At 61.0% G+C, this 56,601-nt stretch carries 52 protein-coding genes (2 of these 52 only partly in view); 26 read left to right on the forward strand and 26 right to left on the reverse strand.

Annotation, left to right across the window (positions count from 1 at the left end; translation table 11 throughout):
• On the forward strand, positions 1-711 hold the 3' portion of the coding sequence (locus ABAC402_RS23215; protein WP_023448042.1) for a cysteine synthase A. 294 nt of this gene lie to the left of the window's left edge; the window shows 711 of its 1,005 coding nt (coding positions 295-1,005); the start codon falls outside the window, past its left edge; its stop codon occupies positions 709-711.
• Between the two features lie 3 nt (positions 712-714).
• Here the strand turns inward: ABAC402_RS23215 and gcvA are convergent, their stop codons facing one another.
• Positions 715-1,680 (reverse strand): transcriptional regulator GcvA, encoded by a 966-nt coding sequence (gcvA, locus tag ABAC402_RS23220; protein WP_031235102.1) that lies wholly within the window; start codon positions 1,678-1,680, stop codon positions 715-717.
• Between the two features lie 518 nt (positions 1,681-2,198).
• On the opposite strand from gcvA, the gene cysG reads away from it, so the two are divergent.
• Genes cysG through ABAC402_RS23245 form a run of 5 tightly spaced genes read left to right on the forward strand, consistent with a single transcriptional unit; the run spans position 2,199 to position 6,876 of the window.
• Positions 2,199-3,581: a siroheme synthase CysG gene (gene cysG, locus ABAC402_RS23225; protein ID WP_023448044.1), complete on the forward strand. Its 1,383-nt coding sequence runs from the start codon at positions 2,199-2,201 to the stop codon at positions 3,579-3,581.
• Entirely contained in the window at positions 3,578-3,940 is a 363-nt protein-coding gene (locus ABAC402_RS23230) for a DUF2849 domain-containing protein (RefSeq protein ID WP_023448045.1), read from the forward strand. The genes cysG and ABAC402_RS23230 overlap by 4 nt, the downstream gene beginning before the upstream one ends.
• A gap of 31 nt (positions 3,941-3,971) precedes the next feature.
• Positions 3,972-5,615 carry a nitrite/sulfite reductase gene (locus ABAC402_RS23235; RefSeq protein ID WP_023448046.1) on the forward strand — a complete coding sequence of 548 codons (1,644 nt, stop codon included), beginning with the start codon at positions 3,972-3,974 and terminating at the stop codon, positions 5,613-5,615.
• Complete coding sequence (locus ABAC402_RS23240) at positions 5,602-6,117, forward strand: DUF934 domain-containing protein (protein WP_023448047.1); 516 nt, start codon at positions 5,602-5,604, stop codon at positions 6,115-6,117. The genes ABAC402_RS23235 and ABAC402_RS23240 overlap by 14 nt, the downstream gene beginning before the upstream one ends.
• Before the next feature lie 15 nt (positions 6,118-6,132).
• On the forward strand, positions 6,133-6,876 hold the full coding sequence (locus tag ABAC402_RS23245) for a phosphoadenylyl-sulfate reductase (protein ID WP_023448048.1): 744 nt from the start codon (positions 6,133-6,135) through the stop codon (positions 6,874-6,876).
• On the opposite strand, the gene ABAC402_RS39090 is transcribed toward ABAC402_RS23245, so the two are convergent.
• The 3 genes from ABAC402_RS39090 to ABAC402_RS40615 all read right to left on the reverse strand — a co-directional run bounded on the left by ABAC402_RS39090 (position 6,873) and on the right by ABAC402_RS40615 (position 9,318).
• Complete coding sequence (locus ABAC402_RS39090; protein ID WP_023448049.1) at positions 6,873-8,804, reverse strand: caspase family protein; 1,932 nt, start codon at positions 8,802-8,804, stop codon at positions 6,873-6,875. The two genes, ABAC402_RS23245 and ABAC402_RS39090, sit on opposite strands and share 4 nt — an antisense overlap.
• A gap of 141 nt (positions 8,805-8,945) precedes the next feature.
• Positions 8,946-9,242, reverse strand: coding sequence for an NADAR family protein (locus ABAC402_RS23250; protein ID WP_235079899.1), 297 nt, complete (start codon positions 9,240-9,242; stop codon positions 8,946-8,948).
• Positions 9,181-9,318 carry an NADAR family protein gene (locus tag ABAC402_RS40615; protein WP_023448051.1) on the reverse strand — a complete coding sequence of 46 codons (138 nt, stop codon included), beginning with the start codon at positions 9,316-9,318 and terminating at the stop codon, positions 9,181-9,183. Before ABAC402_RS40615 ends, ABAC402_RS23250 begins: the two co-directional genes overlap by 62 nt.
• A gap of 37 nt (positions 9,319-9,355) precedes the next feature.
• Between ABAC402_RS40615 and ABAC402_RS23255 the strand changes: the two genes are divergently transcribed.
• Together ABAC402_RS23255 and ABAC402_RS40415 are read left to right on the forward strand one after the other, a co-directional pair.
• Positions 9,356-10,771 (forward strand): DUF6880 family protein, encoded by a 1,416-nt coding sequence (locus tag ABAC402_RS23255; RefSeq protein ID WP_023448052.1) that lies wholly within the window; start codon positions 9,356-9,358, stop codon positions 10,769-10,771.
• A 98-nt stretch (positions 10,772-10,869) separates the two neighbouring features.
• Entirely contained in the window at positions 10,870-11,349 is a 480-nt protein-coding gene (locus ABAC402_RS40415) for a hypothetical protein (protein ID WP_023448053.1), read from the forward strand.
• 15 nt (positions 11,350-11,364) lie between these two features.
• Here the strand turns inward: ABAC402_RS40415 and ABAC402_RS23265 are convergent, their stop codons facing one another.
• From ABAC402_RS23265 to ABAC402_RS23290, 6 genes are all read right to left on the reverse strand, one after another.
• Positions 11,365-11,583 (reverse strand): hypothetical protein, encoded by a 219-nt coding sequence (locus ABAC402_RS23265; RefSeq protein WP_023448054.1) that lies wholly within the window; start codon positions 11,581-11,583, stop codon positions 11,365-11,367.
• A 139-nt stretch (positions 11,584-11,722) separates the two neighbouring features.
• Entirely contained in the window at positions 11,723-11,869 is a 147-nt protein-coding gene (locus tag ABAC402_RS23270) for a hypothetical protein (protein ID WP_155847282.1), read from the reverse strand.
• A gap of 230 nt (positions 11,870-12,099) precedes the next feature.
• The gene (gltB, locus tag ABAC402_RS23275; protein WP_023448056.1) at positions 12,100-16,626 is read right to left on the reverse strand and encodes a glutamate synthase large subunit; all 4,527 of its coding nucleotides are present in this window, start codon (positions 16,624-16,626) and stop codon (positions 12,100-12,102) included.
• A gap of 2 nt (positions 16,627-16,628) precedes the next feature.
• On the reverse strand, positions 16,629-18,101 hold the full coding sequence (locus tag ABAC402_RS23280) for an NAD(P)-dependent oxidoreductase (protein WP_023448057.1): 1,473 nt from the start codon (positions 18,099-18,101) through the stop codon (positions 16,629-16,631).
• A gap of 536 nt (positions 18,102-18,637) precedes the next feature.
• On the reverse strand, positions 18,638-19,972 hold the full coding sequence (locus ABAC402_RS23285; protein ID WP_023448058.1) for an ammonium transporter: 1,335 nt from the start codon (positions 19,970-19,972) through the stop codon (positions 18,638-18,640).
• Between the two features lie 351 nt (positions 19,973-20,323).
• Complete coding sequence (locus ABAC402_RS23290) at positions 20,324-21,484, reverse strand: DegT/DnrJ/EryC1/StrS aminotransferase family protein (RefSeq protein WP_023448059.1); 1,161 nt, start codon at positions 21,482-21,484, stop codon at positions 20,324-20,326.
• A 246-nt stretch (positions 21,485-21,730) separates the two neighbouring features.
• Between ABAC402_RS23290 and ABAC402_RS23295 the strand changes: the two genes are divergently transcribed.
• The gene (locus ABAC402_RS23295; RefSeq protein WP_023448060.1) at positions 21,731-23,164 is read left to right on the forward strand and encodes an aldehyde dehydrogenase family protein; all 1,434 of its coding nucleotides are present in this window, start codon (positions 21,731-21,733) and stop codon (positions 23,162-23,164) included.
• A 235-nt stretch (positions 23,165-23,399) separates the two neighbouring features.
• Here ABAC402_RS23295 and ABAC402_RS23300 read toward each other — a convergent pair whose 3' ends face one another.
• Positions 23,400-23,747 carry a hypothetical protein gene (locus ABAC402_RS23300; protein WP_023448061.1) on the reverse strand — a complete coding sequence of 116 codons (348 nt, stop codon included), beginning with the start codon at positions 23,745-23,747 and terminating at the stop codon, positions 23,400-23,402.
• A gap of 382 nt (positions 23,748-24,129) precedes the next feature.
• On the opposite strand from ABAC402_RS23300, the gene ABAC402_RS23305 reads away from it, so the two are divergent.
• Entirely contained in the window at positions 24,130-24,531 is a 402-nt protein-coding gene (locus ABAC402_RS23305) for a hypothetical protein (RefSeq protein WP_023448062.1), read from the forward strand.
• Here the strand turns inward: ABAC402_RS23305 and msrB are convergent.
• Positions 24,518-25,003 carry a peptide-methionine (R)-S-oxide reductase MsrB gene (gene msrB, locus ABAC402_RS23310; RefSeq protein WP_023448063.1) on the reverse strand — a complete coding sequence of 162 codons (486 nt, stop codon included), beginning with the start codon at positions 25,001-25,003 and terminating at the stop codon, positions 24,518-24,520. The two genes, ABAC402_RS23305 and msrB, sit on opposite strands and share 14 nt — an antisense overlap.
• 52 nt (positions 25,004-25,055) lie before the next feature.
• Entirely contained in the window at positions 25,056-26,009 is a 954-nt protein-coding gene (locus tag ABAC402_RS23315) for a PseG/SpsG family protein (RefSeq protein ID WP_155847283.1), read from the reverse strand.
• Between the two features lie 117 nt (positions 26,010-26,126).
• Here ABAC402_RS23315 and ABAC402_RS23320 point away from each other — a divergent pair, with 117 nt between their 5' ends.
• From ABAC402_RS23320 to pseF, 4 genes are read left to right on the forward strand one after another with little or no spacing between them, the layout of a single operon-like run.
• Positions 26,127-26,777, forward strand: coding sequence for a bifunctional 2-polyprenyl-6-hydroxyphenol methylase/3-demethylubiquinol 3-O-methyltransferase UbiG (locus tag ABAC402_RS23320; RefSeq protein WP_023448065.1), 651 nt, complete (start codon positions 26,127-26,129; stop codon positions 26,775-26,777).
• A complete protein-coding gene (locus tag ABAC402_RS23325) occupies positions 26,774-28,003 on the forward strand; it encodes an FAD/NAD(P)-binding protein (RefSeq protein ID WP_023448066.1) in 1,230 nt (409 codons plus the stop codon). The genes ABAC402_RS23320 and ABAC402_RS23325 overlap by 4 nt, the downstream gene beginning before the upstream one ends.
• Positions 28,003-28,689: a WbqC family protein gene (locus tag ABAC402_RS23330; RefSeq protein ID WP_023448067.1), complete on the forward strand. Its 687-nt coding sequence runs from the start codon at positions 28,003-28,005 to the stop codon at positions 28,687-28,689. Before ABAC402_RS23325 ends, ABAC402_RS23330 begins: the two co-directional genes overlap by 1 nt.
• A complete protein-coding gene (gene pseF, locus ABAC402_RS23335; protein WP_023448068.1) occupies positions 28,682-29,374 on the forward strand; it encodes a pseudaminic acid cytidylyltransferase in 693 nt (230 codons plus the stop codon). Before ABAC402_RS23330 ends, pseF begins: the two co-directional genes overlap by 8 nt.
• Positions 29,375-29,424: 50 nt before the next feature.
• Here the strand turns inward: pseF and ABAC402_RS23340 are convergent, their stop codons facing one another.
• Both ABAC402_RS23340 and ABAC402_RS23345 read right to left on the reverse strand, forming a co-directional pair.
• Positions 29,425-31,239 carry a family 43 glycosylhydrolase gene (locus tag ABAC402_RS23340; protein WP_031235107.1) on the reverse strand — a complete coding sequence of 605 codons (1,815 nt, stop codon included), beginning with the start codon at positions 31,237-31,239 and terminating at the stop codon, positions 29,425-29,427.
• 64 nt (positions 31,240-31,303) lie between these two features.
• A complete protein-coding gene (locus tag ABAC402_RS23345) occupies positions 31,304-31,936 on the reverse strand; it encodes a trimeric intracellular cation channel family protein (RefSeq protein WP_023448070.1) in 633 nt (210 codons plus the stop codon).
• A gap of 94 nt (positions 31,937-32,030) precedes the next feature.
• Here ABAC402_RS23345 and ABAC402_RS23350 point away from each other — a divergent pair, with 94 nt between their 5' ends.
• A complete protein-coding gene (locus ABAC402_RS23350; RefSeq protein WP_023448071.1) occupies positions 32,031-32,873 on the forward strand; it encodes a pirin family protein in 843 nt (280 codons plus the stop codon).
• A gap of 114 nt (positions 32,874-32,987) precedes the next feature.
• Here ABAC402_RS23350 and pseI read toward each other — a convergent pair whose 3' ends face one another.
• From pseI to ABAC402_RS41175, 6 genes are all read right to left on the reverse strand, one after another.
• Positions 32,988-34,040 (reverse strand): pseudaminic acid synthase, encoded by a 1,053-nt coding sequence (gene pseI / locus ABAC402_RS23355; RefSeq protein ID WP_023448072.1) that lies wholly within the window; start codon positions 34,038-34,040, stop codon positions 32,988-32,990.
• A complete protein-coding gene (gene pseC / locus ABAC402_RS23360; RefSeq protein WP_023448073.1) occupies positions 34,037-35,236 on the reverse strand; it encodes a UDP-4-amino-4,6-dideoxy-N-acetyl-beta-L-altrosamine transaminase in 1,200 nt (399 codons plus the stop codon). The genes pseI and pseC overlap by 4 nt, the downstream gene beginning before the upstream one ends.
• Positions 35,237-35,471: 235 nt before the next feature.
• Positions 35,472-36,524: a UDP-N-acetylglucosamine 4,6-dehydratase (inverting) gene (gene pseB, locus ABAC402_RS23370; RefSeq protein WP_031235108.1), complete on the reverse strand. Its 1,053-nt coding sequence runs from the start codon at positions 36,522-36,524 to the stop codon at positions 35,472-35,474.
• Between the two features lie 82 nt (positions 36,525-36,606).
• Positions 36,607-37,371, reverse strand: a complete 765-nt coding sequence (locus tag ABAC402_RS23375; protein WP_023448076.1) for a WecB/TagA/CpsF family glycosyltransferase — start codon at positions 37,369-37,371, stop codon at positions 36,607-36,609.
• Positions 37,372-37,552: 181 nt separating this feature from the next.
• A complete protein-coding gene (locus ABAC402_RS23380) occupies positions 37,553-38,215 on the reverse strand; it encodes an OmpA family protein (protein ID WP_031235109.1) in 663 nt (220 codons plus the stop codon).
• Positions 38,216-38,559: 344 nt separating this feature from the next.
• Complete coding sequence (locus tag ABAC402_RS41175) at positions 38,560-40,356, reverse strand: S1C family serine protease (protein WP_304412587.1); 1,797 nt, start codon at positions 40,354-40,356, stop codon at positions 38,560-38,562.
• A gap of 270 nt (positions 40,357-40,626) precedes the next feature.
• Here ABAC402_RS41175 and ABAC402_RS23390 point away from each other — a divergent pair, with 270 nt between their 5' ends.
• Positions 40,627-41,574, forward strand: coding sequence for an isopenicillin N synthase family oxygenase (locus tag ABAC402_RS23390; RefSeq protein ID WP_023448079.1), 948 nt, complete (start codon positions 40,627-40,629; stop codon positions 41,572-41,574).
• Here ABAC402_RS23390 and ABAC402_RS40085 read toward each other — a convergent pair.
• From ABAC402_RS40085 to ABAC402_RS23415, 5 genes are all read right to left on the reverse strand, one after another.
• Positions 41,571-42,212: a hypothetical protein gene (locus tag ABAC402_RS40085; protein ID WP_155847284.1), complete on the reverse strand. Its 642-nt coding sequence runs from the start codon at positions 42,210-42,212 to the stop codon at positions 41,571-41,573. The two genes, ABAC402_RS23390 and ABAC402_RS40085, sit on opposite strands and share 4 nt — an antisense overlap.
• 319 nt (positions 42,213-42,531) lie before the next feature.
• The gene (locus ABAC402_RS23400; protein WP_023448081.1) at positions 42,532-44,403 is read right to left on the reverse strand and encodes a M2 family metallopeptidase; all 1,872 of its coding nucleotides are present in this window, start codon (positions 44,401-44,403) and stop codon (positions 42,532-42,534) included.
• A 62-nt stretch (positions 44,404-44,465) separates the two neighbouring features.
• Positions 44,466-45,347 (reverse strand): monofunctional biosynthetic peptidoglycan transglycosylase, encoded by an 882-nt coding sequence (gene mtgA / locus ABAC402_RS23405; RefSeq protein WP_023448082.1) that lies wholly within the window; start codon positions 45,345-45,347, stop codon positions 44,466-44,468.
• A 24-nt stretch (positions 45,348-45,371) separates the two neighbouring features.
• Positions 45,372-46,361: a WD40 repeat domain-containing protein gene (locus ABAC402_RS23410; protein ID WP_023448083.1), complete on the reverse strand. Its 990-nt coding sequence runs from the start codon at positions 46,359-46,361 to the stop codon at positions 45,372-45,374.
• A 198-nt stretch (positions 46,362-46,559) separates the two neighbouring features.
• Positions 46,560-47,741, reverse strand: a complete 1,182-nt coding sequence (locus ABAC402_RS23415; protein WP_023448084.1) for a GTP-binding protein — start codon at positions 47,739-47,741, stop codon at positions 46,560-46,562.
• 247 nt (positions 47,742-47,988) lie between these two features.
• On the opposite strand from ABAC402_RS23415, the gene rplU reads away from it, so the two are divergent.
• From rplU to ABAC402_RS23460, 10 genes are all read left to right on the forward strand, one after another.
• Positions 47,989-48,543 (forward strand): 50S ribosomal protein L21, encoded by a 555-nt coding sequence (rplU, locus tag ABAC402_RS23420; RefSeq protein ID WP_023448085.1) that lies wholly within the window; start codon positions 47,989-47,991, stop codon positions 48,541-48,543.
• A gap of 25 nt (positions 48,544-48,568) precedes the next feature.
• Positions 48,569-48,841 carry a 50S ribosomal protein L27 gene (gene rpmA / locus ABAC402_RS23425; RefSeq protein ID WP_023448086.1) on the forward strand — a complete coding sequence of 91 codons (273 nt, stop codon included), beginning with the start codon at positions 48,569-48,571 and terminating at the stop codon, positions 48,839-48,841.
• A 229-nt stretch (positions 48,842-49,070) separates the two neighbouring features.
• The gene (locus tag ABAC402_RS23430) at positions 49,071-49,667 is read left to right on the forward strand and encodes a GNAT family N-acetyltransferase (protein WP_023448087.1); all 597 of its coding nucleotides are present in this window, start codon (positions 49,071-49,073) and stop codon (positions 49,665-49,667) included.
• 174 nt (positions 49,668-49,841) lie between these two features.
• Entirely contained in the window at positions 49,842-50,906 is a 1,065-nt protein-coding gene (obgE, locus tag ABAC402_RS23435; RefSeq protein WP_023448088.1) for a GTPase ObgE, read from the forward strand.
• A gap of 29 nt (positions 50,907-50,935) precedes the next feature.
• Positions 50,936-51,589 (forward strand): nicotinate-nucleotide adenylyltransferase, encoded by a 654-nt coding sequence (locus ABAC402_RS23440; protein ID WP_369751334.1) that lies wholly within the window; start codon positions 50,936-50,938, stop codon positions 51,587-51,589.
• 61 nt (positions 51,590-51,650) lie between these two features.
• Complete coding sequence (gene rsfS, locus ABAC402_RS0119690; protein WP_023448090.1) at positions 51,651-52,100, forward strand: ribosome silencing factor; 450 nt, start codon at positions 51,651-51,653, stop codon at positions 52,098-52,100.
• Positions 52,101-52,116: 16 nt separating this feature from the next.
• Positions 52,117-52,602 (forward strand): 23S rRNA (pseudouridine(1915)-N(3))-methyltransferase RlmH, encoded by a 486-nt coding sequence (rlmH, locus tag ABAC402_RS23445; RefSeq protein ID WP_023448091.1) that lies wholly within the window; start codon positions 52,117-52,119, stop codon positions 52,600-52,602.
• A gap of 55 nt (positions 52,603-52,657) precedes the next feature.
• A complete protein-coding gene (locus ABAC402_RS23450) occupies positions 52,658-53,833 on the forward strand; it encodes a murein hydrolase activator EnvC (RefSeq protein ID WP_023448092.1) in 1,176 nt (391 codons plus the stop codon).
• A gap of 209 nt (positions 53,834-54,042) precedes the next feature.
• Positions 54,043-55,503 carry a S41 family peptidase gene (locus ABAC402_RS23455; protein ID WP_023448093.1) on the forward strand — a complete coding sequence of 487 codons (1,461 nt, stop codon included), beginning with the start codon at positions 54,043-54,045 and terminating at the stop codon, positions 55,501-55,503.
• Between the two features lie 303 nt (positions 55,504-55,806).
• A protein-coding gene (locus ABAC402_RS23460; protein WP_023448094.1) for a divergent polysaccharide deacetylase family protein crosses the window boundary here: on the forward strand, positions 55,807-56,601 show its 5' portion. It continues 429 nt past the right edge of the window; 795 of the gene's 1,224 nt are visible here — the first part of the coding sequence; it begins with the start codon at positions 55,807-55,809; its stop codon lies off the right edge, out of view.

Here is a 56,601-nt window from a genome sequence, read left to right on the forward strand (position 1 = left end):
CAGGCGCAGGAAAAAAAGGACGCCATCCGGCAACTGGGCGCGCAGCTGATCGAAGTCGACGCGGTGCCTTACGCCAATCCGAACAACTATGTCCGCTATTCGGGCACCCTGGCCGAGGAACTGGGCGCAGTGTGGGCGAACCAGTTCGACAATGCCGCCAACCGCCAGGCCCATATCGACAGCACCGGGCCGGAAATCCTGGCCCAAATCCTGGACACGCCCGGTGGCAAACTCGACGCCTTTATTTGCGCCGTCGGTTCGGGCGGAACCCTTGGCGGCCTCAGTCTTTATTTCAAGTCGCAGAACCCGGACATCCAGATCGGCCTGGCCGATCCATATGGCGCGGCGCTCTACAGCTACTACACCACCGGCGAGTTGAAGTCGGAGGGGTCTTCGATCACCGAAGGCATCGGCCAGGGCCGCATTACCGGCAACCTTGACGGTATCACTATCGACCGTTCGTATCAGGTGGCCGATGAAGAATGGTTGCCGGTGCTTTACGACATGATCCAGACGGAAGGCCTGTGTATGGGAACATCGGCGGCGCTAAACGTGGTCGGCGCCATGAAGATGGCAAAGGACCTGGGCCCGGGCAAGACGATCGTCACCGTGCTGTGCGACTACGGCAACCGCTATGCGTCGAAGATCTTCAACCCGGCTTTCCTCAAGGAAAAGGGTCTGCCGACCCCGCCATGGTACGACGTGGCGTAAGTCTCAAATATCCTGGGCGGCGAACACCGGCCGTTCGTCGGCACGCTTGGGCGCCGCATCGCTGCTGGCCTTTGCCTGGCTACGCAGCCAGTCCATAAAGCGCACCTGGGCCGCGCTGGGTTCGCGCGTCTGCGGCCACACCAGCCAATAGCCATAGTCCAGAGGCTTGTCCTTTTCATCGAACAACACCTTCAGCCGGCCCGCGTGCAGATCGGCCTCAGCAATCGTTCGCTTGGCCAGGGCAACACCACGGCCCGAGACCGCGGCCTCGATGACCATGGAGCTTTGATTGAAACGCGGACCGCGGCTGGCATCGACGCCGTCGACGCCATGGGCCTTCAGCCACATCGCCCAGTCGGGACAGGACGGATCGGTCTCGGCGCCGAGATCGTGCAGCAGGACGTGATGCGCGAGGTCCTCGGGCTTGCGGATCGGCGCGGCCTCGAACAGCAGCGGCGAGCACACCGGCACCACCGCCTCGGGCAAGAGATGCTCGACATGCAGCCCATTATAGTGGCCGTTGCCGTAACGCACAGCCAGGTCGATATCGCTGACGGCGAAGTCTACCGGCGCCATATCGGCGCTGACCCAAACATCGATATCTTCGTTAGCGGCGCTAAACTCATAAAGACGTGGCATCAACCACTTGGCGGCAAAGCTGGGCGCGGCCGAAACGGTGACGCGGCCCTTCTGCGTGCCGGACTTCATCAGCCGCGTCGCCTCGAACATCTTCTCGAAGGCTTCTTTCAGAATCTGGGCCGAGGCCTTGCCGGCATCGGACAAAACCACGCGGCGGCCATCGCGCACGAACAGCTCGACACCGACATGGTCTTCCAGCAGACGGATCTGCTGCGACACGGCGCCTGGCGTAACGAACAGCTCTTCGGCTGCCTGTTTGAAGCTTTCGTGCCGCGCCGCCGCTTCGAAAACCCGAAGCGCCGACAGCGGCGGCAAACGATCGCGCGACATAACCTTATCCCAACTGAAGCGGGCGCCGTCATAACGCGTTTCGCAGTTTAATAAAACTATCTGGACATTAATTTGATGAAAGACGTCATTCCGCACCATGTCGAGGCGGAGCGAAGCAGGGTTGTCACCTCTTCCTTCGCGTCTTCGTGTAAAAACGCCGCTGCTCTGTCAAACCGGCCTGGAACACCCAAGCCAGAAAATTTCACGCGAAGTCGCGAAGACGCGAAGAAGAGTTGGGAGCTTTTCGATATGGCTGTGCGATTTGCTGGACCTGATGCCGCGCCATGCGCGTCAGTTGCGAGGATCCAGGACAGGGGTAAGGTGCGCCCATCTGGCTTGTCTGACTTATCTGTGGATACCCTTTTTATCGAGATTTCCAAAGCCATAGGCGTGTCAGAACCACCACCAGCGAGAAGGTTAGTCGCCCTTAACTCAGGCGTCACAAACCATCGCTTTATTTCAGGGGGCAGAAACCCTACATAAGTTTCGGATACGAGACCGTCCTGAGTATAGATCCCATGTTAGCCCTGCCCCTGTCCTGGCCGTTGAAAGACCGCCGCGTCGTGCTGATCGGCGCCGGCGAATGGCTGGTGCGCAAGGTCAACCTGCTGCGCCGGACGCCCGCGCAACTCACTATCTTCACTCCCACCGACCCCACCCATATCGAAGCTGAAGCCACGCTCCACGTCCGCTGGCCGCAGACGTCGGAACTCGACGGCGCCGCCCTGATCGTGGTTGCCTTCGAAGACCGGGGCCTGGCTGAAAAGGGCGCCGAACTGGCCCGCAGCGCGCGTGCGCCGCTCAATGTCGTCGACTTTCCCGATCTGTCGGACTTCCACTTTCCCGCCATCGTCGATCGCGGCCCGTTGAGCATCGGTATCGCCACTGGCGGTGTCGCCCCCGTCCTGGCGCGCGAAACCCGCACCAGGATCGAAGCCGCCATCCCGCCATCGGAAGCCCATCTCGCCGAATTTGCCTTGCGCCTTAGCCCGAAATTGCGTGAAGCCATCCCTAATGTCGATGAGCGCCGACGGGTATGGGAAGATGTCCTGAAATCGCCGGCTGCCGACCTGGCCCGCACTGGTCGGGTGGAAGAGGCCGTCGAACAGGCGTTGGTGACGCGTGGCGAGCGCACGGGCGTCGTTCACCTGGTCGGTGCCGGTCCGGGCGATCCCGAACTGCTGACCCTGAAGGCCCTGCGCCTGCTGGGGGAAGCCGACGTCATCGTTTTTGACCGCCTGGTTGGTGATGCCGTCATGGACCTGGCCCGGCGCGATGCCGAACGCTTCTACGTTGGCAAGCAGCGCTCCAACCACTCTGTGCCGCAGGACCAGATCCACGATCTGCTGGTCGGACAGGCCCGCCTGGGCAAGCGCGTTGTCCGCCTCAAGGGCGGCGACCCCTTCGTCTTTGGCCGTGGTGGCGAAGAGGTCCAGGCCCTGCGCGAGGCCGGCGTCGAGGTCCATGTCACACCGGGCATCACCGCGGCACTCGGTTGTGCTGCTTCGACGGGTGTGCCGCTGACCCATCGCGACCACGCTCAAAGCGTGACCTTCATCACCGGCCACAGCAAGGACGGCGATCACAACAACCCGCTGATGCTGGACTGGTCAGCCCTGTCGGCGCCGCACCACACCCTGGTCGTCTATATGGGTGTGGCCACCGCGCGCGAACTCTCCGGCAAGCTCATGCACCATGGCCGCCTGCCCGATACGCCGGTGCTGATCATCGAAAACGGCACGCGTCGCGAAGAACGCCGCACCCTGACCTCCCTGGGCGAGCTGGAGACGGCTATCGCCGCCGCCGCGCCGCGCGGTCCCGCCCTGTTGATCATCGGCGAAGTCGCGAGCCTCTATGGCAGCGCCGCCGTCACCGAAATCGTCGAGAAAGCCCGCGCATGAAACTGCTCACCGCCAACCGTCTGACCGACGGTCTGACCCTGTGGTACGCTGGTACGCCAGAGTCTGGAACGCAAGAGTCTGGTAAGCCAGAGTCTGGCACGCTGGAATCCGGCGGCTGGGTTGAGGACGCTGCCCTGGCCTCACGCTTGTCGGATGACGACGCCGAAGCCCTGCTGATTGCCTGGAAGCTGCGCGAGACGGACGTTGTGGCACCGTATCTGATCCCGCTCACAGACACGGGCACGCCGGTCCAGCGCGAGCAGGTCCGTGAGTTCGTCCGGGCCAACGGCCCCACTATTGGTCAAACGGCTGACGCGATTGCGTCCGCTCATAATCGTGCCGATATCTTCGAGAACTGATCCAATGTCCGCAACCCAATCCTCGGCAAAAATGTACAAATATGATGACTTCGATCACGCCTTCGTCCGTGATCGGAATATCGAATTCGCCGACCAGGTCGCCCGGCGCCTGTCCGGTGAAATCACCGAGGACCAGTTCAAGCCGCTGCGCCTGATGAACGGCCTGTATCTGCAACTGCATGCCTACATGCTGCGCATCGCCGTGCCCTATGGCGTGCTGTCGTCGAAGCAGATGCGCAAGTTCGCCCATATTGCCCGCACCTATGACCGCGATTTCGGTCACTTCACCACGCGCCAGAACCTGCAGTTCAACTGGGTCAAGCTGGCCGAGACGCCGAAAATCCTGGAAGAGCTGGCGCAGGTCGAAATGCATGCCCTGCAGACCTCGGGTAACTGCATTCGCAACACCACGACCGACCAGTTCGCCGGCGCCGCCCGCGACGAACATAGCGATCCACGCCCGTGGGCCGAGCTTATCCGCCAGTGGTCGTCCAACCACCCGGAATTCACCTTCCTGCCGCGCAAGTTCAAGATCGCCATCACCGGAGCCCGGAAAGACCGTGCCGCCATCCGCGTCCACGACATCGGCCTGCACGCCAAGCCGGAAGGTTTCGATGTCTATGTCGGTGGCGGCATGGGCCGCACACCGTCTTTGGGTCACTGCATCCGCACCGGCTTAGCCGGCGAGCAGCTGCTGAGCTATCTCGAAGCCTGCCTGCGCGTCTATAACCGTTATGGCCGTCGCGACAACATCTACAAGGCGCGGATCAAGATCCTTGTCGCTGCCCTGGGGCCCGACGAATACAAGCGCCAGGTCGAGGACGAATGGGCACGCATGGACCGCGCCAAGGTCGATGCCCCGGTCGCCGAGATCGAGCGCCTGAAGAGCTACTTCCCGGACCCGGACTTCAAGGTCGCGTCCTTCGACCGTGTGGCCTTTGAGCGCGCTCAGACCGCCGACGCGGCTTTCGCCCGCTGGATCAAGAACAACACCAACCCGCACAAGCGCGACGACCACGTCTCGGTGACCATTTCGCTGAAGCCGGTCGGCCTGCCGCCGGGTGACGCCTCCTCGGCCCAGATGGATGTGATGGCCGATGTCGCCGATGCTTTTGGCTACAGCGAACTGCGCGTGTCGCATGAGCAGAACATCATCCTGCCGCACGTTCACAAGGGCGATCTGTACGCGCTGTACACGCAGCTCGACACGGTCAACCTGTCGACCGCCAATGTCGGCAAGATCACGGACATGATTGTCTGCCCGGGCCTCGACTACTGCTCGCTAGCCAATGCGCGTTCGATCCCGCTGGCCCAGGACATTTCGCAGCGCTTCGAAGACGCCAAGCTCAGCGACAAGATCGGCGATCTGCAGATCAAGATTTCGGGCTGCATCAATGCCTGCGGCCACCACCACGTCGGCCATATCGGCATTCTGGGCGTGGACAAGCAGGGCATCGAATTCTACCAGATCCTGCTGGGCGGCCGCGCTGACGAAAAAGCGGCGCTGGGCGTTATCACCGGCAAGGGTTTGCCGGCCGAGGCTGTGCCCGCCGCCATCGAGCGTGTCGTGCGGCTTTATCTGGAACTGCGCACGTCCGACGACGAACGCTTTATCGACACCCTGGAGCGCGTCGGTCGCGAAACCTTCGCCGGAGCCCTGCATGAGCCAGCCTAATTCTGCCCATACGCCTCAGTTGGTCACCCGCGATGGCGATATCATTCCCGACGGCTGGACGCTTTTGGCCGACGACGACACTACCGGCGCCGACGGTCCCTTTATCCTCGGCTTCGAGCGTGCGCTGCGCGAGCTCGACAGCCGTAACGGTCACTATGGGGTGCGGGTGCTGCCGGCCGACGACATCCGCCTGCTGGAGCCTTTCCTCGAAAAGATCACGCTGATCGAGGTCGCCTTCCCGGGCTACCGCGACGGCCGCGGCTATTCGACGGCCCGTATCCTGCGGGAAGACCTGGGCTTTACCGGCATTGTCCGCGCCGTCGGCGACGTCCTGCGTGATCAGCTTTTCTACATGCTGCGCTGTGGTTTCGATGAGTTCCTGGTCAAGGACAAGGACCCGTCCCAGGCCATCACCTCGGCGGCAAAGCGTTTCCAAACTGTCTACCAAGGGGCGGCCGATACCAACCGTCCCGCATGGGCTTTGCGACACACGCAGGCTTAAGAAAGTATCACGGCCATGACCGTCCTGATCGATACGCTGAAACAGGCACCCAGCGATGGCGCCCAACGCTCACGCGACCTGAGCGAACGCTATGAGGGCATGACGGCGCAGGACATCCTGCGCGATGCCATCCGCAACGAGTTCTTTGGCGACATCACCCTGTCGTCCAGCTTCGGCGCCGATTCGGCGGTGCTGTTACATATGATTTCGGAGATCGATCCGGCCCTGCCGGTCCTGTTCCTCGACACCGACCGTCACTTTTTCCAGACGCTGCAGTACCGTGATGAGCTGGCCAGGCGTTTGGGCCTGACCAACCTGGTTAACCTTAAGGCCGACATCGACGAAGCGGCGGTGGAAGACGGCAAGAATACCCTGTGGCGGACCCATCCGGACCAATGCTGTGACCTGCGCAAGGTGCGACCGCTGAACCGTGAGATGGAAAAATGGGGCGCGTGGATATCGGGCCGCAAGCGTCACCAGAGCGCCAGCAGGGCCGGATTGCCGATCGTCGAGTTCGACGGCCAGCATTTCAAGGTCAACCCGCTGGCCAACTGGAATTCGGACGACATCGCGGCGTACTTTGTTGCGCACGACTTGCCGCCGCATCCTTTGGTCGAGCAGGGCTTTCCGTCGATTGGCTGTTTCACCTGCACCAAGCCGGTGGAACAGGGCGCCGATGCCCGTTCGGGCCGCTGGGCCGGCACCGAAAAGGTCGAGTGCGGCATCCATAATCCGATCTACGGCGGCGACGGGATTTAACTTCCTTTATCCTCCACCGCTTTGCCTGCCGGCATGGCTTTTAGCTGCTGTGCGGCCCAGGCATGGCCGCCCTTGCCGGCCAGGTCATACCAGTACCGTGCCGATTTCAGATCCACCGGACCGCCAAGCCCATTCTGCTGCATCATGCCCAGATTGGCCATGCCATTGACGTCGCCACGGCGCGCCGCCGCGTCGAACCACTGACGCGCCTTGGCCAGGTCCTTGGCCACGCCGGTGCCGTTGTAATAGAGGGTCCCCAGCGACGTCATGCCGCCGGCGTCACCCACAGCAGCCGCCTTTTCGTACCATTCGCGGGCCAGGTTGGCGTCCTTGGGCTGCAGCAGGCCCTGTTCGGCCATCAGGCCCAGGCTGTTCATGGCCGGACCATAGCCCATATCGGCGGCGCGCTTGAACCAGCCACGCGCCAGAATATAGTCTTGGTCTCCGGCCTGACCGTAAAAGGCCATGCCTCCGAGCGCTGCCGTCGCGTACGGTGAGCTCTTGGCCGCGGCCTTTTCGTACCAGGCCTTGGCCAGGGCGATATCCTGAGGATGTCCGCCGCGACCATAGGCGTAGAAGATACCGACATACTCCATGGCCTCGGCATTGCCCAAGGCCGCCGCGCTCAGCAGCCATGGCCGCGCCGCGACGTCGCCCGCCGGATCCTGGCCGCCCTTGTTGGCGATCATCGCCATTTGGAACATGCCCTGTGCGCTGCCGGCGTCAGCGGCCTTTTTGAACCACTGCTCGGCCAGGTCGAAACTGGATCCGGCCAGGTAGGCGCGGCCCAGATTGACCATCATCCGACGGTTTTTGGGGTTGGAGTCGACCGCCTGCTGGCACACCGATACGGCGTCGGCCGAAACGATGCTGGCGAAGGCCATATAGCCGTTCGCGGCCGGCCGGTCGTCGTCGAACTGCCCGGCAGCCTTGGCGTCGCAAAGGGTTTCCGAAACCGAGGTCAGGGCCGGCGCGAGGCCTGTGTCGAACGAGGTCGGGTTGCGTGAAATATTGCACAGCGGCGCGCCCAGACGCGTCCGGGCCATCTCGGCGAACTCACCATTGGGATACTTGTTGAGATAGGCGCGGTAATCGCCGCAATCCTTGGCCGAAGCCCAGAAGGTCTGTTCGATGCTCTCGGGCTGGGTCACCACCTGAGGGGCGGTGACATTGATGTTCACCGTGCAGCCGGCGAGGCAGATGACGTCGTAGATGCGGTTGTTCGACCACGGGCGCTGCTTGCGGCCCGTCTGTTTCGAAACCTCGATCTGGACGGCGTCGAAGACCTGGGTGACGCTAAGGCCGGGCTTGACCATTTCGCGCGCCAGGACCGGCGCGTAGACGCCGACGGAGGCAATGTCGCCGAGGTCGGTAGCATAGGCGACCAGGGTATTGGGCTCGGCCGCCACGGCGACCAGGCCCTTGGTGCCGGCCTTGCCGAGGCTAGGGGTATTGCGGCAGGCATCGACGACGATGATTACGGCCGAGGCGTCGGTGCGCGACATCTGGTTGACCAGGTCGCTGAGCTTGACGCCGGAGGCCGGAAGGTCGGCGACGACCTGAACGTCAGCATCGATCCCCAGCAGGTAATTGTCGCCCTTTTCATCGGTCGGATCGGCCATGCCGTGGCCAGTGTAATAGATAAAGCCAATCGCCCCGGGGGAGGCGGCCAGTTTGCGGCGGAAGTCCTTCAAGGTGGTCTGAAGGCCGCCCAGATTGACATTGCGGACGGTGGTGACCTCAAAGCCGACCTTTTTCAGCGCACCGGTGACCTGGGAGGCTTCCTTGTCGGTGTCGGGCAGGGCCGTCAGGTGGGTGTAGCCGACCTGGTTGATGACCAGGGCGAACTTGGCGGGATCGGCGGCATGGGCGACGTTGCCTAAACACCATAGCGTGAAAGCGGCCGCAAGGCTCAACCAAAGCTTCATCCCTGAACTCCCTGAGCGCAATCCAAAAAGTGGCTGCCACTTTTTGGATAAAATTGCGCGACCGCTTAAATGCCCCGGTATTCCGGAAACCTTTGAAATGTGGTGCCACAAATGGAGACCGGATACAAGTTACAGCCTTTGTCACCTCAGGTGACGGCGCACGTTCATCAGGATGCGGCCGAGATGGTTCAGGCCGGAACCGTCCTGGCCGCCGCCCCAGAAATAGTCGCCCGGAGCGTTCTCGATAATGTCGTCTTCGCCGCCCGATAGCAGCAAGTCGCGCGGCACGGCATGGGTCTGGAACTTTTTCAATACGGCGGCGGTCATGATCGCAATCTTGACCTCTTCCCAGTCATCCCTGGTCCGCACATCGCGATCACGGCCCAATTCTGCCGCGCGCCTGGAAGTAGTGCTCGACCGTCGGCCACCACAGGCCATCCATCTCGACGCCATGGCGAGAGACGTTGGAAAAATCGCCATAGGGCTGGTCAGGTGCGTAGAAATAAACAGGCATGTTGCCTTCTTATCCGACATGAACGACTTTGCGGTCCATGGCCTCCAAGACGACTCTCAACGAAAAGAACCTCGAAGCCCTGGGTGCGGAACGTTTGGCCGCCCTGCTGATGGAGATCAGCGCCGGCAATGCCAATGCCAAGCGCCGGCTGCGCATGGAACTGGCCGGGGTCGAAAGTCCGGACAAGCTGGTCCATGAAATCCGCAAACGCCTGACCTCGATCGGCAATGCCACCACAAATATCGGCTGGCGCAGCCTGAAGGCCTTCAAGGCCGACCTGGACAGCCAGCGCCGCCTGATCGTCGACCAGGTGGTCAAGGCGTCCCCCGGTGACGCTTTGGACCTGTTGTGGCAGTTTATCTTCTTCAGTGCGTCGGTGCTGGAACGGGCCAGCGACAAGTCCGGTGACGTCTTTGCCATCTTCCAGCAGGCCTGCGAGGATCTGGAGGCCATCGCCACCGCTGTTCGCCCGGACGTGCCGGGCCTGATTGAAAAGGTGGCGTTCGCCGTCCTGATCAACAGCTATGGCCAGAACGATGCCCTGATCCCCATCCTGGCGCCGCTGTTGGGGCCTGAGGGCTTGCGCGAAGTCCGCACACGGCTTCTGGCCAGCGGAAAGGCGGTTGAGACCCGGCCGGCCGCCGGCACGCGTCGTATGTCGCGGTGGCGGCGCGGCCGCGTCCAGCAGCGTGAGGCCCTGCGGCGATCGCGCTCGCAAATAATCCATCAGGCCCTGCTTGAAATCGCCGATGCCCTGGGTGACGTCGACGCCTATATCACTCTGCAGCCGGACATTCGCCTGCCGGAGGTCGCAGCAGACGTTGCGGAACGCTTGTTGCAAGCCGGGCGTGCCGAAGAGGCCCTGGTGGTGCTGGACAAGGCCAAGGGCGAACGGCCGGTGGCGTGGCAGACGCAAAGACTCACGGCTCTGGAAGCGTTGAATCGTGGCGAAGAGGCCCAGGTCTTCCGGCTCAAGGTCTTCCATGACAGTCTGAACCGTGAGTTTCTGAAAGCCTATCTCAAACGTTTGCCCGATTTCGACGATATCGAAGCTGAAGAGGCGGCGATGGATTTCGTCCTGACCTATCCAGATGTTCATGCCGCGCTGAACTTCCTGATTGCCTGGCCAGCCCTGGATCACGCCGCAAAGCTGGTGATGGCCCGGTCAGCCGATATCCGCGGCAGGGGAGACGACATCGTGCCGGTTGCCACTGAAAAGCTGGCAGCACGTTATCCCCTTGCGGCAATCCTGCTGTTGCGAAGAATGCTGGATGCCAATCTGGCCAACTACCGCGATATCGACCTTGTGCGGGCGGCGGAGCACTTCGACGAGGCCCGGCGACTGGCGGCGCGGGTCGAAGATTACAGCGGCTTCGAAAGTCAGGAAAGCTACATCACAGAACTGCGCATTCAGCACAGCCGAAAGCACGACTTCTGGACCCTGGTCAACTAGCCTGCTCTGGAACGCATTTCTTTCACTGTTACCAATGATCGCTTGCCAGACTGCAATAAGTGGCGCGAACCTGAAAAAACAGTGAAGGACATCTGTCTATGCGCGCCCATCTCGCTTTCGCTGTGTGGGGGCTATGCGCCCTGGTAACGGCTTGCAATGCCCCGCCCGCCACGTCGCAAGATGATGGCAAGATCGACGGAAAAACCGCGACACAATGGGAAGCCGAGGCTGACGATGCCTTGGTTGAGGCTGATATTGCGCCGCCTCTGCAGGATCAGCAGGCCCCCAAGCCCGTGACGACAGAGCCCGGCAAAATTTGGGTCGGTCCCTATCGCTGCAGCACTTTTGTCGATCATCTGCAAAATGCGCCGGGGTTCACCGTCAATGGCGACGGCAGCTACACCCATGACCAAGGGTCGACCGGCACGATTTCACGCGATGCGACAGGTCTGGTCCTGTTCTCCGGCGGAGCGCTGGACGGCCGGGCGGCGAAGTACGAGGTTGACCTGGGGGGGCGTCCGACGCTGCGGCTTTATGATGGAAGCCGCAGCCAGACGGTTATTGACTGCCAGAAATAGCTTGCCAGAAGTAGTTTAAACGTGACGCTGACGGCGCTTGGCGACCATCAGACCAAGGCCTGCCAAGACAGCGATGCCAATGGCCGTGCCGGGCCGGCGTTCGACGAAATCGCGTATCGGCGCGGGGAGTCTACTGATCAGGTGACCGCCGGGCAGCTTGTTGATGAAGCTGCCGCGAGGCGCACCCGATTGGGTCGGGGCAGGTGTGGTGGCAGAGGTTTTGTGACCGAACATGAGGGAACTCCTGTGTATCGAGCCGCGTTGCACGGCCTTCCACGACAGGATTACCACGCTCTCCGATAAGGCTTCCGCGCGTAATCCGGCGGTTGGAATCAGGATGTCATAAGCTGAAGTTGCGCAGTCGCACCAAACATCAGAAGAGTTTTTGGGTGAAGCTGATGTTCGAGATGCTCGTCGCGGGACTGGCCCGGCGGATGGCGTGCAATTGCGTACCCGTCAGGGGACCATCGTCCAGTTCATAGTTCGGCAGGAGCGCTTTCGCCGGTTGCGGCGATGGCAAGTTTTCAATTTTGGCTTTTTTTCCGCTCGGCATAGGCGCCACTTTACACTGTGTTTTCAGCGGCGTCGACGTGTCGCGATCAACGCGACATAAACCAAAGGTGCTCTGAGCTCCCGGCTCCTCCTCCGTCTCGACGCATTACGCCTTTGGCTTCATTTGCTCGCCACCTCCCCCGCACGCGGGGGAGGATAAGACAGAAGGCGGTCCCGTTTGGAACCGCCTTTTCAGTCTTAAGCCGAAGCCTTTTCCAGTCTTTCCTGGATGGCCAGGATCTCGTTCGGCATGACCTCGACAAAGGCCGCCAGGCTGTGCTCCCAATCGTCAAGAATGGCCTGGGCGCGCGGCGACAGGGTTTTCTCCAGGTGCTTTCCGATCAGCGCCTTCAGGTTGGCTGCATTCTTGTCCGGAACGCTGCGCAAGGTCACGCCCTCAGGATTGACATAGGACGCCAGCGTCTTATCCGGATCGTAGATATAGGCGACCCCCCCTGTCATACCGGCCCCAAAGTTCGCCCCGACCTTGCCCAGGATAACCACCTGGCCGCCGGTCATGTATTCGCAGCCATGGGCGCCAACGCCTTCGACCACCGCCGTGGCGCCGGAGTTACGGACGCAGAAGCGCTCACCGGCTGAACCGGCGATATAGAGCTGGCCCGAGGTCGCACCGTACAGAATGGTGTTGCCGGCCAGCGCCTGATGTTCGTGCCACACCTTGGGACGAACCACGATGGTGGCGCCCGACAGACCCTTGCCGACATAGTCATTGGCCTCCCCGATCAGGTTGATGGTCAGGCCCTTGACCGCGAACGCGCCCAGGGACTGGCCGGCCGAACCGCGCAGGTCCAGGGTCAGGTGACCTTCGTCCAGCGTATTGCCGAACTTGCGCACTAGCTCCGACGAGGTCCGGGTCCCAACCGCCCGCATGGTGTTGCGGACCTCATGGGTCAGTTCCATCTTCTCGCCGCGTTCCAGCAGCGGGCCGGCGTCGCGGACGATCTGGGCATCCAGCGTATCGGCAACCGCATTGCGTTCGTCGGCCGGGGTGATGGGCGCGGTCGGGTCCATCTCGACCTTGACCAGCAGCGGGTTGAGGTCGAGGTCGTCGAGGTGGGCGCCACCGCGCGACACCTGATGCAGCATGTCGGTGCGGCCAACGGCTTCCTGAAGACTGCGCAGGCCCAGCAGAGCCAGGATTTCGCGAACCTCCTCGGCGATGAAGGTGAACAGGTTGATGATCTTGTCCGGTGTGCCGGTGAACTTGGCGCGCAGGCGTTCATCCTGGACACAGACCCCGACCGGACAGGTATTCGACTGGCACTGACGCACCAGCAAGCAACCCATGGCGATCAGGGACGCCGTGCCGATGCCGAACTCTTCAGCGCCCAGCATGGCGGCAATCACGATGTCGCGGCCCGTACGCATACCGCCGTCGGCACGCAGGCGGATCTGGCCGCGCAGGTTGTTGAGCGTCAGTACCTGGTGGGCTTCCGACAGACCCAGTTCGAACGGCAGACCAGCGAACTTGATCGAACTCAGCGGCGAGGCACCGGTACCGCCGACATGGCCGGAGACCAGGATGGCATCGGCCTTGGCTTTGGCGACGCCGGCCGCGACTGCGCCGATGCCCGACTGCGACACCAGTTTCACGGTGACGCGGGCGATCGGATTGATCTGCTTCAGGTCATAGATCAGCTGGGCCAGGTCTTCGATCGAATAGATGTCGTGGTGCGGCGGCGGCGAGATCAGGCCGACTCCCGGCGTCGAGTGACGCATGCGGGCGATGAATTCGGTCACCTTGAAGCCGGGCAGCTGACCGCCTTCGCCGGGCTTGGCGCCCTGGGCGACCTTGATCTCGATCTCGCGGCACTGGTTGAGATATTCCGCCGTGACGCCGAAGCGGCCCGAGGCGATCTGCTTGATGGCCGAGTTCGGGTTGTCGCCGTTGGCGCGGCGGTTGTAGCGCTCCGGATCCTCACCGCCCTCACCCGACACCGAACGGGCGCCGATGCGGTTCATGGCGATGTTCAGGGTCTCGTGGGCCTCGGGCGACAGCGCCCCCAGCGACATGCCCGGGGTGACGAAGCGCTTGCGGATTTCGTTGACGCTTTCGACCTCTTCGATCGATACGGCGGCATACTTGCTCTGCCAGTTGAGCAGGTCGCGCGGTGCCGTCGGATGCGTTTTCGACATCTTATGCACCAGGTCGGAATAACGCTTGAAGGTCTCGTAGTCCTTCTTGGTCGTCGCTTCCTGGAGCAGGTGAATAAGCTTGGGCTGGTAGTAGTGAGTCTCGCCGGCGGCACGCATCTTGTAGAAGCCGCCGATATCGACGACCGGACGCTTGGCTGCAAAGGCCTTGGCGTGCAGCTCCGACAGCTTGTGCTCGATGCCCGACAGGCCGATGCCGGAGATGCGCGAGGTCACGCCCGGGAAGTATTCAGCGACCAGGGCGCGCGACAGGCCGAGCGCTTCGAATTCGTAGCCGCCGCGATAGGACGAAATAACCGAAATGCCCTTCTTGGCCAGGATCTTCATCAGCCCGGCTTCGATCGACTTCTTGTAGTTCAAAAATGCCTTGTGCTCGTCCAGACCGGCATAGCGGCCTGCGGCCAGGCGTTCCTGCAGCAGTTCCAGCGACAGGTAGGGATTGATCGCCGTGGCACCGACCCCGACCAAGACGGCAAAGGCGTGCGGGTCCATGGTTTCGGACGAGCGGACGATCAGCGACACAAACGAGCGCAAGCCCTTCTGGACCAGGCGCGAATGCACGGCAGCGGCCGCCAGGATCGCCGGTACGCCGAGACGGTCAGCGCCCAGGGCCTCATCGGTCAGCACAATCATGCTGGCCTTGTCTTCGGCCACGGCCTTGACGGCCTCGTCGCGCAGGCGTTCCAGAGCGCCCTTCAGACCCTTGCCGGCCCCGATCTCTCCGGTCGCAAAGGTACAGTCCAGTTTGGCGACCTTACCAGCCGTGTCGAAGGTGATCATGCGCTCGTACATGAGCGTGGTCAGGAAGGGGCTTTCCAGCACAAAGACATCGGTCTGGGCCTCGTCCTCGGCCAGGATATTGCCGAGGTTCTTGAAGCGCGTCCGCAGGGACATGCCCTGGGCTTCGCGCAGCGGGTCGATCGGCGGGTTGGTGACCTGAGCAAAGTTCTGGCGGAAAAAGTGCGCCAGCGGGCGCCACTGTTCTGACAGCACAGCGAGCGGCGTATCGTCGCCCATCGAGCCGATGGCTTCCTTGCCGTCCTTGACCATGGCGTCAAGCACTGTGTCGAGGTCTTCGATGGTAAAGCCGGCGGCGATCTGGCGGCGGCGCAGTTCCTCTCCGGTATAGGCGCGCGGTTCCGGACCGGGGGCGATCAGCGGCTCCAGCTCGATCATGTTTTCGAGCCAGCCGCGGTAGTTGTGCTTGCTGGCCAAGGCCTCGATGATGTCGTTTTCGGCGTAGAACCTGCCTTCCTGCAGGTCGACCCCGATCATACGGCCGGGTGCGATGTGCAGGCGGCGCAGGATGCGGTCTTCGGCCACACCGGTCATGCCGGCCTCGGAACCGACGATCAAAAGGCCGTCACGGGTTTCGGTAACGCGCAGCGGGCGCAGGCCATTGCGATCCTTGCCGGCGATAACCCAACGACCGTCGGTGGCGCAGATGGCGGCCGGACCGTCCCACGGCTCCATCACGGCGTTGCAGTAGGCGTACAGGGCCTTGTGCGAGGGCGAGACGGTGGTATCGTTGGCCACGGCTTCCGGGATCAGCAGGGCCTTGGTCATCGGCGCCGACCGGCCGGCACGAACCAGAAGTTCGAAGACGTTATCGAGCGCGGCCGAGTCCGAACCGCGCGGCTGGATCACCGGCTTCACGTCGGAGGCCTGGTCGCCGAAGGTCGTGGCGGCCATGCGTATTTCGTGCGACTTCATCCAGTTGACGTTGCCGCGCAGGGTGTTGATCTCACCGTTGTGGGCCAGCATGCGGAAGGGCTGGGCCAGGCGCCATTCCGGGAAGGTATTGGTCGAGAAGCGCTGGTGGAAGATGGCCACGCTGGAGATAAAGCGCGGGTCCTTCAGGTCGAGATAGAAGTCATCGACCAGCTCGGCGCGGAACATGCCCTTATAGATCAGGGTCTTGGCCGAGAAGGAGCAGAGGTAGCAGTCGAGATTGGCTTCGTCCACGCGCTTTTCGATGCGGCGGCGGCACAAGAACATGGCGCGTTCCAGGGCTTCGCCCTCCAGACCGTCGGGGGCGGCCATCATGATCTGCTCGATTTCCGGGCGCGTCGACATGGCGCGGCTGCCCAGTTGCAAGACGTCCACCGGCGGCTGACGCCAGCCATAAAGGTAGAAGCCCGAACGCAGGATTTCGGATTCGACGATGGTCCGCGCCGATTCCTGGGCGCCGATGTCCGAACGCGGCAGGAAGACCTGGCCGACCAGGACCGGGCCCGAACGCGGCGTGTGGCCGATATTGCGGACCTGCTCGCGGAAGAAGTCCTGCGGCACATTGATCATGATGCCAGCGCCGTCGCCGGACTTGCCGTCGGCATCGACGGCGCCGCGGTGGAACAGGGCCTTCAGCGCCTTGACCGCCAGGTCGACGACATCGCGGCGGGGCTGACCGTCGATGGCGCAGACCACGCCGACGCCGCAGGCAGAGATTTCGGTGGCCGGATCGTAAGCGTGGCCGTCGATGAGACGCTGACGCTGGTCCTGGTAGTGCTTGTACGAATCAAACGCTTTTTGGTCAGAAGAATTTGGCATGATTATTCCGCGGCTCCCACGTGTTGGAGCGAAGTGACATCGTCATTGGCCGCCTGCATCAGCAGTTCGGTCGACAGATAGTGGTGGATGTCGGCGGCGGCGTCCTGGCCTTCGCGTACGGCCCAGACGACCAGCGAAGCGCCACGGACAATATCGCCGGCAGCAAAAACACCCGATACCGTGGTCTGGAACTCACCGGCCATGGTTTTCAGGGTGCCCCAACGGGTGACCTCCAGGCCGGGTTCGTTGAACATGACCGGCAGGTTTTCCGGCTCGAAGCCCAGGGCCTCGATGATCAGGTCGGCCGGCAGGTCGGCCTCGGCCCCGTGAATGTCCTCGACGCCCTGACGCCCTTGCGCGTCCGGCGTGGTCAGGCGCATGCGCTGGATGCGCAGGCCGGCGACCGTGCCGTGGTTGTCCAGAATGGCCTTGGGGGCCGACAGCCATTCAAAGCGCACACCCTCTTCCTCGGCATTGGTTACTTCACGGTCGGAGCCTGGCATGTTGGCGCGGTCGCGGCGGTAGACGCACGTCACCGACCGGGCACCCTGGCGAACAGCGGTGCGCACACAGTCCATGGCGGTATCGCCACCGCCGACAACAACCACGTTCTTTCCGTCGGCATTCAGCTTGCCGCTGGTGAAGTCCGCAATGTCGTCGCCGAAGCTGATCTTGTTGGCAGTGATCAGGTAGTCGAGCGCCGCGATAACGCCGGTCGGATTGGCTGTCGGTACCGTCAGCCGGCGCGCCTTGTAGACGCCGGTGGCGACCAGGATGGCGTCGTGCCTTTCGCGCAGTTCCCCGAAGGTGATGTCCTCGCCGATGTTGCAGTTCATGACGAACGCAACGCCCGATTGCGCCAGCCGGTCGGTGCGGCGGGCGACGACGTGTTTTTCCAGTTTAAAGGAAGGAATGCCGTAGACCAGCAGGCCGCCGGCGCGGTCGTAGCGGTCATAGATGGTGACCTGGTAGCCAAGGGTGCGCAGGCGGTCGGCCGCGGCAATGCCGGCCGGACCGGCGCCGATGATAGCGATGCTTTGCGACCGCTCGATATCCGGCTCGATCGGTTGGATCCAGCCCTCCTCGAAGGCCATGTCATTGATGTAGCGCTCGACGCTGCCGATGGTGACGTTCTGCCATCCCGACTGTTCGAGAACGCACGCCCCTTCGCACAGGCGGTCTTGCGGACAGATGCGGCCACAGATTTCCGGCAGGGTCGAGGTTGCCGCAGACAGCTCATAGGCCTCCTGCGGGCGGCCTTCGGCGGTCAGGCGCAGCCAGTCGGGGATGTTGTTCGACAACGGACAGCCATGCTGGCAGAAGGGTACGCCGCACTGGGCACAACGCGACGCCTGGTGCAACGCATGTGTGGGTTTGAAATCGGCATAGATCTCATTGAAGTTGGCGACGCGTGTTGTCGCATCGGACTTCGCCGGACCTTTTTTGACCTCAACCACAAAGCGGTTCGTATCCATCGTCTAAACCCTTAACTATGCCGTATTAGCCGGCTGTGACAGCCGCCGGCGGCTTTAAGCGGAAAAGCCCCTGCGGGAAAAGGAAAATTTGCAACTTTCGCCATCCTGTCCCGCCGAATTTCCCGGTCTATGACAAAAATGCCGTGGTGGTATCGAGTGATACCATGTTTTAAGCAGGGTTATTCGCCCGGTTGAGCAAAAATCCTGCCATTTCGTCACTTGGCCGCACGTTTTTACCACTTGTGGCCATTATGCCAGGGCTTTGCGACTAAAATCTGCCCCGATATCGCAAAGGCGATATCGGTTCTTTCAGCTCAAGCGCCGGACCAGGCGCCCCCCATGACTTCTCTCGCTTTAGCGCCGCGCTACCGCATCGCTGCTTGAGCGCTAAGCTCGGGCGGCCAGTCGGCCTTGCCAAGCTACATGAAGTAGAAGCCATGCAGCCTGGAAAACCTTTCAGCCTTAACATGCGAACCCCCTCGTCGCTTGGCAGCGCGAGGGGGACCTTTCGAACTCGGCACTGAAGTCGTTTCGGACTATCCGTGCAAGGTCTCCCCGTGCTGTGACATGTCGAGACCCTCGATCTCTTCCTCGTCTGTTACACGCAGGCCTGTTGTGTATTTGCAGATCATCAGGATGAGGAATGTGAAGACCGCGCTCCAGGCGATGACCACCACCAGGCCAAGGAACTGTTTCAGGACGGTCGCATCCTTGCCCAGCGCGTTGATCGATTCATCGGCGAACACGGCTGTCAGGATAGCGCCAACAAAACCGCCGACACCGTGCACGCCAAAGGCATCCAGCGAGTCGTCGTACTTGAACATATTCTTCACATAGGTCGAGGCGAAGTAGCAGGCCACGCCGCCGAACAGGCCGATAGCCAGGGCGCCGGTCGGATTGACGAAACCGGCGGCCGGCGTGATGGCAACCAGGCCGGCGACCAGCCCCGATACCAGACCTAACAGGGTCGGCTGCTTGCGCTCGATCCACTCCGGCAGGGTCCAGCCGATGATACCGGTCATGGCGGCGACGATGGTGTTCAGCATGGCGACGGCGGCCAGTTCATTTGAGGCCCACACGGAACCGGCATTGAAGCCGATCCAGCCGACCAACAGCATAGCGGAGCCAATCATGGTGTAGCCGAGGTTATGCGGTGCCATATTGTCGCGGCCGAAGCCCTTGCGCTTGCCCAGGACGAGGGCGGCAACCAGGCCGGCGACACCCGAATTGACGTGGACAACAGCGCCACCGGCAAAGTCCAGGACGCCCATCTTGGCGCCGACAAAACCACCGCCCCACACCCAATGGCAGATCGGCACATAGACCAACAGCAGCCACAGGGCGGTGAACAGGACAAAGGCCGAAAACTTCATGCGTTCGGCGATCGATCCGGCGATCAGGGCCGGCGTGATGATGGCAAACGTCATCTGGTAGGCGATCCAGAGATATTCCGGCAGGCCCTTGGCCAGGCTATGCGCCGTCTGCAGCGTCACGCCCTTCAACATCACAGCGTCGAAACTGCCAATAAAATCGTTGATGCCGTCGGCGGACTTGCCGAAGGCCAGGGAGTAGCCGACCAGTATCCACAGGACAGTAACGACGGCCGAAACGGCTACCGATTGCGCCAGGGTCGACAGCAGGTTCTTCTTGCGGACCATGCCGCCGTAGAACAGAGCCAGACCCGGCAGGGTCATGAACAGGACCAGCACGGTTGACAGGATCATGAAGGCCGTATCGCCCGCGTTCAGTTCCAGCTTGACCTGGTGGGCGAGGCCGCTGAAGGCTTCGACAGATGCCGAAACCGAGCTTGCCGCTTCCGGGGCAGCGGGGGCTGCCGCTTGTGCTGCGCTACTGACCGTTGCTGCCGTCATTTATCCGATCCCAGCCGATTAACCTAAAGTGCCACATGGCACCGCAATGCCGGATGCCATCCAGTGTGCAGGCGCGAAATGTGACGCATGTGTGTCCATAACAGCAGTCTGAACGATTGAAAAGTCAAACTTTTCGCGCGCGCTCACTATTTTTCGGAAATTTTCCCACGTCTTAGGAAATTTCTACGGTACCGGCGAAAAGGTGAATTCGACAAGAAGTGGTTTGGAACCGCGAATAAGCGCGAATTAAGTGAGCGCTTGAGCGCTCATTAGATTTGGAGACTCGTTGGCACCCCGGAACGATCGTGAAATTCGCGTTTATTCGCGTTCATTCGCGGTTACAAAAATCATTTACCCGTTGAAGGAGGTCACAGCGGCGACGATCTGATCCTGGGTGGCCTCGTCGAGATAGGGGCTGAACGGCAAGGAAATCACCGTCTTCGACCTGGCTTCCGACACGCTCAGGTCCCAGCCGCCCGCCGTGTACATGGAATAGCCCGGCTGCTGGTGCAGCGGGATCGGATAATAGACCGCCGACGGCACGCCCAGGGTCCGCAGGTGCGCCTGCAAGCCATCGCGATTGTCGTGCTCGATCGTGTACTGCGCCCAGGTCGAAATATAGCCGTCCTTCACGAACGGCACGCTTTTCACCCGGCCGTCCAGAAGCTGGTTGTAACGCTTGGCCACACCCTGGCGCAGTTCGATCTCTTCGCCGAAAATCTCCAGCTTTTCGATCAGCACCGCCGCCTGGATGGTGTCGAGGCGGGAATTCATGCCGACGCGGACATTAAGGTACTTGGCTTCGTGCTCGAAGTTCATCGTCGCGACATCGGTCGGCGTAGCGCCGCCGTGGACCCTGAAAGATACTAGCTTCTCCATCAGGGCGTCGTCATTTGTGACGACTGCGCCGCCGTCGCCATAGCAACCCAGTGGCTTGGCGGGATAGAAGCTGGTGGCGGTGGCGACGCACCACTCCAACGGCTGGCGGTTGTCGATGGTGCAGCCGAAGCCCTGGGCCGAGTCGCAGATCAGCGGCAGGCCATGCTTGCGCGCAACCTCGGAGAGCGCCGGATAGTCAGCCGCCTGGCCGAACAGGTCGACGGCTATGATGGCGGCGGGCTTCAGGCGGCCTTCTGCGGCGACATTGGCAATGGCAGCGTCAAGCTTGGCAGGATCGATATTGTAGGTATCGCCCAAGATGTCGACGAAAACCGGCTCGGCGCCGGTCATCGGCACGACCTCAGCTGTGGCGACGAAGGTAAAGGCCGGCACGAAAACAGCATCGCCGACGCCGATCCCAAGACCCAGCAGGATCAGTTCGATGGCGTCGGTACCGTTGGCGCAGGACAGACAGTGCCTGGCGCCGGCAAAGGCGGCCATATTGGCTTCGAAGGTCTTGACCTCCGGCCCCATGATGTAGGCGCCGTGCTTGATGACCTTGAGCACGTTCGCTTCGATTTTGGCGCCGATGCGCTCGCGCTGAACGCCGAGGTCGATGAACGGGATGGCCATGGGACTACGCCTTTGGGATACAAATGAACTAGCCCTGCGCTTTAGCAGGCTCAAAAATCCATGCACCTCAAAAGGCATTACCCAAAGTTTCAATAATTACGAAAACTTGTCTCCCGACCAGGGTGACATTTGGCAATTGTCTGACTATATAGGCGCCACAAGATGCGTCTTGTTAACGCTACCACGAAGGCTTATAGAGCCCGCAACACATGCCAACCCAAAAATGCCAACCCCAAGGAGAACGTCATGTCGGCAAAAGGTAATCTGATCAACGGTGCGTGGGTCTTCACGGACAAGACCTTTAACGACATCAACCCCTCCGACACCAACGACATTATCGGCACCTACTCGACCGCCGGCGAAACCGAGGTCAAGGCCGCCATCGCCGCCGCCCGTGAAGCGTTCCAGACCTGGCAGTATTCGACGCCGCAACAGCGCTTTGACGTGCTCGACAATGCCGGCACCGAAATCCTGGCCCGCAAGGCCGAATTGGGCGCCCTGCTGTCGCGCGAAGAAGGCAAGACCCTGCCGGAAGGCATCGGCGAAGTGACCCGCGCCGGCCATATCCTCAAGTATTTCGCCGGTGAGGCCCTGCGCGCCCACGGCGAGGTGCTCGACTCGGTCCGTCCGGGCGTGAAGGTCGAAATCACCCGCGAACCGGTTGGCGTCATCGGCCTGATCTGCCCGTGGAACTTCCCGATTGCCATTCCGGCCTGGAAGATTGCCCCGGCCATTGCCTTTGGCAACACGGTCGTCTTCAAGCCAGCCGAACTGACCCCGGGCTGCGCCTGGGAACTGAGCGACATTCTGAACCGAGCCGGCTTGCCGAAGGGCGTGCTGAACATGGTCTTCGCCCGCGGCTCGGTCGCCGGCCCGTACATGATCGACGGCTGCGACGCCATCTCCTTCACCGGCTCGGTCCCGACCGGCACCCGCGTTCGCGACCAGGCCGTTGCCAAGGGCAAGAGAGTCCAGTGCGAAATGGGCGGCAAGAACCCGGTCGTCGTCCTCGATGACGCCGACCTCGACAACGCCGTCAACTCGGTGCTGAACTCGTCCTTCTTCTCGTCTGGCCACCGCTGCACGGCCTCGTCGCGCATCATCGTCACCGAAGGCATCGCCGACCGCTTCGTCGAAGCCCTGGGCAAGGCCACGGCCGCCATCAAGGTGGGGGATTCGCGCGCCGACGGCGTCCAGATGGGCCCGATCGCCAGCCAGGAGCAGCTCGACATCGCCCGTGATGCTGTCGCCAAGGCCAGGGCAGAAGGTGGTGTGGTCGTCGCCGGTGGCGAAGACCTGACCTTTGGCACGCCGGGCTATTATTACGCCCCGACCCTGATCGACAAGACTACGGCCGACATGGCGATCAACAAGGAAGAGGTCTTCGGGCCGGTGGCTTCGGTCATCCGCGTCAAGGATCTGGACGAAGCCATTGCCGTTGCCAATGACACCGAAATGGGTCTGTCGGCCGGCATCTGCACCAGGTCGCTGAAATCCGCTGAGACGTTCAAGCGCAAGATCCAGTCGGGCATGGTCATGGTCAACCTGCCGACGGCAGGTGTCGACTATCACGTGCCGTTTGGCGGCCGTAAGGCGTCGTCATTTGGCCCGCGCGAACAGGGCGCCTATGCCGTGGAGTTCTACACAATTGTAAAGACGGCCTATACTTTTCCTCTGTAATACCAACCCGCGAAAATCTTGACTCATCGTGGGTTGGCAAGCGCGACTGCGCGCCCGAGCTTTTGCGAGGAGCCATGCGGCGCCTGAGCTGAAAAAAAACGAATACAAAGCGTCATTCTTTATGAGGCTTGGTATAAGGTCTCGCCTTGTATAAGGTATCGCCTTGGCGATCACAAAAAAGCGGCCTCGGATCAATCCGAGGCCGCTTTCTTTATGCCGCGCGACAAAGAGGGGATCAGTTATCGGCGCGAGCATGGTCCTGGGTCTGGAGGTCAGGGCTGGCGCGGCTGACCGTAAACACCTCGACGCGGTCATAGCGGCCGCGCGCCTTGCCCTCGATCCAGGTCTCACGACCATCGCTCTCTACGCTGTAACGAAAACGTGCTTCGAACCTCGAACCGCCACCCTCACAGAGGATGAGGTCAAGAGAGCGCTCGCCGCTTTGCGGGACATAGTCGCGCGCAGCGTCAGCGATTGCCTGACCAACCACGGCTTCCTGGGTCGAATCACAGTCGGCAAAAGCTGAACCGGCGCCCAGGGCGCACATGCCGGCAACACCGGCAAAAATCACGTGTTTTATCATGGGGAGTACTCCAAATTTTTTCTTGCTTTTGGGCGTCAGCCTGGTCGAGGCGCAACCGTACCCGCGGGACTGCCACCTAAAGATGCGCCATTTCTGCGGGTTTGCAACCGTTTTTTGTCAGTGTTCGGATCTTTTTTGCGTGCGATATAGCCAGACTCATTAATCCGTATAGAGATTATTTGCGGCGCAAAAACCTATATATTAAAGAGTTATACTCATTCTAGGCTGTCATTAATCTCTTGGAGTAAGAATTTTCAAAGCGTATTAAATTTCGACGTTTTCAAACTGGATTCACGTCTCGTGTGATTTTTACTTTCCCGCATACACAGTGTTGCAATGCGGTATAGACTTCCGCTCTCGTCATAATTGGGAGGTATCGTGAATGTCCACCTTGTTCCCCTGGTTCGACTGGCCATCGACCGCCGTACCGAGCAGCCTGAACCAGCCGATACTGCCGGGCTGGTCTTTTCTCACCGTCAACGAGGCCAATTCCTCGGCGCCTGATACCGAAAAGCGAATCGTAGCCCAGGACTCCTATGGCCGTCAGATCGGCCGGCTTATGGATGTGGTCGAGATTCTGGTCCGCGAGGCTGAAAAGACCAATCCCGACCTGTCCGGCGACAAGTGCGTCCAGGACCTGGCCGATCTCAAGGCGCGCATCGACGAGGCCAAGGCCGAGGCGCAGAAAATCCGCCAGGACCGGCTGATCGAAGATCTGTTGGCGCTGAAACGCCAGGACGGTGGCAAGTTCGCCGCCGTTATGAAGGCGGTCAGCCTGCCTTGATCGGCTCACCTTCCGGTGCGCCGCGATGCAGGCGGTCGGGTAGGGTCTCGCCCTCTGGCACAAACTCCATGGCGACGGAATTCAGGCAATAGCGCTGCCCAGTCGGACGCGGGCCGTCTTCGAAGACGTGGCCCAGATGCGAATCGCAGCGGCCACAGCGGATTTCGGTGCGCACCATGCCGTGGGAAACGTCGCGCACGTAATGGATATGGTCCTTGTCGACCGACTGGTAGAAGCTGGGCCAGCCTGAGCCGGAATGGAACTTGGCGCGCGACGAGAACAACGGCAGGTCGCACAGGTTACAGACATAGGTGCCTTCGTCCTCGTACTCGTCGAAACGGCCGCAGAAGGGCGCTTCGGTACCGTGGTTGAGCAGGATGCGGCGCGCTTCCGGATCGAGCCGGGCGGCCAGATTGTCAATCTGGGCAGGAGTCGGTGGGGTCAGGTCGAAACCGAGGGCGGACTTGGTCATGGCGAGGTTCTTTCAAGCTGTTGCGTCTATATACGCGCTCCAGGCGGATTTGTTACCGTCGCGGGGCGAAAATCGCATCGATGACGCGCCCGGCCCCCTCGCCGTCGATCATGGCGTGTGCGTGACGGGCGTTGGTCTCAAGACGTTGAGAGTCGGCAACGAGCTCGCGTACCTGCTCTGCGAAATCTGCCGGCAAACCCGCCCGCGCATCGATCACCGGGAAGGGACACGCCTCCAGTTCAGCCTGCTGATTGTCGTATGCCACGACCGCCACCCCTGCCAGGCCCATGGTGGCGACCTCATTAAGACTGCCGCCTGCGCCCACAACCACCAGCCGCGCACCCGCCAGCACATTCGCCACCGATGGCGGCGAGACGAATAGCTCCATCTGCGGTAAGTCCAGGGCTCGCAGGTTTTTGATCTGCCGGTTGGCCGGGCCGGCGATGACGCGAAGAGCCGTATTCGGGATAGCTTCGTGGATTTGGCGCGCCACCGGACCGGTCAAGCCCGCGGGGTCGCTGCCCCCCAGGGTCACGGCAACAAAGGGTTCCGCATTCGATGTCGCAGACGTCCGGAACTCACGCCGGATCAGGGCGTATTGCGGCCCAAGCAGAAGCTGTGCCGCCGTCCTGCCGGCATAGGTTTCCGGCCTTGCCGCCAAAGCCGGATTGACGATGACGGCACAGTCATAGCGGTCAAGGTTCTCGAGGTCGTCGATCACCGCAACCGGTGCCGCGATGCCTGAAATAAAGGCAGATGTCGCCTCGTAGCTGTCGATCACTACCCGGTCGCCGGGCGTTACGGGGAGTGCGTCAAAGCCCGCCACCACCTCCACCGTGGCGCCGACCGCCCTGCACCGCATACGCACCGCGTCGCTGATCTCATTGATCAGGAAGACCACCGCTATTCCACGCGCCCGCGCTTCCTCGGCCAGCGCAAAACAGCGCATGAAATGGCCCATGCCGATCTCAGGGCCGGCTTCGGTGCGTATCAGAAGACGTGTCATGGCCGTCCAGAAAAGGTTAACCACGTTAACATTAGGTTGAACCTTGTCACCTAACATCGATGCTTCAACAGGAAGCAGCGATTCGCTGCCCTGTCCACACCTGAGCGACAGTGAGCCATGCGTGCGCTGAAAGATATCCAGGGCCTGAAGTTCCCCGACGACTATATCATCCGGCATTTCTACAAGACCGGACTGCAAAACCGCACCGGCCATGTACTGGAGGTCGGTTGCGCCGCCGGCAACAATCTGATGCTCTATGCCGACTACGGTTGGCAGGTTACCGGCGTCGATATCCTTCCCGAAGCCCTGGCCCAGGCACGGCACAATCTGGGCCCCGACGCCCAGCTGATCGAGGCCTCGGCCGATGACGGCCTGCCGGCAGGCATCACGAAACCGGTCGATGTCGTGTTGCTGCCGAATGTTTTGTGCTACCTGCGTGATGGTGGCGTCGCGGCTTTGGCCAAGACCGTCCGTGCTCACGCTGCGCCCGGCGCCAGTCTGTTCGTTCGAACTCGGCTGATCGATGATTATCGCTACGGCAAGGGCGAACCCGCCGGTCCCGACAGCTTTATCCTGGACACAGTTGAGACCGGCGAGGCCGGGCTGTTCCACCGTTTCTACAGCCGCGACGCTCTGGTCGACCTGATCACCGGCGCGTTTGGCGTCGTCAACCCCTCCATCTTCCATATCCGCTTCGACAACCATCAGGCCGGACAATTGATCGCGAACAACAGCGACCTGGTTATCTGGGCGGAGATGGCAAAATGAGCGTCCTGCATATCGTCGGCGGGGGCCTGAGCGGACTGACGGCCGCCCTGATGGCACATGACCAGGGCTGGCGCGAAATCAGGCTTTATGAACGCACGGACGCGGTCGGTGGGGTCGCCCAAAGCCGCATGGCCAAGGGTCACGAGATCCGCACGGGCACCATCTATTTCGCCGACGACCGCGATGCCCAGCTGCAACTCCTGCGTCGCTATGGTCTCAATTTCGAACCTTTCGAAAATCGCTTTGGATCGCTCAGCGAGATAAACGGCAAGAACCATTTCCAATCCGGTTTTGGCAGTCCCGTGGTCACAGTGTCCAATGGAGATATCGCGCTTAAATCTGGCGAGATGACCTCGCTTCAGGACCGCTTCCATCGCTATCCGGTACAGATCGCGCAACGCCTGACCGCCATGGCGCGCTGGCACCTCAATGCCGATCCGGCCACGCTCGACAAGGATGTCGCCATTCCCATGGCGATGAACCGGGTGATTGTCGCCGATGCCGATATCGACACGATGAAACAGCTTAAGCGTCAGGACGCGCTGTACGACGAACTGTACGGCCTGCCGCGCGACGCCTGGGGCTATACGGCCAATGCGACGGCACACCTGCCCGTTGGTGGTTTTCCGCGCCTGTTTGACGATATCCGGCATGTACTGAGCAATCTCAACATCGCCGTCTGCGACCGCAGCCTGATCACCCCCAAGATCGCCCATGATCTTATGACTCGTGGCGAACGGGTCTACTGGTCCGCGAATCCCATGCCGCTGTTCCCGCACGCCGGCATGAAGGCGCCGCACCTGCAGCGCGCCGACTTCCATGTCTTCAGCCTGACCTGCCGCTATGGCCTGAATGCGCCCTTCTATATCCAGAACTTCACCTGCGAAGGCGCTATCTTCCGCCTCTACGCCTATCCAACGGCGACGGTCTCGATCGTCACCCTGGAATGCGTGCGCCCGGCGAACGAGGCCGACCTGCGTCTGGAGGCCAAACGCCTGGTGGCCGATACCCCCATTGCCGATCTGCTGACCGGCGAGGTCGTTCTGGAAGAACGCCAGCCGCGCTGGTTATTCCATACGGTGGACACGGTGGCGGCGCTTGGCGTTTTGCGCAACCACATGGCCGACCGCTATGGCGCGGCCTTCGTCGCCGGCGGCTGGGAACAGTACGCCAAGGCTGCCAAATATGCGGCGCTGCAGACGGCGCTCGACCGGATCGCCGCCTGATGCGGGCAGCCGTCATGCAGCCGACCTACCTGCCCTATATCGGCTATTTTGATCTGATGCGCCGCGTCGATGTCTTTGTCTTCCTCGATGACGTCCAGCTGGAACGGAGGTCCTGGCAAACGCGCAATCGCATCTGTGCCGCGGGCGAAGAACAAATGCTCAGTGTCAGCCTGAGGAAGCATAACCAGACCGACCGGTTGGACGAGGTTTACCTCAATGACGAAGGCGACTGGCGGCGCAAGCATCTCAATGCCATGGAAAACGCCTATCGCAAGCGGCCGGGTTTTGCTGAAGGGCTAGCCTTTATCCGCCCGCACCTGACACCACAGCCGGATCAAAAGCTGAGCGATTTCAACATCGGTATCATCGAGGATGCCGCCCGCCGGCTGGGCATCACGACACCGACCCAACGCGCCTCGGCCCTGGGATGCGGCGGTAAACGGTCGGAACATCTGCTGGCCATCTGCCGGGCGGCGGGGGCGACGGAGTATGTCTCGCCAACCGGCTCGCGCGCCTACATGGAAGAGGAAGGTGTGTTCCGCGGTGCCGGCTTCCCGGTCATCTATTTTAGCCACGAGCCGAAACCTTACCCTCAGGGCACAAGTTTCATAGCCTATATGGCCTTTATCGATGCCGTGATGAACATCGGCTTTGCGGGTCTTGAGGAGTTGCTGGCCGATGCGTAAGCTGTGCGTTATTCCCGCCCGCGGCGGCTCCAAGCGCATTCCGCGCAAGAACGTCAAGCCGTTCCATGGCCGGCCGATGATCAGCTATTCGATCCAGGCGGCACTGGACTGCCGTTTGTTCGATGCGGTGGTGGTGTCGACCGAAGATGAGGAGATCGCCGAGGTTGCCCGCGCCTTTGGTGCCACGACGCCGTTTGTACGTCCTCCGGAGCTTTCCAACGATCATGCGGGTACGGACGATGTCGTCGCCCATGCCATCGCCTGGTGCCGCGATCAGGGTGATGTGTATGACGCCACCTGTTGCATCTATGCGACGGCCCCGTTACTCGATCCGGCGCGGCTGGTCGAAGGCTGGGAACGGCTGCAACAACCCGGCAAACGGTTTGCCTTCAGCGTGACGTCGTTCGCCTTTCCGATACAGAGAGCGCTGTGTCGCACCGCCGGAGATGGGGTGGAAATGTTCCAGCCGCAGCACCTGATGAGCCGGTCACAGGACCTGAAGCCGGCTTTTCATGACGCAGCTCAGTTCTACTGGGGCTGGTCGGAGGCATGGCTGGCGGGGGAGAACATGTATTCCCCGCTGGCCGCGCCGGTGGTCCTGCCGCGCACACAGGTGGTCGATATCGATACACCCGAGGACTGGGACGTGGCGGAAGTGATGTATCGGCTTCTGAAAGCGCTATAGAATCCCCTCTCCCCGGCCTCGCCGGCAGGCAAACGGGGAGAGGTAAAAAATTACGGTAGCTCAACCACTTCGCTCAACACTGAGACGCCGGATTCGTTGAAGGCCTCGACGGCGACATGATACCCCACACCCACCGTCAAAGCCCGCAAGTCGAACGCCGTGCCTTCATCCGCCCATTTCTGATAGGTCAGGGTCAGCCGATCCGGCTTGATCCCCCAGCGGACATTGTAGCCAACCGCGCCCTTGACCGGCTTCCAACTGATCCGCGCCTGCCGCGGGTCGGTATCACGCACAACCTTCAAGCCACTTGGTTTGACCGGCGCCGCCCCGTCCGCGGAGCCGAAAACGCGAAGGTCGCTAATCGCCAGATTAGGCGCGGCAATATGGCCATGGATATAGCGCACGTAGCGCGCCTTCACCGGTGCCGGCAGCTCGAAATAGGCATTGGGCCGGTCGCGCTTTTCTTCGCCCGTATCGGCCAGGCGAGTCCACGTTTTGCCGTCCAGCGAGCTTTCCAGCTTGAATTCGGTGTAGATGTCAGGGCGATCCTCATAGATACCGGACTTGTAGTCGGTATAGTTGACTTGCACCGCCCGCACGGTCTTGGCCGCGCCCAGGTCGAGCGTAAGAGTCTCGCCCGGATTGGCGCTGCCGGCCAGCCAGAAGGTGCGCGGGTCCTCGTCCGTCGTCCTGTCGGGGGTGAATTCGTCCTGGACAGAGGAGGCTACGGCCTTCTTGCGGTAGGACAGCAACATCCAGCCGGTGAACAGCGCATCCGGGTCGTCGATTTTGGCGGTCGGCATGTACTGCGGGAAATCGGCAAAGCGCGCCGAAACCGCCATCTGGCCGTCGTCGTAGAATTTCGCCGGCATCATGTCGATGCGGCGCTCGAAGGTCCAGTTGTAACCGATCCACGGCGTGCCGGTGTTCCAGTAGTTGCCGTGCTTGTCCTGGAAGGTCGAGCCATGGCCGGCGCCTTCGACAAACCCGCCGGGCTTATAGGCCACCGGGTTGTAGTCGGCGTAGGTGAACGGGCCCAGCGGATTGTCGCCGACATAGACGCCATTGCCGTAGACATTATACTCCGTACCCGGAGCCCCGTACTGGAGATAGTATTTGCCGTTGACCTTGTTCATCCACGCACCCTCGGTGAAGGGCTTGATCGGCGTGCCGTTGGCCAGTGTCCCGCTATGGTCCTGGCCGAAGCGTTCCCAGCCATGCTTCTCCGGTTGCAACCAGATGAACTTTTTCGGCTCACCCTTGTAGGCGAAGGGTTTCGGCGTCATTTCGATACCGTAGATCGGATAAACGTTGGACGAGCCCCAGTACATGTACCACTTGCCATCGTCATCGATGAACAGGCCAGGGTCCCAGGGGGATGGCTGGACCTGATCGGGGCGGATCTTGTACTCCTCGCCTTCGCCAACGGCAGTCGGCACGGGCGGCGTGCGGCGAACCCAGAAGTCGAGCTTGCCCGACGCCGGGTCGGTGCTTTTCAGCAGGCTGGAAACGCGCGTGTGCGACTGCATGATGTAGAGGGTCTCACTGTCGGAAATCACGGCCGGCGCCACAATGCTCTCGAACGGCCAGCGCGACGGCGTGACAAAATCCCATTCGATCAGGTTGTCCGACTTCCAGTAACCATCGGCCAGGGTCTGGAACAGGTAGTAGGTTCCCTTGTGCAGGACGATCACCGGATCGGCGCCGGTGCGGTAGGAAATTTTCTCGTTCATCTGCTCGAAATTGTAGCGGTAGTCGATGTCGAGCGGATTGATATAGGTGGTGCGTTCGGCCGTTTTAGCAAAGGATTGGGCGGGCGTGGCGGCAAGCAACAGGGCCGCGAGCATAGCGGTCGTTCTGATCATGACTTCCTCCGTCTTTTGAGGCTGTCTTAGCCTTCGGAAAGGGCCATGTAAACGTTTACTTGAGCTATTCCGCCTTGGGAGGCCGGCTGCCCGGGAAGCCCGGCAGGCTGAGATCATACCGAATAGCCGCCGCACGCAACGCGAACGAGGCGCCAAACCCGGCCAGGGCCGACGGCCAGAAGGCAAGGCCGAAGCCTTGGGCAACGACAAAGACTATGGCCCCCAGTAGCGCGGCGGTGACGTAGATTTCGCGGCGCAGCAGCATGTTGGGTTCGCCAGCCAGGACATCACGGATCACGCCGCCGAAGCAGGTCGTCAGCACCCCCATTACCACCGACGACATCGGATGAACTCCCAGGGACATGGCCTTGGCGGTACCGACGACAGCGTAGCCGGCCAGGCCAAGCGCATCCAGCCACAGCAGGGCGCGAAACCGCCAGCCGCGTTTACCCAGGCTCCACACGATGACGGCGGCCACCAGGCAAACGATGAGATAGCCGGGACGCTGAACCCAGAAGACCGGCGCCCCGATCAGCAGGTCGCGCAGGGTACCACCGCCGACACCGGTGATGGCGGCGAAAAAGGCGAAGGTGATGATGTCATGTTTGCGTTGTGCCGCCGCCAGCGCCCCGGTCGCAGCGAACACGGCGACAGCAGCATAGTCGAGCCAGTAGAGGGCGGTGGCAAAGGCGTCCATGGCCGCGTCTTACCACAGGCCGTAAAGAACTTGCCAGTAGTGGTTGACGCAGGCAGAGCCAAGCCCCAGCTATGCCGTCAGAAGGAGATCCACCATGTCCGTCAGCAAACCCGTCCTGCGCCTGCATCAGGCCATGCGCGACGATATTGGCAACCTGGTGACGCGGCGACCGGTCCCGAACCGGACGCTCAACACTATCGGCGCCTTCCTGTTCCTGAACCACCATGGTCCGCAGACCTACGCGCCCAACAATCGCGGTCTGCCGTTCGGTCCGCATCCCCACCGCGGCTTCGAGACCGTGACCTTCATCCTGGAAGGCGACCTGGCCCATCGCGACTCTGGCGGCCACGAGAGCATTATCCATGCCGGCGGGGTCCAGTGGATGACGGCGGGCTCGGGCCTGGTCCATGAGGAGGTGTCACCCGAGGCCTTCAAGCGCTCGGGGGGGCCGATGGAAATCCTGCAATTGTGGGTCAATCTGCCGGCGCGGCTGAAAATGACCAGGCCTGCCTACACCGGCGTCCAGGCCGACCAAATCCCGACGATTGCGAGCGAGAACACCACTGTTCACTTGGTCTCGGGCGACTATCAGGGCGCGACCGGTGCGATCACCTCCCTGACCGGGGTGTTCATGACCTGGATCGAGCTGAAACCGGGCGGCCGGATCATCTTCGACGGTTTGAAGGATCGCGATGTCTTCTGCTATGTTGTGCGCGGCGATGTCGCGATCAATGGCGTCGATGTTGCCAAATGGAACCTGGTCGAATTCGCCGAGGGTGATCTGGTCGATATTGAAGCCGTCAGCAGAAGTTTGGTCCTGTTCGGCCACGCCGAGCCCATCCGCGAGCCGATCGTCGCCCATGGCCCTTTCGTGATGAACACGCCTCAGGAAATCCACCAGGCCTATGCTGACTATCAGGCCGGGAAATTTGGGTAAAAAGGAAATCCACAGATTACACAGATTACACAGAAAAAATCTGTGAAATCTGTGTAATCTGTGTAATCTGTGGATTTACCTGGCGAAAAAAGCCACGTAAAGGAGGGTCGAAGATCACCCCACCATATCTTCGCTTAGCGGCTCGCCGCGTTCCAGGTCGCGCGATGCCGGCTTTCCCAACACATCCCACAACCGACCCGGTGGCAACCCCAATCCCGGTCGGATCGAGCGCACATTGTCCTTGGTGAAGACCTCGCCCTTACGAACAACCGCCGTCACATACAGCGACCGGCGCACGCTTTTGGAGGCACGTTCCGAGCCCAGCGTATCGTAATGCACCCGGCCCAAAGCCCGCCAGGCATCCTTGCAATCCTTGACCAGGGCGGTGAATTCCGGCGGCTCCAGCGAAAAGCCGGAGTCCGGTCCGCCATCGGCCCGCGCCAGGGTAAAATGCTTTTCGATGACACTGCCGCCCAGGGCAATGCTGGCCACCGATGCCGCCGTGCCAAACGTATGGTCGCTCAAACCCGACACGCAGCCGAACTTATCCCCCAGGTCCGGCACCGTTCGGACATTGGCGTCTTCGATCCGCGACGGATATTCGCTGACGCAATGCAGCAGGACGATCTCGCCGGTGCCGTGCTCGCGCGCGATCTTCACCGCCGCTTCGATCTCGGCATGATTGGCCATGCCCGTCGACATGATTAGCGGCTTGCCCTTGGCGGCCGCGTAGGCAATTAGCGGCAAATCCACCAGCTCAAACGAGGCGATCTTGAATGCCGGCGCCTTCAGATCGTCCAGCAGATCGACCGCCGTATCGTCGAACGGCGACGAAAACAGCGTCACCCCGTGTTTGGCCGCGCGTTCGAACAGGGCCGGGTGCCAGTCCCACGGCGTATGGGCCTCCTGGTACAGGTCGTACAGCGAATAGCCGTCCCACAGCCCGCCATGCAGGAAAAACTCTGGCCGGTCGCATTTCATGGTGATGGTATCGGCGGTGTAGGTCTGGATCTTGATGGCGTCACAGCCGGTTTGCGCCGCTGCGTCGATCAGCAGCAGCGCCCGGTCCAGAGAACCATTGTGGTTTCCCGACAGCTCGCAGATGATATAAGGCTCATGCTCGCGGCCGATTTTCCGGCCGGCAATGGTGACTTCGTGTGCGCTCATGAGGTGAGAACCTCTTGTAAAACCTGGATAGCCCGCTGCGGATCGTCGTCCGCCATATCGGCGTACAGCGGCAGCGACAGGGTGGACTGATAGAATTGATCCGCACCCAGAAGATCACGTTGCGCCAGGGCATGCGTCTGCCAATGGGGCTGGCGGTGTACCGGGATATAGTGGACCTGGGTGCCGATGCCGCGCTCGCGCAATCCGGCAATGACCTGGGCCCGTGTCAGGCCGACGGCGGCAAAGTCGATATTCACCGCGAACAGGTGAAAGACGGGATCGGTGCCTTGCGCCGCCGGCGTCCAGCGCACTGGCAGGTTGGTCGCCGCCAGGGCCTTTTGGTATTCGGCCACCAGTCGGGCGCGTTTGGCGGCGAACTGCGGCAGCCGTTTCAGCTGCGACAGGCCCAGAGCGCAGTTGATGTCCGGCAGGCGATAGTTGAAGCCCAGACATTGTTGTTCGTAAACCCACGGACCTTCGTCGCCCTCGCCATCATAACGCAGACCGACAAAGCGGGCCGGGTCGCGCTCGATGCCGTGCGAGCGCAGCAACCGCAACCGCCGCGACAGGACAGAGTCGTTGGTCGTGATCGCTCCACCTTCGCCGGTCGTCAGGGTCTTGACCGGGTGGAAGGAAAAGGTCGCCATGGTGGATGACTGGCATGAACCGATCGGCCCCTGCGGTCCGCTGCCGCCAATGGCGTGGCATGCGTCCTCCAGAATGAAGGCGCCACGTTCGGTGCACACCTCATGCAGGTGGTTGAGGTCAACCGGCCGGCCGGCATAGTGGACGGGCACCACACCGGCAAAGCGGTAGCCATGATAGTCGCGCTCCAGCATCGAAAGGGCCTGGTCGAACGTCTCATCGGTCATAAGGCCACTCAACGGATCGACATCGGCGAAGAGAACCTGGGCACCGCAATAGGCGACGCAGTTGGCCGACGCGGCAAAAGTCACGGCTGGCACAATCACCACGCATTTCGGCGACAATTCCTCGGTCAGCACGGCCAGATGAAGGGCGGCGGTGCCATTGGCGACGACGACCGCCTCCTTGGCGCCAAAGGCCGCGGCCAGAGCTTTTTCGAACTGATCGACCAGGGGCCCGGTGGTCAGGTAATCGGACTTTAACGCGGCGACCACGGCTTCGATGTCCGAGTCATCGATCGACTGCCGGCCATAGGGGAGGAAGTTGGTCATTGGAAAACCCGTGAACTGCCATCCAACTTTTTATGCTCCCCCATTATACGGGGGAGGTGGATTTTTTGCGTCAGCAAAAAAGTCGGAGGCGGGATTGGGCCCGCCGTAGTGTCGCTTGCCTTGCCCTTAGCGCCAAGGAATCCCCCCAGCGTCCGCTCGCCTTGCTCGCAGCCCATCGGCTCCGCCAAACCCCCGTACAACGGGGTAGTATAAGAAAGAATGGGTGCGCCCAACCTCATTCCAGATAGGCCTTCATCATGCCGCGGATGCCGTCGGCATCCAGCCGCTCCTCATTGACGTCGGAGGCGTAACAAAAATCCTCCGCCACCTTCCGGCTGCCGGCAAACTCGGCAAACGAGGTGCGGGTGTATTCGACGAATTCCGGCTCGATGATGTAACGATCGTCCAGTTCATAGGTCGCACGGGCATCGTCGGCCGAGATCATCATCTCATGCAGCTTTTCGCCCGGACGGATGCCGATGACGGTATGGCCGGCCTCGGGCGCCATGGCGATCGCCAGGTCGGTCACCAGTGTCGCCGGAATTTTCGGCACGAAAATCTCCCCGCCCTGGGTCAGCTCCAGGCATGACAGAACAAACGCCACGCCCTGATCCAGGGAGATCCAGAACCGCGTCATCCGGGGATCGGTGATCGGCAGCTCCTTCGCGCCCTGGGCCAGCAGGCGCTTGAAATAGGGCACGACAGACCCACGCGAGCCGACGACATTGCCATAGCGGACAACACAGAAGCGGCTGCCGATGTCGCCCGACAAATTGTTGGCGGCGACGAAGATCTTGTCGGAGGCCAGCTTGGTGGCGCCATAAAGGTTAATCGGCGAACAGGCCTTGTCGGTGGACAGGGCGACGATGCGCTGGACGCGGTTATGCAGGCAGGCCCAGACGACGTTTTCGGCGCCGTTGACATTGGTGGCGATGCATTCCGAAGGGTTGTATTCTGCCGCCGGCACCTGTTTCAGTGCGGCGGCATGGATGACAACATCGACGCCTCGGAACGCCAGCTCCAGCCGCGCCCGGTCGCGGACGTCGCCGAGAAAGAAGCGCATCCTGGACATCTTGTCCTTGGGAAAGGTCTCCTCAAGATCGTTGCGCATCTCATACTGTTTCAGTTCGTCGCGCGACAGGATGATAACCTTGCGCGGGTCGTACTGAGACAGCAGGGTCTGGACCATCCTGCGGCCGAAGCTGCCGGTACCGCCGGTTATGAGGATGACCTTGCCCTTGACGGGGTCGATCTTGGGAGAGAAGTCACGGTAAAGCGATGCGGTCATGGTGGCCTGCGCAACTGAGAATCCCGCCATGGTGGCGTCTCGCTATTAAGACCGCGTTAACGATAAAAATTAACGGATGTCTCTATACCGGCCGCCGGCGGCGTGTCAGGTCGCGCAGGGCCTGGGGCAGCAGAAACCACGGTTCGATGAAATAACGCTCGAACAGGCGCTTCGGGTCGGCGAGGAAGCGCGCCAGCCATTCGACGCCCAGCTTTCCGGTCCAGCGCGGTGGGATAAACTGAACACCGGCCTCATAGTCGAAGGCAGCCCCGACAGGCAGGATAACGCATGCAGGCAGACGGTGGCGGTTGGCGAGTATCCAGGCTTCCTGGCGCGGCATACCCATGCCGACAAACAGAATGTGCGGTCGTTTGGCGTGGATATCGGCGATCAGGGCGTCGTTGTCGGCGCCGTTCATGTCGAAGAAGCCGCTGTGGGTGTCGACCTGGGCGTGAGGATAGCGTTTCAGGATGCCGGCCTTGGAGGCGGCATTGTATTCCGGTGCTCCGCCGACGTGGTAGACGCGCCAGTTACTGGCCTGGGCGCGGGCCCAGAAATCTTCGCGGTAGTCGAGATAGGTGACGCGGTGGGCGCGTGACACCTTGTGGCCCAGCAGCTTGGCCCAGGCGATCATCGGGGTGGAGTCGATTTCGATAAGGTCGGCCTGGGCGTAGAAGGCGCGCATGTCGGCGCGGCGTTGGTAGAGATACAGGCTATGGAGATTGTGGTTGGCCACGATCGCGCTGTCGCCCGCGGCGATTTTGGCGGCGGCGAAGTCCAGCATCTGGGCCGAGGTGACGGTGTCGACCTCGGCGCCGAGCAACGAAAAGCGGCAGGGTGTGTCCATGCCGCTTAAGGTAGGCGAATGAGGTTGGGATTTCGTGAGAAAGAATAGTTAACGGGGTGAGGAGCGCCGTTTTGCCCGAAGGGCAAAACGGATGGAATCGACCCGGTGGGTCGATTCCCGCGACGAACGCCCGGCGCTACGTGACGGGCTAGGGGTCACGGCCCCCTCGACCCCGTTACCATTATTCCTGAATCGGCCGCAGCGTAATCTCGACGCGACGGTTGCGCGCACGGCCATCCGCCGTGTCATTGCTGGCGATCGGCGACGACTCACCCGCGCCGGCGACATAGATCCGCTCCGACTTGACCTTCTGGCCCACCAGATACCCGGCCACCGCATTGGCGCGACGTTCCGACAGGTCCATGTTGAACGCATCCGTGCCCTGGCTGTCGGCATGGCCGACAACATCGATATAGGTCGAAGGATACTGGTTCAGGATCGTTGCCACGTCATTCAGAACCGGCATGAAGCCGCCGTTCAGATCGGCCGAACCCGACGAGAAGGTCACGTCGCCCGGCATGGACAGAATGATGTTGTCGCCCGAGCGCGTGACATAGACGTTGCGGCCTTCCAGCTCAGCGCGCAGGTCCTTGTTCTGGCGGTCCATGTAGGCGCCAACCCCGGCGCCGGCCAGCGCACCGATACCGGCGCCCAGAACGGCATTCTTGCGGGCCTGCTCGCCCTTTTTGTTCGAAAGACCACCGACGACAGCGCCGATGCCGGCGCCGATCAGGGCGCCCGTCTTGGTATTGGACCGGGTTTGCACGCCGTTGCTGGTATCGATGGTTTCACAGGCTGTGAGCACCATTGCTGTACCCGTGAGGAGGAGGAGAATCTTACGCATCGTGTCGTTCCTTTTATGGTTCCCGATCGGGATTATTGCCGCCGGAGGTAACTCGTGGTGACACGACACCCCTCCCCAGGCAATCCGATTCCCGCCGGGAAATTGTTAGAAATCAGTAAGTTTGCGGAACGAAACTCTACGCATTCGAAGTGTTCCGCCGGTCACTTCCTGATACGCTTACTGGTACACGCACGCAACTGAACACAGGATGAAGGCGCTGTTGGGGCAAAAAACAGCCTGTCCGAAAAACGAAAACCAATTCAAAATGATTCAAGCGGAGTCGAAAAGGGCTGGTTTCGAGAACCAGAAAGCGCAGAAAACGGCCCTTTGCAGACCAGCATTCATCATTTTTCACCGACGCTTTTCTGGCAACGCCATACAGTATGGCTTTCGGGCGTCATGGTCAGGAAACTCTGCGACAGGTTACGCACCTTGGCCAGATTGTCCGCCAGTTGCGAGGAAGCGCCGGCATCGGTCTTGGTGACGCAACGCAATGACCCAAACGCTGCCTTCTGCGCCTGATAGGTCTTGTATTGTTCGGTTTCCAGGCGGTACTCGCGGCGCTGGAAGGTGCCCCCATCGGCGGAAATCTCGATCCGCGCCGCAATCGGGCTGGTTTCGCTTAGAACATAGCGCACCAGAGAGCCATCCTCCTGACGCTCATAAGCCGTCTTGCCGTTGACGCAGGCGTGGACAGCATCGAATTCGAAATCGATCGGACCAGCATCCTTCACCATCTGTGACGACGCCCCCTTGTCGGCCTCGCACACCATATGGACCATGCCCTCGGCGACAGCGGTCGCCGGCGCCTTGTTCGGCGAAAGACGCCGGTAGATGTCGCGATCCTTGACCAGGAAAACGACGATCACCGTGACAACCATGACGCCCAGGGCGATCCAGCCCCACGGAATCGGGTGCTTGAGTTTAGGCTTGACCGGGGTAGCCGGCCTGGCCGGCTTGGTCTTCTCGACCTTGGCCGGCTTGACCTTTTCCGACAAGGGCTCGCCGGACCAGGCGGTCGGCGCATCCGGTTCCTTATGATGTGCCTCGACACGATGACGCATTTCGCGGCGGACGATCAGGCCAATCAGCACCAGGACCAGGATCGAGAGTACCACCATGGCAGCCAGTTGCAGCCGCTCCATTACCGCCCTGTCAGCCTCGGCCTTGCGCTGCTCGGCACGGCGTTCCTCCTGGGCAGCGGCCTGACCGGCCAGGACGCGCGCCAGGGCATCGTCCTTGACGATTTCGTCCTCGCTCTTGGCGTAACAGGGCGACGACGTCGTCTGCGGCTTGACACCCGCCGAATTCAGAAAGGTGTTCAGCGCTGACACATGGGTGGCGACGAACTGACCGGCTGCCACATCCAGGTCCCCACCGGCAGAAAGCGTAGACGGCGCTGTCCAGGTATTGACGCCGACCAGCTGGCCGCATTCGTTCAGCAGCGGTCCACCCGAATTGCCGTGATTGATCGAGGCTGTGTGAAACAGGGTGTCGACGCGAGCGCCGTCGGGATTTGTGCTCGCAAACAGCGCGATCGACCCTTGGGTGACATAGGCGTCTGCCGGTTCCAGCAGGGCAGTGCCCGACCGGTTCAGCAGGTGATCGGTGATGTCGGGATAGCCCATCGAGACGACGCGCTCGTTCTTGTACGGCGTCAGATAGAGCTTGATCGGCGGTATTTTCAGCCCAGGCGCCTGCAGCAGGGCCAGGTCGCCCTCGATCCACGTCTTGCCCAGCTGGACCGGCTGGTAGGTCGCGCCGGAATCCTTGTGCGGGACGATATAGATGTCGGCCGAGGAGGCTTCCGGCGGCACCTCGACGACGTGAAAGTTGGTAACGATATAGCCCGGCGCCACGACAAAGCCCGAGCCCATGCCGACGGTATCGAGCGGTTGGCCGCCGAAGCCGCGATAGATGACCAGGACGCGGACGACCGCCTGTTCCGACGTTTTCAGCGCCTTGGTCGAATTAACCGGCTGCAGGTCGGGATCGATACTGAGGGAATCGGCGGCGCTGCTTTGCGCCCTCACCGTATTGGCGGGTCCGACCACCACGCCGATAACCAGGCAAGAGACTGCCACGGCTGCGGCTAGAATCGCGCCGGCGCTGAAGCCAAAACCGCCCAATCGAAAAGCCAACGCAGTTACCCTGTATAGAAGACGGCGCACGTTTTTGTGATAAATGTTAATAACCGGTTTCCAGGCAAAAAGCACCCCCCGCAGTGTGCATTTGATTCAAAGCAAGTCCTGAAGCCGCAAGGGTGTGATATTTTGGATCGCCTGCCCAGTGACGACTTGCGTCTGCGCCTTGTCCGGCCTATGGTTTTTCGCCGAATTTTGATAGGCTGATAAGTTTTTTTCTGCAGCTTCCCGGCAAGTTTTCGCCCGCCTTTTCAAAGGATCCCGGCCATGCCCGACTCCGCGTCCGTTTCCGCCATTCCGCCGGTGCCTTTGGCCCTTTACGAATCGGATTTCGAAACGTTTTCGGCACGCCTGGGGGCAGCGTTCGCGCGATATGGTTTTGCGGTCCTGGGCGATCATGGCGTCGACCCGGCGCTGTTGAAGCGGGTGGATGTGGCGACCAAGGCCTTCTTTGCTTTGCCCGAAGCGGTGAAGACCAGCTATCATCGCAAGGGCCAGGGCGGCGCACGCGGATATACGCCGTTCGGGGTCGAAACGGCAAAGGGCTATTCAGCGCACGATCTGAAGGAGTTCTATCACGTCGGCCGCGATCTGCCGGAAGGACATCCGTATCGCGACCATATGGCGGATAACATCTGGCCGGAGGTTCAGGATTTCCACGAGAGCTCCTATGAGTTGTACACGGCTCTGGACACGCTCGGGAAGAAGGTTTTGCGGGCGATTGCGGTCTATCTGGGCCTGGAGAAAGAGTTTTTCACGCCGCTGGTCAAGGACGGCAACAGCGTTCTGCGGTTGCTACACTATCCGCCGGTCAATACGCCGGGCGAGAGCGTGCGCGCCGGCGCTCATGGCGATATCAATGTCATCACCTTGTTGCTGGGCGCGGAAGAGCCAGGCCTGCAACTTCTGGACCGGGATGGTCAGTGGCTGCCGATCACGCCGCCGCAAAACTGCATCGTGTGTAATATCGGCGATATGCTGTCACGGCTGACCAATGGCTTCCTGCCATCGACGGTGCACCGGGTAGTCAATCCGGCGGAAGCGCGCAAGGATTTCTCGCGCTATTCGACGCCGTTTTTTCTGCATTTCGAGAGCCCGTATGTGATCAGGACTCTGCCGAACTGTATTTCGCAGGATCGTCCGGATCAGTTCCCGGAGCCGATCACGGCACATGAGTTTTTGCAACTGCGCATTCGGGAAATTAAACTAGCTTAGGCTGTTATAGCTCTCAGCGCATAATCCTTGATCTTGTCGCGGTCATCCTTGGAAAAGCCGAACGCGGACGTCCAATGTGGCGTTATAAGCCATGGGGTTCCATCGGGCAAAACATGGTGCTCAATCAATGTACCTCGGCGTCCAGGCACTGATTGGATAAGGGTCAAATCATAATGCTCTCGTGCATATCCTGACCAGGTAAGCCCCGGCTGAAGCACGATTTTTGGACTATGAAAAGCGATCAAACGTTTATTGAGCTTGGCGCAAAAACTTAGATCGTTCTCGAAAAGGTTTTTCTCGCAATCGTTCACGCGTTGCCGAAGGACGCCCAGATTGTTCGAACTCCAGAAAAATAGTTCGGACATTACCCAGCTTTTGCCTAATGGTGCAGAAAATTCCTCGCATAAGCTACGCCAACGATTCTTTGAATTGGGAGATATGTTATCTTTATGCTTTGGATTTTCTCCTGGATTCATGCCCATTATTATGACGTCAACTGGCTCTTCCGCCTGAATTGCTCGGTCGCCTAAATCAATCGCGTTATACAAGAATCCTGCACACTGTTGAAGATGGGGATGCGCATCCTGGTAAGCACAAATCTCGCCGAGTGCGTTTTGCATGTCCGTCAAACTTACCATGTTTCCTCTCGGTTTATTGAAGTCCGTGACATGAAAAAAGTATATTTACCAATATCTTATCCATCCCCGTTATACAGGAAGGTGGATCATTTGCGGTTAGCAAATGAGACGGTGGGGGATTTGGCCCGCCGACGATTCTCCTGATGTTCCATCCAGCCGCGTAGCGTGAAATCTAGCACTGTCGAGCCATGGGGTTTGAGTCTGCGGCTCCAAGCCTTCCCTTTCCATTTCTTGACCTTCGCCTCAAAGGGGCAAGGTCAAGAAAGGAAAAGTAAGATCTTGTGGGGTCGCGGACCCCAAACCCCGCAACGCATCAGCGTTACGCCTCCCACCCGCACTGCTGCCCCTGGTTTTGCTCGGTCAGCCATACATCCAGCGGCTTGAAGTACTCGATGATCGCCGTGGCATCCATCTCGCGCTGGCCGGTGAAGGCCTCCATGGCCTCCGGCCACGGCTGCGACTGCCCCATGGCCAGCATGGCGTTCAGCTTGTCGCCTACCGCACGCTCGCCATAGATCGAGCAACGATGCAGCGGACCCTTCCAGCCGATCTGGTCGCAGGCCGCCTTCTGGAACTGGAACTGCAGGATATCGGCCAGGAAATACCGTGTGTATGACACCCCTGCCGGGATATGATACTTGGCGCCTGGATCAAACGCCGTCGAAGGCCGCACGCCCGGCGCGCTCAGGCCCTGATACTTGCCGATCAGTTCCCACCAGCGCTTATTGTACTCGGACTGGGTGATCTGGCCGTTATAAACCTCCCACCGCCAGCGATCGATCAACAGGCTGAACGGCAGGAAGGCCACCTTCTGCAACGACATCTTCAGCAGGAACGGAATGTCTTCTGACTCGCCCGGCACCTTGTCCAGCAAGCCGATCTGGTTGAGATAGGTCGGCGTCACCGACGACAGGCCAATAAAGTCGCCGATCGCCTCATGGAAGCCGTCATTGGCGCCGTTCTTGAACAGGAAGGGCTGGTCCTTATAGGCGCGCTGGTAATAGTTGTGCCCCAGCTCATGGTGGACCGTATAAAAGTCCTCTCCATTCACCTGGGTGCACATCTTGATGCGGATGTCGTCACGGTTATCGACATTCCAGGCCGAGGCGTGGCAAACGACGTCGCGCCCTTCCGGCCGGGTAATTTGCGACCGCTCCCAGAAGGTCTGCGGCAGAGGATCCAGGCCGATCGAGGTGTAAAAGTTCTCGCCCGTCTTGACCATCTTGACGGCATCAAACTTCTTCGACGTCAGCAGCTTGTCCAGGCTGTAGCTGGTTTTGATCTTCTTCGGCGCGACCACGTCATAGATGTTGGTCCAGTCCTGGGCCCACATATTGCCCAGCAGGTCGGCGCGGATCGCCCCGAACTTCGGCTGGACGCCATCACCATACTTTTCATTCAGCTTGCGCCGGACATAGCAGTGCAGGTTGACATAAAACGGCTGAACCTGGGCATACAGCCGGTCGGTTTCGGCGGCAAAGGCATCCGGCGACATGTCATAACCCGACCGCCACAGGGCGCCGGTATCGGCAAAGCCCAGCCCCTCGGCGCCGTCGTTCGACAACTCGGCCAGTTTGGCGTAATCGGCCTTCATAGGGGTGGCGATGCTCATCCACCCCTCCCACATGGCGCGCAAGGTCGCCGGATCGCGCGAGGTCGCCATGGTGTTCGACGCTTCGGTCAGGTTATAGGTCTTGCCCTTCCAGGTAAACTTGCCTGTCGAATAGGTGTTGCCCAGACGCGCCGCGACGCTGGCCAGCTCCTCGGCGGCGCCCGGCTTATTGGCCGCTGGCAGGGGCTGATAGATGCGCAACAGGTCCAGCTTGCGCCGCGTCGCCGGATCGGCGGCGACACTGTTGTACCTGGCGGCATCGGTGGCGTAACCAACCATGGCTCCGGTCATGGCGGCATCGGCCTTGGTGCGAAGCCATTCCGTGTCGTGAATGATGTAGGTTTCGGCCACCCACTGGACGTGAGCCTGGTATTCGCCCAGCTCGGCAAGCCTGGTTTCGGCGCCGTCGACAAAGGCCTTGGCCTCGGCCGGCGTCGGTCCGGCCGGTGTCTCGACTGGCAGCGGCACATCGGCCGGTACTTCCGCCGGAATCTCAGCGATCGGATCTGTGGTGGTAGGGGTGGTGGCGCAGGCGGTAAGCAACAACAGACTCACCGTAGATAACAGCAGACGCTTCATGACAGCCTCCCAAGATCGTTAATGCAGGGAGGGAAGGCTATTTAGCGGTAAGCGTCAAGACCTTAGTCAGCTGCGCAGATATCGATGCCACCGTTCTGGAAGGTCCGCGCTGCCGCCTGGATCTTGCCCGAACGCTTCTGGACATACTTGCCGGACTTGGCCGCCTTCCACTTGCGCGGACTGGGCAGGATGGCCGCCAGGCGTGCCGCTTCGCCGCGCGTCAGATCCTTGGCGGACTTGCCGAACCAGTAGCGCGACGCCGACTCGGCGCCATAGACGCCCGGTCCCCACTCTACGCTGTTGAGATAGACTTCCAGGATCCGGTCCTTGGGCCACATCAGTTCGATCAGGCCGGTGTAATAGACTTCGAAACCCTTGCGCACCCACGACCGCGACGGCCACAGAAACACGTTCTTGGCCGTCTGCTGCGATATGGTCGAGGCGCCGCGCTTCTTCTTGTGGCTGGCGTTGTATTTCTGCGCCTTCTCAATCGCGTCGAGGTCAAAGCCTGTGTGGGTGCAGAACTTGGCGTCCTCGGCGGCGACAACGGCCGACTTCAAATACGGGCTGATGTTGCGCGCCGACACCCAGCGATGATCAAGTCCCTCGCCTTCGGTCAACCGCTGCATCATCAATATGGTCACCGGCACTGGCACAAAGCGGTGGATGGCAACCGACAGGATCGAAAAGGCGAAGAAACCGACGACCAGGTAAAGCGCCCAGCGCAGGATGGGATTTAGCTTGTCGGGTTTGCGCGCCGGCGCGGCGGCGACTTCGGGTTCAGACGGAGCCACGGGCTCGTCATCGGACGGCGACGAAAAAACGCGGGAGTTCTTGTCGTGACTCTTGTCAGTTTCCTGGTCGGAACCGTTGCCCGTCTGGTCGTACATGATGTCGGGCGACAGGCCGTCTGCGCCGTCTTCGTCGTCCTTTTTATCACTCATTTACTGACGCCCCCACAGCGCTACCTATTCACTACCTTCGTAGATATAGACGAAACCCTCCTCATCGCCAAACACCAATCGATTGGCTTCATTGGACATGGCGAGCGCGGTGATCGCCGCACCCTTTTCGGCCTTCACCCAGTCGATGCCGGTCGATTGCAACTCGGCGATCCATACCCGGCCGTCGTCCAGCCCGGCGGCCAATAGCGTCTCTTCCGGCGCGCCCGACACCACGGTGACCATGGCGCCGTCCTGAGGATTGATCTCGGAGGCCTCCTCACCCATCGGACCGTTGCTGCGCAGGAATGGCCACACCACCGCGCCATTGGCACCGGAAGTTGCCAGAAGCTTACCCTTGGCGAAGAAGTCGATCGACTTGATCTTGGCGGGATAGCCGCCCATGCGCATGTCTTTCGAGTCCTTCAGCCGCCAGCCGTGCAGAGCGTTTTCCTGCATGGCGGTGATGAGGAAGTCGCCAGCAGGCTGCATGGCGATAGCGGTGTGCGATCCGGCCCAGAACAGTTTCTGCGGCTTTTGCTCGGCAATGCGCGAAAACCAGACGTTAACGCCGTTATAGGTTGAGCAATAGAGCTTGCGGCCCTTGGGGTCGAAGGCGATGCCGGACACGCTGTGATCATGTCGGAACACACGCTGCGCCTTGCTGAGCAGGTCCAGGAGATAGACGGTTTTCGCGGCAGCATAGGCGATGGTCTGGGCTTCGGGCGCGGCGGTCATCACATCGATCCAGGCGCCTTTGTGTGAGGCCAGCTCGATCGGTCCGGAGTCCTTGGTGGTCCAGACGACGCGGCCGTCATCTCCGCCGGTGACAATACCGAGCCCGGTCGGATGGACGACGGCGCACAGGATACCGGCATTGGGGTGGGAGTCGAACTCAGCGTCGAGGTCGGGAAAGACGACACGACCATCGGCCAGGGCGACAATCGGCTCATCGAGCGAATCGAACAGCGCGGCGACAACGTAGGAGTCAAAGGACTTGGAATAGGCAATGGTCATGGGGAAGGTGGTACCGAGCGAAAATTCGCAAAATTACTTCTCCCCGCTTGCGGGGAGAGGACGAGAGCGGAACGAAGTGAACGCGATCGGGTGAGGGGCCTTCTGCAGACGCTTACGCACCGGACATATCCGATGCCCCTCACCCAACGTCTCCCCGTTTGCCTGCCGGCGAGGCCGGGGAGAGGGGATTCTACAACGTTACTGCACCACGCACGCCTCAAACCCGGCTTTCAACGCCGCCTGGTCCAGATTCCGGCCAATAAACACAGCCCGCGACAGACGCTTTTCGCCCTCACGCCACGGCTGTTGCAGTTCACCTTCCAGGATCATGTGCACAGCCTGGAAGACCAGACGCTTTTCCTCACCGGCGACATTCAAAATGCCCTTGGCGCGCAGGATGTCCTGCCCCTGCTCGGCCAGCAGTTTGTCCAGCCATTTGGTGAATTTTACGCCGTCCATCGGCGTCTCCGAGCTCAAGGAAACGCTCTTTATTTCTTCATCGTGGATCGGATTAATCTGGTGGCTGCAATGCTCGTCATGAACGTGACCGGCTTCGCCATGGCCGGGATTAGCATGATGATGGTCGTGATGGTCATGACCGCAATGTTCGTCATGAACATGACCAGGCTCTCCGTGAGCGGGGCCATGGTGGTGATGGTCGTGCCCGTGCCCGTGCCCGTGCCCGTGATCATGATCGTGATCGTGATCGTGATCGTGCCCGTGATCGTGATGGTTCTCGACCTTTTCCATCTTGCTGAGATCGAAACGGTGCTGGTTCAACAAAGCCTTGATCGGCACATCCGAACGGTGGGCGCGCTGGATGGTGGCCAGCGGGTTCAGCCCCTTCAGACGGGCTTCGATCTCATCCAGCTTCTCCGGCGACACCAGGTCGGTCTTGTTGAGAATAATATGGTCGGCAAAGGCCACCTGTTCCTTGGCTTCGCGGCCGTCCTTCAATGCCTGATCGAAGTGGCGGGCATCGACCAGGGTGGTCACCGAATCGAGATAGGTCTTTGCCTTGATCTCTTCGTCGACGAAGAAGGTCTGGGCGACCGGGCCGGGATCGGCCAGGCCCGTGGTTTCGACGATGATGGCGTCGAACTTGCCTTTGCGCTTCATCAACCCCGACAGAATACGGATCAGGTCGCCGCGCACGGTGCAGCAGACGCAGCCGTTGTTCATTTCGAACACTTCTTCATCGGCACCGACGATCAGGTCGTTGTCGATGCCGATCTCGCCGAACTCATTGACGATGACAGCGTATTTCTGGCCGTGGTTCTCGGTCAGGATGCGGTTCAGCAGGGTGGTCTTGCCGGCGCCGAGATAGCCGGTCAGCACGGTGACGGGAGTCTTGGTCGAAGTAGCAGCGCTGTCGGGCATGGTGTTATCTTGTAATAGTGATAAATGGATGTCGCTTAAGTATGCCTTTGCCCATCGAAATCAAGCGGAAGCTGACCGGCACTTGGAATTTCTGACAAAAAGCATTCGTCGAACATTGACTCCCCGAGCTTTGGCTGTATAAGTCGCCGCCTCTCGCCCGGAGCCCTAGGTTCCTGGGGCGTTTTTCCATTTTCCGCGCGGACTTTTCTTCTCCGTAAAGCCCTGCGCCCGAGCAAAGGTTCTGACCATGTACGCGGTCATCAAAACAGGCGGTAAGCAATACCGTGTCGCCGCCGGCGACCTGATCAAGGTCGAAAAGCTCGAAGGCGAGCCGGGCGCGGCTGTGAAGTTCAACGAAGTGCTGATGGTCGGTGCCGGAAACGAGACACTTGTTGGCGCTCCGCTGGTCGACGGCGCTGTCGTCGAAGCGACCCTGATCGAAACCCGCAAGGGCGACAAGGTCCGCATCTTCAAGAAAACCCGCCGTCAGGGTTATCGCCGCACCAATGGCCACCGTCAGTTTGAGACCGTCCTGCGCGTCACCTCGATCCTGGGCGGCGGCAACGAAATCAAGTGGGACGGCACCGTCTCGCTGATCACCAAGGCTGAACTGGACGCCCGCGCCCGTGGTCTGGCCCCGAGGTCTCTGGCCGCTGCGCTGGAAACCGAGGTTGAACTCGATACGGCTCCCCTCGTGGAAACGATGGTCGACGAACCGTCCGTAATCGAAGACGCCCCCAAGAAGAAGGCCGCGCCCAAGAAGGCCGCTGCTGAAACCGAAACCACCGCTGACGAAGCGTAAGCACTGTATTTAAGGAGATACTCCTATGGCACATAAAAAGTCTGGCGGTTCGTCGCGTAACGGTCGCGATTCAGAAGCCAAACGTCTTGGCGTAAAGCGCTTCGGCGGCGAAAACGTCCTGGCCGGCAACATTCTGGTCCGTCAACGCGGCACCAAGTTCTTCCCTGGTGACAATGTTGGCCTCGGCCGCGACCACACCCTGTTCGCTACGGCGACAGGCGCAGTGAAGTTCACGACCAAGCGTAACGATCGCTGTTACGTGTCGATCATCCCTGCCGTGGCTGCAGCAGCCGAGTAAGCACGACATCCTCACTTTCGGATCGTGCTTTTCAAAGCCGATCCCGACGCAGTTGTAGCGGGAGTCCGGTCACCGGGCTCCCGTTTTGCATTTTTGTTTTGCTTAAACGAAATGTGATCCCGCTCTGAAACGCAAAGGCTCGAACTGTTACAAGTCGGCCCTAAATAAAGCCCAACCCGACGTCATATGCATAATCGCTGCGTAAGCGGGTGGGCCCTGGAGACGAGTCATGATCATGGAAACCTTTGCCAGCGATAGCGACGCCTACGGCACCGGTCGCCCCGATACCACCAGAGAAACCTCGATCGAAACCACGCACCTGAGCCTGACCGCCCCGCGTCCCTCTGACCTTGATGCACTGCTGGCGGTGTTTTGCTCCCGGGACTGCGCGCGCATGACCCACACTGTGCCGCACCCCTTCACCCGTGAGGACGCCGAGCGACTGCTGGGCAACATGATGGCCAGGCCCTACGCCTACTGGACTGTCCGTCGAGAGAACGAACGTTTGATCGGCGTCATCGCCCTGACCCGATCGGCGTGCGGCAAGACGTCGGACCTGCACCATTTCGGTCCGCACCTGGGTATCTTCATCGCCCCGGACCACCAGGGCCAAGGCTATGCGGTCGAGGCAATTGACGGGCTGCTGCGCTGGGTCAAGACTCGCCACCTGCACAAAATCATCCATGCGGCGCACTTTGCCGACAACGACAGGGGCGCCAAAACGCTGATCAATGCCGGATTCCTGTACACCGGACGCAGGACGCAGGAGACCGCGGCAGCCCGTGACGGCGACCACCAGGTGCTGCATATGATCCGGATTCTATAATTCTTATCCTCCGCCGCTTGCGGGGGAGGACAGTTCTCATGTTTTTCTGCAAAAAAGTACCCTTAGGCGAGGGCAAAGCCCGAAGCCGAGGGACTTTTTTGCGAATAACCTTATCCTCCCCCTGAGCACAAGGTCATTGATCTTGGCCAGGATTTCCGTCAAGACAACCAAACCATGAAATTCCTAGACCAGTGCAAGATCTTTATCCGCTCCGGCAATGGCGGCGCCGGCAGCGTCTCCTTCCGGCGTGAAAAGTTCATCCCCAACGGCGGTCCCGACGGCGGAGACGGCGGCAGGGGCGGCGACGTCTGGATCGAAGCCGCCGACGGCCTCAACACCCTCATCGACTACCGCTACCAGCAACACTTCAAAGCCCGTACCGGTGACCACGGCAAGGGCCGCCAGATGCACGGCGCCAATGCCGACGACATTGTGTTGCGCGTCCCCGTCGGCACCGAAGTCCTGGACGAAGAGGGCGAAACCCTGATCGTCGACCTTGACATTGCCGGCAAGCGCTATCTGCTGGCCAAGGGTGGCAATGGCGGCTGGGGCAATACCCGCTTCAAGGGCCCCGTCAACCAGGCCCCGACCTTCGCCCTGCCCGGGCAGGACGGAGAGGAACGCTGGCTGTGGTTGCGGCTAAAACTGATCGCAGATGCCGGCCTGCTGGGCCTGCCCAATGCCGGAAAGTCAACCTTCCTGGCGGCCTCCTCCTCGGCCAAGCCCAAGATCGCCGACTACCCCTTCACCACCCTCACACCCAATCTCGGCGTCATTGACCTGGGCCCTGAACAGCGCTTCGTCCTGGCCGATATCCCGGGCCTGATTGAAGGCGCCTCGGAAGGTGCCGGCCTGGGCACCCGGTTCCTCGGTCACGTCGAACGCACCAAGGTGCTGATCCACCTGGTCGACGGTACACAGGACGATCCGGTCAAGGCCTACAAGGTCATCCGCCGCGAGCTTGAAGCTTACGCCGAAGACCTGGCCCTGCGACCTGAACTCCTTGCCATCAACAAGGTCGATGCCATGGACGCCGACGCCCGCAAGAAGCTCAAGCAAAAGCTGAAGCGCGCTTCCGGCCAGACTCCCTACCTGATTTCCGGCGTCTCCGGCGAAGGCGTCCGCGAGTTGTTATTCGCAGCGCTCGATACCATTCAGGGCAGGATTCCCCTGGGCGAAGACAGGAATGACGACAACGACGCCCCGGCGCCTGCCGCCTACAGTCCATGGGATAGCTGAACGGGATGTGGCGCGCCGGTCTAGCCCCGATGACTCCTGTCGTTCGCGGCGGCGGCCTGCGCCCCGGCTTTCACCTCGAGACCGGTATGAAGATCGGCCTGTTCGGCGGTTCGTTCAATCCGGCCCATGAAGGCCACCGCCACGTCGCCGAAACCGCCCGCGTCAAGATGGGTCTGGACCGCATCATCTGGCTCGTCTCGCCACAGAACCCGCTGAAAGCCAGGGCCGAGACCGCGCCCCTGAGCCAGCGCATCAGCGAAATGAAGCCGTTCGTCGGCCCTTACGACATCGTCTCGGATCTTGAGAGCCGCATCGGCGCCACCTATACGCTCGACACCCTTCGGGCGCTAAAGGCGCGCTTTCCTGGCGTCCACTTCGTCTGGATCATGGGCGGCGACAGTCTGGTCAACTTCCACAAATGGCGCGGCTGGCTCCAGATCATGGACATGGTGCCTGTCGCCATCGTCTCTCGCCCCGGCGCCATGATGAACGCCCGCTTCTCGCACGCTGCCAAACGCTTCGCGCATTACCGCGTCAAGGAGCGCCAGGCGCGCATACTGGCGGCCATGCCCGCCCCGGCGTGGTCGTTTTTTAAAGGCCCCTTGCACAGCCATTCCTCGACCGCCATCCGGGCCCAGAGACGGCAGAATGCAACCGCTTCCATGCAAAGCCCTAAAATTTAAGTGATCGTCCGCATTGATGGGATGACCCGACGGCCCATCTGTGCTAGGCTCCCTCCTTATCGTGGACCATAAAGGAACCCTGACCCTGTCTCTGCAACCCGCGCAAGATGCGCAACCGAAAGCCTCCGCCGCTAGTCCGGCGGCTGCGCCTGATACTGTTCAGGCTGCCCACGATGAAAATCTCCCGCCTCTTGAGACCCTGATTGTCGATCGTCTCGATGACGACAAGGCGCAGGATATTGTCTGCATCGACCTTAAGGGCAAGTCGTCCGTCGCCGATACGCTGATCATCGCGTCGGGTCGTTCGCACCGCCATGTCGGCGCCTTGGCCGACCACGTCATGCGCGCCCTGAAGGAAGCCGGCTACGGCAAGGCCAAGGTTGAAGGCCTGCCGGCCTGCGACTGGGTGCTGATTGATGTCGGTGACGTCGTCGTCCACATTTTCCGTCCGGAAGTCCGCACCTTCTACAATATCGAGAAGATCTGGTCGCTGTCGCCCGCTGACGCCTGACGATGCGCCAAACATTATGCGCCTGACGCTGTGCGCCGTTGGTAAACTTGGTGCGACCACCGAAAATTCTCTCGTCAAAGACTACCTGAGCCGCGCCGGTCACACCGGACGCGGCTTAGGTATATCTCCTGTCGAGTTGATCGAGGTCGAGGCCAGAAGAACCAAAAATCTGACTTCGGGCCAACTCAAGGCGGCCGAGGCTGACGCTGTTCGCGAGGCGGTCGATAGCGGCATTCTGATCACTTGCGACGAACGCGGCGAACTTCTGACCTCGCGCAAGATCGCCGAACGGCTGGAAGTCTATAAAGACCGCAGCGAACGCCGGGTGACATTTGTCATTGGCGGCGCCGACGGGTTGGACCCGGCCCTGCGTTCTCAGTCAGCCTTTTCGCTCGCGTTCGGACCCCAGACCTGGCCCCATGCCCTGGTCCGCGTCATGCTCGCCGAACAGATGTACCGCGCCATCACCCTCCTGGCCGGCCTGCCGTATCATCGCGATTAAGCTTTCGATTACCGTGTTTATTGAGAATTAAGGCGATACACCTTATCTCAGGTCCATGCACCGTTCGTCCTATCGTCTGCTGTTGACCGGTTTTGCCGTCTTCGCCCTGGCCGGGGCGATGCAGTCGGACGCCAATGTGCGGATCAAGCCCTTATCGGCGCAGGACCAGGCCGATCTCGACGCCCTGTCGGCGCAACGCCGTGCCGAAGAGCGCAAGAGCGATCAGACCCGCCAGACCGCGCGCCAGATCGCGCTTGAGGCCGAAGACCTGCGCCAGCGCATTATCGATATCTCGAAAAAGCAGGGTGTGTCGGAACAGCGCGCCGCCATCTACCGGGCGAAGCTGGAAACCCTGAACCTGCAGGAAGTCGACATTACCCGCCGGCTGACGACAGAACGCGCCAAGCAGGCGAAGCTGTTGTCGGCCTTGCAGATCTATTCGCGGAACCCGCCTCCGGCCCTGCTGATCAATCCGCGTCGGGCCAATGACGCCGTCCTTGCCGCCATCATCATGAAGGCGATCACGCCGGAGTTGGAAAAGCGCACCCAGAGCCTCGTCAAGGAAAACGCCCAGCTGGTCAATGTCCGCCGCCAGGCCGCCCTGCAGAACGAAGCCCTGTTCATTTCGGAAAGCGAGGTGTCGAGCCAGCGCCGCGAGATCGAGGGTCTCATCCGCCAGAAGATCGCGCTGGAAGACAAGATGCTGAAACAGGCTGATCGCATGGACGCCAATGTCGTGGTGATGAAGGCCAGGGAAGACCGCATGCGCGGGCAACTGCCCTTGCGCGGCATGCTGGGCAATGACAGTTCGCGCCTCGGACAGCCCGTGGTCGGGGAAAAGGTGCGAGACTTTGGCCAGGTTGGGGGCCAGATTGGGGGCCAGTCTGGAGTCCAGACCGGCGGTCCTGGGAGCACGCCGTCCAGCCGCGGCGTCTATTATGCAGCCCAGCCGGGCTCCCAGGTAACGGCGCCGGCCGAAGGTGAGGTCGAATATGCCGGCCCGCTGGCATCGTACGGCCAGGTGGTGATTCTGGGGATTGGCAACAATTATCACGTCGTACTTACCGGTCTCGGCAGGATCTATGTCGACAAGGGCCAAACCGTCGGTCGTGGGGAACCCGTCGGCCGTATGCCTAACCTGTCGGACAAGAAAACATTGCTGTATATGGAGTTGCGTCGCGGTGAAGACCCGGTCAACCCTGGAAACCTGGTACCGGTCTCCGGACGTTAGGGCGCGATGCGGTTGTCGACATCGATTTTCTACTGGCGCCAGCTGACCGGGCGCAGCGACACTTTCCAGGCAATTGCGTCACAACCGGCAGGAATCGTAAGGGCCGGTTATACGCCCCGTTTACGCCACACTCACACTCTTATATGTAGTTTAGTTACCGTGATGCCCGGGCACCCTCGTTTCCGTTTTGGGCTTCCCCTGAGGACAGTATGAAAAACCTTTATCTCGGCGGATTCGCCGCTCTCTGCCTGAGCGCCGGCGCCGTTGCATACGCCAACCAGCCGGTCTTTTCACCGCGCTCGGACACCTATCAACAGCTCGAGCTGTTTGGCGATGTCCTGGCCATCGTCCAACAGGACTACGTCGTCAAGGTCGACTCGAAGAAGCTGATCTCGTCGGCGCTGCAAGGCATGCTGACCAGTCTGGATCCGCATTCCAACTACTTGTCCGATGAATCCTATACCGACCTGAATGAAAAGACCCGCGGCTCGTACGGCGGCATCGGTCTGGAAGTCACCAGCGAAGACGGCGCCGTCAAGGTCGTCACCCCCATGGACGACACCCCGGCCATGAAGGCCGGCGTCGAATCGGGCGACTTCATCACCGCCATCGATGGCACGTCAATCCTGGGCTTACCGCTCAACGAAGCCGTCTCCAAAATGAAGGGCGACGCCGGAACCAAGCTGACTGTCACCATCGTCCGCACCGGCAAAGACGAGCCGTTCGACCTGACCCTGACGCGCGAAGTCATCACCGTCAAATCGGTCAAGGTGCGTATGGAAGGCGACTATGGCTATCTTCGTATCGCCAGTTTCTCGCAGAACACAGCCAACGATGCCCGTGCGGCGCTCGAAGACCTGATGGCCAAGAACCCGAACATGAAGGGTCTGGTCCTCGACCTGCGCAACAATCCCGGCGGCCTGCTCGAACAATCAGTCGGCGTCGCCGACCTGTTCCTTAACGGTGGCGAAATTGTCTCACAACGTGGCCGTGATGCCAAAGACATCATCCGCTATCAAGCCAAGAAGGGCGACATGCTGAAGGGCATGCCCCTGGTGGTCCTGACCAATCCCGGTTCCGCCTCCGCGGCCGAAATCGTCGCCGGTGCGCTTCAGGACCATAAGCGCGCCTCGATCGTCGGCCTGACCACCTTCGGCAAGGGCTCGGTTCAGAGTGTCATCGATCTGGGTAACAACCGTGCTGTGAAACTGACCACGGCGCGCTATTACACGCCGTCGGGCCGTTCGATTCAGAAGACAGGCATTGAGCCGGACCTGGAAGTGGCGCAATCCAAGGAGCAGGCGAAGTACATCGCCACCTCAGCCTTGCAGTATACCGAAGCGGCCTATGCCAACGCACTCGATTCCGACGAAGGTAAGGTTCGCCGCTCTGCCCATGCGGTGCAGGAAGTGCCGCCGGAGGATTTCGATGTCAAGACCGGCGACTTCACCCTGACGCGCGGTCTGGATGTCTTGAAATACAATGGTGACGTCAAGTTGGCCGCGGCGCATCCACGCGGCGTCAAGCTGGCCGATGCCGAGCTGGTCAAGAAAGACGCCAGCCGCTTTGCCGGCAAGGACAAGGCGGCTCCGGCTTCGGGCACGATCGTTGAAGGCGCCAAACCAGCCGGCGCAGCGTCGAGCAGCTCCAGCTCGTCTGCGCCGAAGTAAGGTCGTCAAAGCTGAACAATATCAGAGCCCTCCGATCCCCGGAGGGCTTTTTTCTTTCCCTCTCCCCGCTTGCGGGGAGAGGACGAGAGCCGAGCAACGCGTGGGCGATCGGGTGAGGGGCCTTCAGAGGACGGGGCACTCCGAAGACGCCCCACCCCTCACCCTAACCTCTCCCCGTTTGCCTGCCGGCGAGGCCGGGGAGAGGGGATTCTGACAGCGCCTTCCCCACAAAAGTAAGCCTTCGTTAGGCTTTGTTAACCCTGACTTGGGACAATCGCACGGTAAGTTTCCGGATCGCGTCCCATGTTCGCCAAACCGAAGTCGCCGAGCTTCCTCAGCCGTCCGCCCGCGCCACGCGGCGGACGATTCGATATGCGCGCCGCGACGGACAAGATGGTTGAGGTCTTCAAGAAGCCCTATGTCGCGCCGCTGACGGCCGGCACCGCCTTCGTCCTGGTCGTGGTCGCCTTCCTAAACCTGGCTGGCGACCCCGATGCAGCGTCGCAATCGGTACGCATCAACCTGCATAAGACGCCCGAGGCCAAGACGCCCCCGCCGCGTTCGGGCGCGGGTGAGGCAGCCGAGGGCGAAACCTTCACACTCGACAGTCTGGGCCTGTTCGGCGAAACCCCGCCGGACAGTTTCAACCTGGATCAGTCAGGTCAGACCGGTGAGCCGGCATCCGGCACCGTCATTACCCTGCCGGGCGACGGCAGCGACGCGGTCATCAGCCCAGGACCACGTGCCGCGCGCACTCCGCTGGTGCAATCTCCTGTCAACGGCCTCGTTCAAACCACCAACAGCGGACCGCTGCCAATGATTTCCCCGGCGGGCCTGACACCGGCCTCGGCCTACGCCCGACCGTTCCGCAGCGATGGCCGGCCCTTTGTCGCTCTGATCGTCGGCGGCCTGGGGCTGAACCCGGTGGCCACCCGCCAAGCCATAGACGAACTGCCGCCGGAGGTCACCCTCTCTTTCGTGCCCTATACCCAGGGGTTGCAGGGCTGGATCGACCTGGCACGGGCCTCGGGTCACGAGGTTATCATCGAAGTACCTATGCAGCCGGCCAACTATCCCGAAAGCGATCCCGGTCCGCAA

The sequence above is a fragment of the Asticcacaulis sp. AC402 genome, assembly GCF_000495835.1.
Lineage (GTDB): Bacteria > Pseudomonadota > Alphaproteobacteria > Caulobacterales > Caulobacteraceae > Asticcacaulis.

Bases quoted from the DNA above. Each gene is read 5' to 3' on its own strand.
- gcvA (WP_031235102.1), bottom strand. From the start codon at position 1,680: ATGTCGCGCGATCGTTTGCCGCCGCTGTCGGCGCTTCGGGTTTTCGAA.
- cysG (WP_023448044.1), top strand. From the start codon at position 2,199: ATGTTAGCCCTGCCCCTGTCCTGGCCGTTGAAAGACCGCCGCGTCGTG.
- ABAC402_RS23230 (WP_023448045.1), top strand. From the start codon at position 3,578: ATGAAACTGCTCACCGCCAACCGTCTGACCGACGGTCTGACCCTGTGG.
- ABAC402_RS23235 (WP_023448046.1), top strand. From the start codon at position 3,972: ATGTACAAATATGATGACTTCGATCACGCCTTCGTCCGTGATCGGAAT.
- ABAC402_RS23240 (WP_023448047.1), top strand. From the start codon at position 5,602: ATGAGCCAGCCTAATTCTGCCCATACGCCTCAGTTGGTCACCCGCGAT.
- ABAC402_RS23245 (WP_023448048.1), top strand. From the start codon at position 6,133: ATGACCGTCCTGATCGATACGCTGAAACAGGCACCCAGCGATGGCGCC.
- ABAC402_RS39090 (WP_023448049.1), bottom strand. From the start codon at position 8,804: ATGAAGCTTTGGTTGAGCCTTGCGGCCGCTTTCACGCTATGGTGTTTA.
- ABAC402_RS23250 (WP_235079899.1), bottom strand. From the start codon at position 9,242: ATGGCCTGTGGTGGCCGACGGTCGAGCACTACTTCCAGGCGCGCGGCA.
- ABAC402_RS40615 (WP_023448051.1), bottom strand. From the start codon at position 9,318: ATGCCTGTTTATTTCTACGCACCTGACCAGCCCTATGGCGATTTTTCC.
- ABAC402_RS23255 (WP_023448052.1), top strand. From the start codon at position 9,356: ATGGCCTCCAAGACGACTCTCAACGAAAAGAACCTCGAAGCCCTGGGT.
- ABAC402_RS40415 (WP_023448053.1), top strand. From the start codon at position 10,870: ATGCGCGCCCATCTCGCTTTCGCTGTGTGGGGGCTATGCGCCCTGGTA.
- ABAC402_RS23265 (WP_023448054.1), bottom strand. From the start codon at position 11,583: ATGTTCGGTCACAAAACCTCTGCCACCACACCTGCCCCGACCCAATCG.
- gltB (WP_023448056.1), bottom strand. From the start codon at position 16,626: ATGCCAAATTCTTCTGACCAAAAAGCGTTTGATTCGTACAAGCACTAC.
- ABAC402_RS23280 (WP_023448057.1), bottom strand. From the start codon at position 18,101: ATGGATACGAACCGCTTTGTGGTTGAGGTCAAAAAAGGTCCGGCGAAG.
- ABAC402_RS23285 (WP_023448058.1), bottom strand. From the start codon at position 19,972: ATGACGGCAGCAACGGTCAGTAGCGCAGCACAAGCGGCAGCCCCCGCT.
- ABAC402_RS23290 (WP_023448059.1), bottom strand. From the start codon at position 21,484: ATGGCCATCCCGTTCATCGACCTCGGCGTTCAGCGCGAGCGCATCGGC.
- ABAC402_RS23295 (WP_023448060.1), top strand. From the start codon at position 21,731: ATGTCGGCAAAAGGTAATCTGATCAACGGTGCGTGGGTCTTCACGGAC.
- ABAC402_RS23300 (WP_023448061.1), bottom strand. From the start codon at position 23,747: ATGATAAAACACGTGATTTTTGCCGGTGTTGCCGGCATGTGCGCCCTG.
- ABAC402_RS23305 (WP_023448062.1), top strand. From the start codon at position 24,130: ATGTCCACCTTGTTCCCCTGGTTCGACTGGCCATCGACCGCCGTACCG.
- msrB (WP_023448063.1), bottom strand. From the start codon at position 25,003: ATGACCAAGTCCGCCCTCGGTTTCGACCTGACCCCACCGACTCCTGCC.
- ABAC402_RS23315 (WP_155847283.1), bottom strand. From the start codon at position 26,009: ATGACACGTCTTCTGATACGCACCGAAGCCGGCCCTGAGATCGGCATG.
- ABAC402_RS23320 (WP_023448065.1), top strand. From the start codon at position 26,127: ATGCGTGCGCTGAAAGATATCCAGGGCCTGAAGTTCCCCGACGACTAT.
- ABAC402_RS23325 (WP_023448066.1), top strand. From the start codon at position 26,774: ATGAGCGTCCTGCATATCGTCGGCGGGGGCCTGAGCGGACTGACGGCC.
- ABAC402_RS23330 (WP_023448067.1), top strand. From the start codon at position 28,003: ATGCGGGCAGCCGTCATGCAGCCGACCTACCTGCCCTATATCGGCTAT.
- pseF (WP_023448068.1), top strand. From the start codon at position 28,682: ATGCGTAAGCTGTGCGTTATTCCCGCCCGCGGCGGCTCCAAGCGCATT.
- ABAC402_RS23340 (WP_031235107.1), bottom strand. From the start codon at position 31,239: ATGATCAGAACGACCGCTATGCTCGCGGCCCTGTTGCTTGCCGCCACG.
- ABAC402_RS23345 (WP_023448070.1), bottom strand. From the start codon at position 31,936: ATGGACGCCTTTGCCACCGCCCTCTACTGGCTCGACTATGCTGCTGTC.
- ABAC402_RS23350 (WP_023448071.1), top strand. From the start codon at position 32,031: ATGTCCGTCAGCAAACCCGTCCTGCGCCTGCATCAGGCCATGCGCGAC.
- pseI (WP_023448072.1), bottom strand. From the start codon at position 34,040: ATGAGCGCACACGAAGTCACCATTGCCGGCCGGAAAATCGGCCGCGAG.
- pseC (WP_023448073.1), bottom strand. From the start codon at position 35,236: ATGACCAACTTCCTCCCCTATGGCCGGCAGTCGATCGATGACTCGGAC.
- pseB (WP_031235108.1), bottom strand. From the start codon at position 36,524: ATGACCGCATCGCTTTACCGTGACTTCTCTCCCAAGATCGACCCCGTC.
- ABAC402_RS23375 (WP_023448076.1), bottom strand. From the start codon at position 37,371: ATGGACACACCCTGCCGCTTTTCGTTGCTCGGCGCCGAGGTCGACACC.
- ABAC402_RS23380 (WP_031235109.1), bottom strand. From the start codon at position 38,215: ATGCGTAAGATTCTCCTCCTCCTCACGGGTACAGCAATGGTGCTCACA.
- ABAC402_RS23390 (WP_023448079.1), top strand. From the start codon at position 40,627: ATGCCCGACTCCGCGTCCGTTTCCGCCATTCCGCCGGTGCCTTTGGCC.
- ABAC402_RS40085 (WP_155847284.1), bottom strand. From the start codon at position 42,212: ATGGTAAGTTTGACGGACATGCAAAACGCACTCGGCGAGATTTGTGCT.
- ABAC402_RS23400 (WP_023448081.1), bottom strand. From the start codon at position 44,403: ATGAAGCGTCTGCTGTTATCTACGGTGAGTCTGTTGTTGCTTACCGCC.
- mtgA (WP_023448082.1), bottom strand. From the start codon at position 45,347: ATGAGTGATAAAAAGGACGACGAAGACGGCGCAGACGGCCTGTCGCCC.
- ABAC402_RS23410 (WP_023448083.1), bottom strand. From the start codon at position 46,361: ATGACCATTGCCTATTCCAAGTCCTTTGACTCCTACGTTGTCGCCGCG.
- ABAC402_RS23415 (WP_023448084.1), bottom strand. From the start codon at position 47,741: ATGCCCGACAGCGCTGCTACTTCGACCAAGACTCCCGTCACCGTGCTG.
- rplU (WP_023448085.1), top strand. From the start codon at position 47,989: ATGTACGCGGTCATCAAAACAGGCGGTAAGCAATACCGTGTCGCCGCC.
- rpmA (WP_023448086.1), top strand. From the start codon at position 48,569: ATGGCACATAAAAAGTCTGGCGGTTCGTCGCGTAACGGTCGCGATTCA.
- ABAC402_RS23430 (WP_023448087.1), top strand. From the start codon at position 49,071: ATGATCATGGAAACCTTTGCCAGCGATAGCGACGCCTACGGCACCGGT.
- obgE (WP_023448088.1), top strand. From the start codon at position 49,842: ATGAAATTCCTAGACCAGTGCAAGATCTTTATCCGCTCCGGCAATGGC.
- ABAC402_RS23440 (WP_369751334.1), top strand. From the start codon at position 50,936: ATGACTCCTGTCGTTCGCGGCGGCGGCCTGCGCCCCGGCTTTCACCTC.
- rlmH (WP_023448091.1), top strand. From the start codon at position 52,117: ATGCGCCTGACGCTGTGCGCCGTTGGTAAACTTGGTGCGACCACCGAA.
- ABAC402_RS23450 (WP_023448092.1), top strand. From the start codon at position 52,658: ATGCACCGTTCGTCCTATCGTCTGCTGTTGACCGGTTTTGCCGTCTTC.
- ABAC402_RS23455 (WP_023448093.1), top strand. From the start codon at position 54,043: ATGAAAAACCTTTATCTCGGCGGATTCGCCGCTCTCTGCCTGAGCGCC.